The organism is Streptomyces sp. CA-278952, from assembly GCF_028747205.1.
In the GTDB taxonomy this organism is placed as follows: domain Bacteria; phylum Actinomycetota; class Actinomycetes; order Streptomycetales; family Streptomycetaceae; genus Streptomyces.
The window spans coordinates 7119172-7176842 of the sequence record NZ_CP112880.1 but is presented as its reverse complement, the minus strand read 5'-3'; the positions used below and the strand labels follow the sequence as shown (position 1 = coordinate 7176842).

The following is a 57671-nucleotide window of genomic DNA, read 5'->3' as shown; positions in this document are numbered from 1 at the left end:
CATGCGGGCGCAGTTGGAGATCCTCGGCGCGAGCGTCGACGCCATGCCGCCCTCGCAGAGCCTGCGCCTGGACCAGGAGCTGCGGGTGCGCCATGTGCGCCGGCTGCTGGCGGAGCGGCCGGACTTCCACTGGATGCGGCAGTACCACGACCAGGTTCACCACGAGGGCTACCGGGAGTTCGCGGAGCTGCTCACCGAGGCTCTGCCCGGGGGTCCGCTGACCGTGGTCGGCGCGGTGGGCACCGGCGCGTCGACCGGTGGGCTGGCCCGCGCACTACGGGAGTCGGGGCGGTCGGTGCGGCTGGTGGGCATCCAGCCGTTCGGCAGTGTGACGTTCGGGAGCGAGCGGTTCGAGGACCCGGAGGCGATCATCGCGGGCATCGGCAGCTCGATACCGTTCGGAAACGTCCGCCACGAGCTGTACGACACCGTCCACTGGCTGGACTTCCGCCATGCGATGGCGGGGGCGGTCGGACTGCTGCGGGAGCACGCGGTGTTCGCGGGCCTGTCCACCGGGGCGGCCCATCTGGCGGCCTCCTGGGAGGCCGCCCGCGATCCCGGGCGGCTGCATCTGGTGCTGGGCGCCGACACCGGGCACCGGTACGCGGAGCGGGTGTTCGCCCGGCATGCCGAGGCGCTGGACCCCGCCGGGCTGCGGCCCCGGACCATCGCGTCGCCGGCCGAGCTGCGGCCGCCGTGGTCGGTGATGGAGTGGGCCGGGCGGGCCGCGCCCGAGGCCGCCAGGACCGTCGAGGGCGACGCCCCCTCCCCCGTACCGACCGTGGAGCTGCTGCCATGACGATCGCCGCACTGGAGTCCCTGTCCTTCGGCCTGGGGCGGATGGCGGAGGCCGCCGCCGGAGCGGGGCACCGGCTCTGCCTGCTGACCGGCGACCGTTCGGTCTACCGCCACGAGCTGGCGGTCCTGCCGCCGGACGCGCTGGACGTCGTGGACGTCGACACGATGGATCGGGAGGCCACCCGTCGGGCCCTGGCCGCCCTGCCCGGCCTGGCCGGGCTGATCAACACGACGGACACCTGGAGCCTGCCGGCCGCCGAACTGGCCGCCGGACTGGGGCTCCCGGGCGCGGACCCCGAAGCCGTACGGCTGCTGCGGGACAAGCGCCGGGTCCGGGAGACGCTGCACGCGCGCGGGCTGAGCCGGAGTACGGCCGTATCCGTCCCGCCGGGTCCCGAAGGCGCCGGGGAGGTGCTGCGGGCAGTGGGGCTGCCCGCGGTCCTGAAGGACTCGGCGGGCACCTCCTCGCGTCATGTGTGGATCGCGCACGACGAGGAGGCCCTGCACCGGGCGCTGGCGGAGGCGGGTCGACAGCGCCTGCTCGGCGGCCTGTTGGCGGAGGCGTTCCTCGCCGGTCCGCTGTACAGCGCGGAGACCATCGGCTGGGACGGGACCACCCGGCTGCTCGGGGTACTGAGCCGCCAGACGTCCCGGGCGGCGGTGGTACGGGAGGAGGCGGCGGCGTTCCCGGTGGCGCTGGACCAGGGGGAGCGGGCCGGGATCGAGGCGTGGGTGGGCCGGGTCCTCGCGGCGGCGGGTCACACCCGCGGCTTCGCCCACGTGGAGTTCGTCCTGACGGCCGACGGACCCGAGCTGGTGGAGATCAACCGCAGGATCGGCGGCGCGCTGGTCGGCGAGGTGCTGTGCCGGACGCTGCGGACCAATGTCTACACGGCCATGATGGACGAGGCGCTCGGCCGTCGCCCGGCGCTGCTGGACGCCCCGCTCGACGCCACAGGGCCCGCGTACGGCTTCGTCCTCGTGTACGCGGAGCGGCCCGGGGTGCTGAAGGGCTGGCACGGCCTCGACGAACTCGGGGCGTTCCCCGGGGAGGTGGAGTGGTTCCCGGTTCGCGAGCCCGGCGAGAGCGTGCTCCACGTCGGCGACCAGCGGGGCTGTACGGGCATGGTGCTGGCCGAGGCGCGGACGGCGGAGCTGGCCCAGCACCGGGCGTGGAGCGCGGCCGTCCGGGTCCGCCCGGTCGTCGTCGGCCCGGCGTGAGCCCGGGGAGGTGAGCCGCCGCCGGACGGACGGGGCCCCGGGGGCCGGCGCGGACCGTGGGCGGGCCGGCCGGGCCCGGCGGCGGACCGCCCCCGGCCGGACGGGCCGCCCGCCGCTCACCGGCCCGCAGCGGTTCCTGCTGGGGGGCTCGTTCCTGATCACGCTGGGCAGCTTCGCCGTGCTGCCCTACATGTCGGTGCTGCTGCACCAGCGGCTCGGCCTCGGACTCGGCACGGTCGGCCTCGTGCTGGCCGTCGCCTCGCTGATCCAGTTCGCCGGCGGCGTGGTGGCGGGGCCGGTGACCGGGCGGATCGGGCTGCGGCGCGCGATGCTGCTGGCGCTGGGACTGCGTACGGCGGGGTTCGCCGCGTTCGTCCCCGGGCTGACGAGCCCGGTCCTTGCGGTCGGGGCGCTGCTGCTGGTGTCGGCGGGCGCGGCGCTGTACCTCCCGGCGAACAAGGCGTATCTGGTGGAGGGGGCGTCGAAGGCGCAGCGCCCCCGGCTGCTGTCGGCGAGCGGTTCGGCGTTCAACGCGGGGATGGCGCTGGGCCCTCCGGCCGCCGCGCCGCTCGTCATGGGCTCCCCCGGGGTGCTGTTCTCCTGCGTCACCGTGCTGTTCGCGCTCGTGGGGGCCGGGCACGCGCTGCTGCCGGCGGGCACGGCGGACCGGCCCTCCGCCAGGCCCTCCGCCAGGCCGTCCGACGGGTCGTCCCACGGGTCCTCCGCAGCGCCCGCCGCCGGCCGGGCCAGGGAGTCCGGCGCACCGCGCCCCGGGCCTTCCCCGTTCGTGGTGACCGTGCTGAGCGTGTACGCGTTCATGTTCTTCCAGCACTATCTGGCGCTGTACGCGGTCCCCCGGACATCGACGGCCTTCTACGGGGCCGTCCTGACCGGGTACGCGGCCCTCCTCGTCGTCGCCCAGCCGTTGCTGGCGGAACGGGTCGCCGCACTGAGCTACCCGGCCGCCCTGCGGTGGGGGTTCGGCGCGATGGCTGCGGGCATGGCGGCGATCGGGGCCGGGGGGCACGCGGGGATCGCGGTGGGCGGGGCGCTGCTGTGCCTCGGGGAGATCGTGCTCTTCCTCAAGAACGACCTGGAGGCGCTGGCCCGTTCGTCGGCCGCCCCGGCGAGCGTGTTCGGGCGGCAACGGCTGGCGGCGGGCATCGGCGCGTTCGCCAGCGGGGTGGTGGGCGGGCAGTTGTACGGGGCGGCGGAGTCGGCGGGCTCGGCGCGGGGGTTCTGGGCGGTGGTCTGCCTCCAGTGCCTGCTGCTGCCGGTGTTCCTGCTCCGCCGGCGGCGCACCGCCCGGGACCCCGAGGGATCGCGGGCGGGCGCCGGCTAGGGCGTGTTCGGAGCAGGAGGGTCAGGCCGATGCGGGAAGCGGGCGATGGTGCGCTGGGACCGACGCCCCGCCCCACTGTCCGGCGAGTTCGCGGCGGGCACGGGCCACGCGGGAGCGCACCGTGCCGATCGGGCAGCCGGCTGCGGCTGCCGCCTCCTCGTAGGAGGCGCCCAGCAGTTGGGTGAGGACGAAGGCCTGACGGCGTGCCGGGTCCAGTCGGCGCAGGGCGTCCAGCACCGCGACGGACTCCTCGAATCCGGGGAGCTGACGGGGCTGGGCGCGTTCGGCGGCGGTCTGCCAGTCCGCGGTGTCGGCGGTCCGGGGGCGTACGGCGGCGGCGCGGTGCCGGTCGATGACGACGCGTCGCGCGATCGACAACAGCCAGGTCCGGGCGCAGGAACGCCCCCCGAACCGGGCCAGTCCGCTCATCGCCCGGAGGTAGGTCTCCTGAGCCAGGTCGTCGGCCCCGGGGACGTCGGAGCTGAGATAGGCGACGAACCTGCGGACGTCCTCGTAGGTCGCCCGGACGAAGCGGTCTGCGGCCTCCCGGTCCCCGCCGCCCGCGGCGAGCGCCCAGTCGGTGATCTGCCCGTCGTTCTGCCGGGCGGCCGGGGCCCGGGGGCCGGGCGGGCGGGTGGTGGACACCCGGATGACCGGCGGCCGGGAGGCGGGCGGCGGCGCGGCGGCAACAGGCCTTGGGAGGGCCGCCGATGCGGGGACCGGCAGCGCGGGGATCGGCAGCACGGGGATCGGCAGCACGGGGGCAGGTAGCGCGGGGGCAGGAAGTGTCACAGCAATCCTTCGCGTCCTTGCGGAGCCGCGGCAGCGGTCGCCCGGCTCCGGCGACCGGACCCGGGCCCCGTCGGGGGCGGCCCGGTGAACCGGCATGCCTGTCACGGGTGTGCGCGGCGCACACCCGTACCGCCTCCGGCGCACAGCGGCCGGAGGGCGGATGAAGGTCAGAGGAAGCGGAGGGAGAGCGGTGGCCCGCGCCGGGAGATGGCGTGCAGGGCGAGAAGGTCCCGGGGGCGGCGGGGCCGGCGGCGGACGCGTCGTCGGACGGGCGGCGCGGGCGCGGGCGGCGTCGCGGACCACAGACGCCAGGCCGTCCGCAGCGGTGCCCGGACGAACAGCACCAGACAGCGGCCCAGCCGGCCGAGGGCGACCTCGCCGCGCCACAGCCACCAGCCGCAGATCAGCCCGGCCACCGCGTGGGCGGCGGCCATGCCGAGGGTGAACACCGCCCCGTCAAAAGCGGCCAGAAGCCCCATCAGGTCCGACGAGCCGCCGATCGGGACCTCGTGGGCGGAGTGGTTCATCGCGTCCGGGGCATGACGCCCGCCGCCCGCGTGGTGCGCGCCGAAGCCGGACGGCAGCCAGGAACCGGCGCGGGCGAAGAAGGCGTGCAGCCCCAACTGGCCCAGAACGTGGGCCGTCACGGCCACCGGAGCGCTCCGCTCCCGCGCGGCGAGCCACCACCCCGCCCCGCACACCGGCAGCAGCGCGGCGGCCTGGACGAGCAGGGACAAGGGCGCGCCGGACATCAGCGCGTGGCCGAGTCCGGACACGGCGACGCACACCACCGCGAACAGCGCGGTGCGTCCGAGTCGGAGTGCGGTTCCGGCTCCCATGGCAGCCATCGTGTCAGTCGTACCCACCCCGGAGAGAAGAGCACCAGATGCCGAAACAGCGGGAGTTCGACGCGTTTGCCCCGCCAGCGGCCCCTGTGATCCATGTCACACGGGGGTGGCGGGAACTTTTCCCTCCGCGCGTCCGACTGCTCCGACAACGCGTCTGCGTAAGCCTCGTGGCCCGGGGCCGCCGCATCCGCCCCCGCCACCCGATGCCCCCGCCCCGAAGAGGCCGCATGACGAACCCACCCCCCACCCCTGATCCGGCAGCGGCCGCCGAGACGCCCGGAAGCACCGCTCCGGCCACCGGGGCCGGACCTGGAACCGTGGCCGCAGCCACCGAGAGCACCGCACCGGACGACGGCCAGGCCCCCGCCCCCCGGCGGCCGGGAGAGCCGAGACGGCCGACGCTCCGCTCCGACCTGCGGGCCTCGTGGCCCGACGGCCTGGTGGCGCTCCTCATCACCGCGGCGATCTTCGTCCTGCTCTACATACGCATCCGCAACAAGACCTCGTCCACGGTCACCGTGATGCCGTACATGGCCGACGCCGGCGGCTTCTGGATGTACTTCCTCAGCCAGGCGTTCGGCTGGTCCGCCCTGCTCTGGGCCTGGGGGACCGTCATCCTCGGGCTGATGCTGTCCGGGCCGCGGCCGGGCCGCCTGCCGCTGTCGGGCCCCCGGCTGGAGCGCCTGCACCGCACCACGAGCCTCAACACCATCGCCCTGATCGCGGCCCACGCCCTGCTGTTCGGGGCCGAACTGGTCCGGCACGACACCGCGTCCTGGAACTCCGCGGTCGCCACCGCGTTCGTGGAGGCCCTCGTCCCCGGCGGCTACGACTCGGGGACCGGCAAGATCGCCATCCCCATCGGCCAGGCGGCCCTGTACCTCGCGATCCCCCTCGGCCTGGTCTTCTACGTACGCCACCGCATCGGCCAGAAGACCTGGCGGGTACTGCACCGCTGCGTGATCGTCGTCTACGTCCTCAGCGTCTGGCACACCCTGCTGTACGGGACCAACGTCTGGTACGACGGCTGGTTCCGCACGAGTGTCTGGCTGCTCCAGCTCCCGATCGCCGCGCTGCTGCTCCTGCGCCTGATGCGGCCCGCCCGCCGCTCCGAGAGGCTGCGAGGCCGGCCCGGAGCGACCGCAGGGGCCCGCGCCGGGTGGGTTCTGCGGGTGGGCGGCCGGCTCACCGTGATGGCGGTGCTGGCGGCTCTCGTCGCCGTCGTGGCCAGCGGCAGCGACGGCGGGCGCAGCACACCCCCGAAGGACACCACCTCCACCCACGACCACGACTGAGAGGCCGGCCGTCCCCGCACGTGCGCACAGGCCGTCCCCGCGCGTGCGCACCGGCTCCCGCGCGTGCACGCCGTCCGCCACCACGGGGGAGAGCCGTCCGCCCGGCGACGTACGCTCGGAGGCATGACCACCAACGATCTTCCCGTGATCGCCGCAGTCGACGGCTCCACGCACAGTCGGCAGGCGCTCGACTGGGCCACCCACGAAGCCGTCCGGCGGGGGCTGCCCCTGCTGATCGTCCACGTCCGCCCGCTCACCCGGCAGGTCGACGAGGAGACCGGACGGCGCGAGGCGGAGGCGCTCCTGGCCGAGTCCGTGCGCCGGAGCGCGCTCATCGCTCCGGCGCTGCGGCCCTCGACGCTGGCTCCGCTGGACTTCCCGTCGGCGGCCCTGGTCTCGCTCGCCCGGGACGCGTCGATGATCGTGGTCGGATCGCGCGGGCTCGGCGGCTTCCGCTCGCTGATGGTCGGTTCCAACAGCCTCGCCACCGCGTCGATGGCGAGCTGTCCCGTTGTGGTCGTGCAGGAGGACCGGCCGGAGGGGGACGAGAGCCGTCCCGGGGACGCGGGGGTTTTCACCGACATCGTGGCGGGGGTGGCAGCCGACGAGAGCAGCGAGGCGGTCCTGGAGTTTGCCTTCGCCACCGCGGCTTCCCGGCCGGGCGCCCGGCTGCGGATCGTGCACGGCTGGACGATGTTCTCCTCGATGCTCGCGGGCGGCCCCGTCCTGGACCGGCAGGAGGCGGCGGGCTCGGCCGCGCGGACCCTGGCCGAGCTGACGTCGGGGTGGCACGAGAAGTACCCGCAGGTGGAGATCGTCCGGGAGCCGGTCAACGGTTCGGCCTCGCGCACCCTGGTGACCGCGTCGGCGACGGCGGCCCTGACGGTGATCGGCCGCCGCAAGGGCGGCGAGTCGCTCGGGCTGGGACTGTCCCCGGTGGCGCAGACGGCGGTCACACACGCGCTGGGACCGGTCGCCGTCGTGCCCTGTTGAGCCGATTCCCCTGCTCCGCCGGGCCGTTCTCCCCTGCTCCGCCGGGCCGTTCCCCCACGCCCCGACGGGTCGCCGGACGCGGCCCGTCGGCGCGGGCCCCTTGGCCTGGCGGGCGGCGTGACCGAGACTTGCCCGATGACACAGCGTGTGGCACTCGCGACCGTGCTGGACCGGCTCGCCATCGATGCGGTGATCACCGGGTACGCGGTGGCCGTCGACGACGGTACCTGGTCGGACTACGGCGCCCTGTTCACCCCGGACGGCCGCGCGGACTACCGGGGCGCCGGGGGCGTGGAGGGCCCGGCCGACGAGATCGCCCGGTGGCTGGAGGAGACGATGCGCCTCTTCCCCGTACGTCAGCACCTGATCGTCAACCGCCGGATCGACCTGGAGGACCTGGGCGGCTATACGGGCGACCGGGCCGAGGTGCGGGCCGACTACCTCAATCCGATGTGCCTGGCCCGGAAGACGGCGAGCGGCTCGGACTCGGACGCGTCGGGGGGAGCTGATCCCGGACAGGCCGGGGGTGCCACGCCCGACTTCGTGACCGGCGGCCGCTACACCTTCGAGCTGCACCGCGCCGAACCGGGCTGGCTGATCCGTACGGTCACCGTCCAGGAGAAGTGGCGCCGGGCGCCGGGCGCGTAGGCCCCGTCGTCGCACTGCCGTCGCCACCGTCGGAAGGGCGCCGGGCGGGTCCGCCGTGCCCCGCTCGGCCCGCGTCCTGTGTCCGGCGGGGATCACCTCCCTCACACTGGGTATCCGGGGATTGACGCGGCGACGGCGACCGCCCGCCCGTGCACGACCGAGGAGGGCACGGCATGCGCATCCGGGGCGGGCGTCTCCCGGTCGGCCTGAACGCGGCCGGCACGTCCGGTGAAGGCGCATCCGGCGAAGGCGCGCCCCGTCAGGGGGCTTCAGGCGAAGACGGGCCCGGTGCGGGCGCGGCTGCTGACGCCGGTTCCGGTGCGGGTGGCGCCTCCGGTGACGGCGCCTCCGGTGACGGGCCGGAGGCCGGCGGCCGGGGCTCCGCCGGCGCGGGGGCGCTCTCGTCCCCCTGGCCCCGGGGCGCGGCGGCGCTGCTCGCCGGGGCGCTGCCCGCGCTCGCCTTTCCCGCGCCCGGACTCTGGTGGTTCGCCTATGTGGCGCTGGTCCCCTGGCTGCTGCTGATCCGCACCGCGCCCTCGCCCCGCAGGGCCGCGCTGGACGGCTGGATCGGCGGCATCGGCTTCGTCATCGCGGTGCACCACTGGCTGATGCCGAGCCTCCACGTCTTCATCGTGCTGCTGGCCGCCCTGCTGGGACTGCTCTGGGCGCCCTGGGGACTGCTGGTATCCCGGCTGCTCGGCGGGTCCCCTTCCGCGTCGCGTGCCGTCGCCGCCGTGGTCGTCGTGCCCTCCGGGTGGCTGATGATCGAGCTGGTCCGGTCCTGGGAGGGGCTCGGCGGGCCCTGGGGGCTCCTCGGCGCGAGTCAGTGGGAGGTCGCCCCGGCCCTGCGGGTCGCCTCGGTGGGCGGGGTGTGGCTGGTGAGTCTGCTGGTGCTCGCGGTGAATACCGGCGCGGCCCTGCTGGCCGCCGGCCGCGCGGCCCGTACGGCCGCCGGCGTCCTGCTGGTGGCGTGCGCCCTGTCCGTCGCGGCGTCGTGGGCCTGGGCGCCACGGCCCACGGACACCGGCACGGTCAGGATCGCCGTCGTGCAGCCGGGTGTCGTGGAGGGACGCGGAAGCGTCGCGCGCCGCTTCGACCGGGGCGAGGAGCTGACCCGTTCGCTGCGGGACCGGAACGTGGACCTGGTCGTGTGGGGCGAGAGCAGCATCGGGGCGGGCGCCTGGGAGCGTCCGGAGACCGCGCGGCGGCTGGCTGACCTGTCCCGCCGGGTCGGCGCGGATCTGCTGGTCAATGTGGACGCCCGGCAGACGGACGGCTCGGGGCGGGCGGGGATCTTCAAGTCGGCGGTGCTCGTGGGCCCCGACGGGCCGACCGGGGACCGCTACGACAAGATGCGTCTGGTCCCGTTCGGGGAGTACGTCCCGGCCCGCTCCCTGCTGGGGTGGGCGACCTCCGTGGGCAAGGCGGCGGGCGAGGACCGGCTGCGCGGCGACCGCCAGGTGGTCATGACCCTGCCGGACGGGGCGCCGGGGCTGCGGATCGGCCCCCTGGTCTGCTTCGAGACGGCGTTCCCCGACATGAGCCGCGGGCTGGTGCGCGACGGGGCGCAGGTGATCGTCGCCCAGTCCGCCACCTCGACGTTCCAGGAGAGTTGGGCCCCGGCCCAGCACGCCTCGCTAGGGGCGCTGCGGGCCGCCGAGAACGGCCGCCCGATGGTCCACGCGACGCTCACCGGGATCAGCGCGGCCTACGGTCCCCGGGGGGAGCGGGTGGGCCGCCCGCTCGGCACGGACGCGAGCGCGACGGAGGTGTTCGACCTGCCGCTGGCGCGCGGGAGCACGCTCTACGGCCGGCTCGGCGACTGGCCGGTGCCCGGGGCGCTGGCGGCACTGGCCGTGCTGTGCGCCGTCGAAGGGCTGCGGGCGCTCAGGAGGCCTGCTCCAGGGCCTCCCGGACCACCCGCTCGCACAGCTCATGGGTCGCCAGGGCGTCCCGGGCACTGAGTGTTTCGCCCCGGCGCACGGCGTCGAGGAAGGCGTGCACGCAGGCTTCGATGCCGCGCTGCCGGGCCACGGGGACCCAGTCGCCGCGCCGCCGCACACTGGGCTGTCCCTTGTGGTCGACGATGTCCGCGAGGTTGAGGACCTGTCGCTTGGAGTCCTGGCCGGAGACTTCGAGGATCTCCTCGGTCGACCCGTTCAGCCGGTTCATCATGCCGATCGCGGTGAATCCGTCGCCGGACAGCTGGAGCACCACGTGGTGCATCAGCCCGTCCACGATCCGGGCCCGCACGGTGGTGTGGTCGACGGTGCCCGGGACCAGGAAGCGCAGGGTGTCGACGACGTGGATGAAGTCGTCGAGGATCATCGTCCGGGGGGCCTCGGGCAGTCCGACCCGGTTCTTCTGCAGGAGGATCAGCTCGCGCGGGTGCTCCGCGCACTGCGCGTAGCCCGGGGCGAGGCGGCGGTTGAAGCCGACGGCGAGGCTGACGCCGCGTTCCTCGGCGAGGTTCACCAGCCGCTCGGAGTCGGCGTACTCATAGGCGATCGGCTTGTCGACATAGGTGGCGACACCGGCTTCGAGGAGCCGTTCCACGATCTGCGGGTGCACGGCGGTCGGGGCGTGCACGAACGCCGCGTCCAGCCCGGCGGCGAGAAGCGAGTCGAGGGTCGTGTGACGGCCGTCGGCCGGAACGCGGTGGGTGTCGCCGACCGCGTGGAGCGTGGCGGGGGTGCGGGTCTGCAGATGTAGTTCGACCCCCGGTACGGCGCTGAGCACCGGCAGGTACGCCTTCTGCGCGATGTCGCCGAGCCCGATGCAACCGATCTTCACGAGGTCTCCTGTCGCCGTGTCGCGCCGCGGTGCGCGGCTGTTCGCGCCCCGGCAGCATACGTCGCCGCCGCTGTCGGCCCGCTCTCCGGTTCCGGTCACAAAACCCCTGGCCAGGGACGTGATCATGGGCGACGATGGTCGCCATGACTTCTCCCGGGAACCCTGAGCGCTCCGAGCCGGCCTTCGACGCCGCCGAACGCCCCATGCTGGAGGGCTGGCTCGACTTCCACCGCGAGACGCTCGCCATGAAGTGCGCCGGTCTGACGGACGCGCAGCTGCGCGAGGCGTCCGTCCCGCCCTCCGCGTTGACCCTGCTCGGCCTCGTACAGCACCTGGCCGAGGTGGAGCGCTACTGGTTCCGCGAGATCCTGGAGGGCGCGGAGCTGCCGGACCTCTACTCCACCGAGGAGGATCCGGACGGGGACTTCATGGTGACGGCGTCCACCACATGGGCCGGGACGGAGCCCGTCTGGCGGGCGGAGATCGCGGCGGCCCGCGAGAGCGCCGCCGCGTTTCGCCTGGACGACCTCTCCCAGGGCGTCAGCTCGTCGGGCGAGCCGTTCAGCCTCCGCTGGATCTACATGCACATGATCGAGGAGTACGCCCAGCACAACGGCCACGCCGACCTGGTGCGCGAGCGCGTCGACGGGGCGACCGGCAAGTGAACGCTCCGGCGCACGGCCCGACTCCGCGCCGGAGGACCGCCGCCCCCTTGGGGGCGCGCCGCTGACCGGGTCACTCGTGCGGGCCATTCCGCGCCCAGCGGGCCCCGAGCGGGCGGGCCGCACCGCAGAGTTACCCGGGTGCAGAGAACCAGAATCGCCGCGCAACTCCTGGTCGGGCTGACGGTCACGGCCGTCTCCGGCTGCGTCTCGGTGGAGCCCCGGGCCGTCCCCCCGCCGTATCCCGGCGCCACCGGGCCGGCCCAGAACGTGGCCCCGCAGATCGTGCAGCCACCCGCCCGTGAGGCGCTGGAGGCCGTGCCGGATCCGAGCCCGTCGGCGGCCCTGCCGCCCTCCCCCGCACCCCCGGCCGCCGACTCCCCACCGCAGGCCCGGCGCACCGCACCGGCGGGGGCCTCCCGCCCTCGGGAGCACCCGGACCCGCCGGATTCCCGGACGCCGCGCCGGGTCCCGGGCCTCCCGTCCGTCACCGTGCCCGCCCTGCCACGCGTCCCCGGCGTCGGGGCGGACGTCTGCGCGCTCGGCCGAGGGTACGGCGGCTGGCCGGCGGGCAGTCCGGAGTCCCGCAGCTGCTCGGAGACGTACGGCCGCTGACGCCCCCGCCGGCCGTGCGGGGTCACTGCTCCCGCATGCGGAGCTCCAGGCGGTCGATGGCGGCGCGGACCCCGCCGCCGTACCCGTCGTCCGCGAGCGACTCGGCCGCGGCGCGGGCCCGCTGGAGGTGGATACGGGCCGAGTCGGGGCGCTGGAGTTTGAGGTAGTCCGCCGCGAGGTTGAGGTGCAGCGAGGGGTAGAACGCCCGGACGGCCGGGGCGTCCCGGTGTTCCGCCGCCCGGGTCCCGCCACGCCCCGCGCCGCCGCCCGGCCCGTCCCCGCCGCCCGGCTCGGCCCCCGGCCCGTCCGTGGTTCTCAGCCCTTCGGCGGCCGTCAGGGCGCGCAGATCCCAGGCCAGCTCGTCGCCGGGGTCGTCCTGGGTGTCCGCCATGTAGTGCGCGAGGGTGCAGCGGTGCAGGGCGTCGCCGTCCGCCCCGAGCTCCGACCAGAGTGCGCCGAAGCGGTTGCGGGCCTCCTCCCGGTCACCTCCGTGGAGCAGCATGATCGCCTGGCCGATCCTGGTCATGACGGCGTCATCGGACGCCTCCTGCTGCTCCACCACTGCGGTCTCCTCCGTCGCCGGTCCAGCCGGTTGCCGTCGGTCCGACGCTAACGCCGGGCTTCCGCATAACCGGTCAGACACGGGCGTCAGGGCCCGTCGGCCGGAGCCCGTCAGCCGAGGTCGGGGATCCGCCAGTCGATCGGCTGGTGGCCCTGGGCGGCCACGGCCTCGTTGATCTGGGTGAAGGGGCGGGAGCCGAAGAACTTCTTGGCGGAGAGCGGCGAGGGGTGCGCGCCCTTCACCACTATGTGGCGCTCCTCGTCGATCAGGGGCAGCTTCTTCTGCGCGTAGTTGCCCCAGAGCACGAAGACCGCCGGGTCGGGCCGGTCGGCGACGGCGCGGATCACCGCGTCGGTGATCTTCTCCCAGCCCTTGTTCTTGTGGGAGTTGGCCTCGCCGGCCCGGACGGTGAGCACGGCGTTCAGCAGGAGGACGCCCTGCTCGGCCCAGGGCATCAGATAGCCGTTGTCCGGGATCGGCAGGCCGAGCTCCTGCTGCATCTCCTTGTAGATGTTGCGCAGCGACGGCGGAGTCCTGACACCGGGGCGCACGGAGAAGCAGAGCCCGTGTCCCTGTCCCTCGCCGTGATACGGGTCCTGACCGAGGACGAGGACCTTCACCTTCTCGTACGGCGTGGCGTCCAGGGCTGCGAAGACCTGCTCGCGCGGCGGATACACGGGCCCCTTGGCCCGCTCCTCCTCGACGAAGTCGGCCAGTTCCTTGACGTACGGCTTCTGGAGTTCTTCGCCGAGGACGGCACGCCAGGACTCGGGCAGCAGGTCGATATCGGTCACGTCCACAACCTCCGGTGAGCAACAGGTTCTTGATCCCAGAACCTACCGGGCGCCACTGACAACGGCCCCAGGGAGCCCTTTCCGTACAGCGGCTACCAGCTGGCCTTGCGGTACAGCTCCCACATTTGCATCACGGTCTGCGGGTCGAGTGCGCGCTCGGTGCCGCCGATGTCCTCGCCCGAGGCGACGTACAGCTTGCCCTGCCACAGCGGCAGCAGCCGGACGTCCTCGACGAGGATCTCCTGGGCCCGCTCGAACTGCTTGCTGACCGCGCCCCGGTCGCTCTCCTGCCGCGAGGCGGGGATCAGCTGCTGGGTGATCTCCTTGTTGATGTACGGGGTGCCGGTGACGCTCTCCTTGCCCACGAAGGGCGCGATGAAGTTGTCGGGGTCCGGGAAGTCCGGGAACCAGCCGCGGCCGAAGACCGGGTACTCGCCCTTGTTGAAGCCTTCCTGGAAGGTCGTCCAGGGCTCGCCCTGCAGCGTGATCTCGAACAGCCCGGAGGCCTCCAGCTGCCGCTTGAGCTCCTCGAACTCGGGCTCCGTGGACGAGCCGTACCGGTCGGTGGTGTACCAGAACTTCATCTTCACGGGCTCGGTGATACCGGCCTTGGTGAGGATGCTCTTCGCCCTCTTGACATCCGGGTCGCCGAAGGTGTCGAAGAAGCTCGTGGTGTGGCCGGCGATGCCCTTGGGGACCATGGAGTACAGCGGCTCGGCGGTTCCCCGGTAGACCTTGGCGACCAGGGCGTCGCGGTCCACGACGTGGGCGATGGCCTTGCGGACGGCGGGGTTCGCGGCGGCCGGGTCCTTCGGGTTGAAGACCAGGAAGCGGATGTCGGCGCCGGTGCTCTCGACGATCTGGAGGCCGGCGTTGTCGTCCTTGTTGTCCTCCAGGCTGACGACCTCCTCGGCGGTCAGGCCCCGGTAGGTGGCGTCGATCTCCTTCGCCTTGAGCGCGCTCACCATGTCGGCGGACTTCTCGAAGTAGCGGATGGTGACCGCGTCGTTCTTCCGGTTGGCGAAGCCCTTGTAGTCCGGGTTCTTCTTCAACTCGGCGGTGGCCCGGCCCTTGTAGGACTCCAGGAGGTAGGGGCCGGAACCGGTGACCTTGCCGTCGTCGCGGATCTTGTCCTTGCGGTAGTCGCCGGGAGCGACCAGCGACATGGCGGGCGTCGCCAGAATGAACGGGAACGTGGCGTCGGACTTGTTCAGGTGGAAGATGACCGTGTCGTCACCCTTGGTCTCGATCCGGTCCAGGGAGTCGAGCATCCCGGCCGGGCCGCCCTTGAAGTGGATGTCCACGATGCGGTCGATCGAGTACTTCACGGCCTCGGCGTCGAGCTTCTCGCCGTTGGAGAACGTGAGGTTCTTCTTGAGCGTGCACCGGTACGCCATGCTCGTGGCGTCGGTGAACTTGCAGGAGTCCGCCGCGTCCGGCTCCGGGATCGTACTGCCGGAGGGGAAGCTCACCAGGGTCTGGTAGACGTTCCGCATCAGCTCCCAGGACCCGTCCCAGGCCGCCGCAGGATCCAGTGTGGACGGGGAGCTGGTCGTCCCGACGGTTATCTTCTGGTCCGTTGCCGATCCACTGTCCGAAAGGAGACCGCAGCCGGCCAGCAGAGAAAGGGAAGCTAGGGCTGCAGCAGCCTGCAGACTGGCCCGGTAGAACACGCGCACGCTCCTCGATCAGCCATGGGTCGGCAGACCATACCGCAGCGCCCCACCGGGTCAATCCGCTGGCCCGGCGGGGCACTTGACCCAATCAGGGCCAAACCGGCCCAGGCCGCTCTCAGCCCACGCCGGCGTTGAGGAAAATTCCCCCGTCGACCACGAGGGTCTGGCCGGTGATCCAGTCGGACTGGGCGGAGGTGAGGAAGGCCGCCGCGCCTCCGATGTCCTCGGGCACGCCGAGCCTGCCCAGCGGGTAGGCGGCGGCCGCCTCCGCTTCGCGCCCCTCGTAGAGGGCCTCGGCGAACCTGGTCTTGACCACGGCCGGGGCGATGGCGTTGACCCGGACGACCGGGGCGAACTCGTGGGCCAGCTGGAGGGTCAGGTTGACCATCGCCGCCTTGCTCATGCCGTACGCGCCGATGAACGGCGAGGCGGAGACCCCGGCGACCGAGGCGATGTTCACGATCGCCCCGCCGTTCTCCTTCTGCCAGGCCTTCCAGGTCTGCTGGGCGAAGCCCAGCGCCGAGATCACGTTGGTCTCGTAGACCTTGCGGGCGACGTTCAGGTCGAGCTCCGCCATGGGGCCGAAGACCGGATTCGTCCCGGCGTTGTTCACCAGGTAGTCGACCCGGCCGAAGGCCTCCATCGTGCGCTCGACCGCGACGGCCTGGTGCGCCTCGTCGTGCGCCTTGCCCGCGATGCCGATCACCCGGTCGGAGCCGAGCCGCTCGACGGCCTCCTTCAGGGCGTCCTCGCCCCGACCGGTGATGGCCACCCGGTCGCCGCGGGCGACGAGCGCCTCGGCGACCCCGTAGCCGATGCCCCGGCTCGCGCCCGTGATCAGGGCGACTTTTCCGCTGTCCTGCACCGTCATGATGTCCGCTGCCCTTCGGGTCGGTTCCGGATCAGTTGAGGGGTCCGCCGGCCACGTACATGACCTGACCGGAGACGAAGCCCGCGTCGTCGCCCGCGAAGAAGGCGATGGCGTTCGCGACGTCCTCGGGACGGCCGACGCGCTGGACCGGGATCTGGGTGGCGGCCGCCGCCTGGAACTCCTCGAAGCCCATGCCGACGCGGGCGGCCGTCTGCGCGGTCATCTCCGTGACGATGAAGCCGGGCGCGACGGCGTTGGCGGTGACGCCGAACTTGCCGAGCTCCTTGGCGAGCGTCTTGGTGAGGCCCTGGAGCCCCGCCTTGACCGCGGAGTAGTTGGCCTGGCCCCGGTTGCCGAGGGCCGAGGAGGAGGAGAGCGAGACGATCCGGCCGAACTTGGCCTCGACCATGTGGGCCTGGACGGCCTTCGCCATCAGGAACGCGCCCTTGAGGTGCACGTTCATCACGAGGTCCCAGTCGGACTCGCTCATCTTGAACAGCAGGTTGTCGCGGAGCACGCCCGCGTTGTTCACGAGGATCGTCGGCGCGCCCAGCTCGGCGGCGACCCGCGCGACGGCGGCTTCCACCTGGCCGGCGTCCGACACGTCGCAGCCGACGGCGAGCGCGGTGCCCCCGGCGGCGGTGATCTTCTCGACCGTGTCCTTGCAGGCCGCCTCGTCGAGATCGAGTACGGCGACGGAACGGCCCTCGGCCGCGAGACGTACGGCGGTGGCGGCGCCGATGCCCCGCGCCGCTCCCGTCACGATGGCGACGCGCTGCTCGGTGGTGGACATGCTTGGTTCTCCTCGCCCTTGGATCGGGGCTCAGCGGGCGTCGGGACGTTTCCCTGACAGAAAGACTCCCGATCGCTGAGCAACCGCTTAGTACCTTCAGCAGACGAGACGCTAGAAGCCCTGGCACCCGGTGTCAACGGCGCACGCCCCGGCGGGCCGCACGTCACACCGGGCGGAGCGCCCGCCGCTGTGCCGTCATGGCCCCGCCGGGGCGTGGATCAGCGCACGAGGAGGTCGAGCAGCCGTTCCACCTCACCGGCCGGGTCCGTGGTCAGGCCGCTGTGCACGGCGCCGGGCTGGACGACCGTGGAGCGCGGGGCGATCAGCCAGCGGAACCGCCGCCCGGCGTCGTCGCCCGCCGCCTGACCGGCCCCCTCACCGCCGCCGCAGACCCCCTCGACGGCGCGCAGGGCGGCCCGCACCCCGATGACATCCGCCGCCGGGTCCAGAGCCTTCAGCTTCGCCTCGTCCAGGTGCGTGCGGGCGGCGACGAACGAGTGTGCCCGGCAGTAGACGAGCACCCCGGCGTTGAAGCACTCCCCCCGCTCGACGCGGGGCACGACGCGCAGGAGCGCGTACTCGAAGACGTCGCGGCGCGTCATCGGCCACCCTCCTCGCCGGTGCGGGCGGACGCCGCGGCGCGGTCGTCGGCGGCCCGCTTCGGCCGGGGCGGCAACCGCTCGGTGAGCCAGCCCGGGACCTGGGAGGGCCGGGTCGAGGCCGGCGCGTCCAGGGTGATCCGCTCGTGGACGTCGGCGGCCCGCGCGAGCAGCGGTGCGATGTAGGCCCGGCGCACCTCGTCGGCGGAGGCGAAACCGGGCTCGTCGGCCAGCCAGACGTCCGGCACATCGGCGGCCACCTCGGTGAGCAGCTCCTCGGTGACCAGCGGGGCGAGCTCGGCGGCCGCGGCCGCGACGTCCGGCCCGAAGGGCGCCAGGACATGGTCCGAGGCGTTGTACGGCTTGCCGGCGGAGGCCTGGGCGCCGGGCCAGTTGTGGTGCCAGATCATGGTCGCGCCGTGGTCGATGAGCCAGACGTCGCCGTGCCAGACGAGCAGGTTCGGGTTGCGCCAGGAGCGGTCGACGTTGTTGATCAGCGCGTCGAACCAGACGATCCGCCCGGCCTCGGCCGCCCCCACCTCGTAGGCGAGCGGATCGAACCCGAAGGAGCCCGGCAGGTAGTCCATCCCGAGGTTCAGTCCGCCGCTCGCGCGGAGCAGCTCCTGCACCTCCTCGTCGGGCTCGGCGAGTCCGATGACGGGGTCGAGCTCCATGGTCACCAGCTCCGGCACCCGCAGCCCCAGCCGACGGCCGAGTTCCCCGCAGATGATCTCCGCGACGAGCGTCTTGCGGCCCTGTCCCGCCCCGGTGAACTTCATGACGTACGTGCCCAGGTCGTCGGCCTCGACGATCCCGGGGAGTGATCCACCCTCCCGCAGGGGCGTGACATAGCGGGTCGCTACGACTTCTTGCAACACTTTCCCAGGCCACCCATCTCTTCAGCCTTACCATCAACGGAGGGCCACTGCGGGGCGCAGAGGCGGAAATCGCCGGTCGACGGCCGCTGGGGAGAATCTGGCGAGTTTCGGCCGGCGAGCCGATGCCCGCCCTCCCCAAGCAGACCGTCGATGGTGCCGCGCCCCTTGCTGCCGGCCTCCGGCATGAAGTGAGCATAGTAACCAAGAGTGATCGCTGGCGAGGAATGTCCGAGCCACCGCGCCAAGGTCACAACGGTCACGGCGCTCATGCGGCTCGCCCCCACACGGTGGTACCTGCTCAGGCTCCCGACAACATCGTCCCACTGCACCCACCTACCGCCTCAGACCCATGGTTCGGAATCCGCTGTCTGTGCGCGGCCGTCGCTGGGGCCGCCGTATTCTGCGGGGTCCGCAGCCGCTACCGGGTCACGTGCACCAGTGCGTCAGATACGCGATCGGCGAGTTCCTGGATCTGGGTGTCGGTGTACCAGGCTCTGCTGTACGTCAGGTCGACTGCCAGGCGGCCCTGGTAGCGGCTGACGACGGCGAAGAGCATCGGTACGTGGCCGAGCGGGGCGATGCGCACGTTGGTGATCTCGAGCCCGTTCGGCAGGTCCGGTCCGGTGATGCTTCCCACGTTGGTGATGACCAGGGTGGGTGGGTGCTGGTCGAGCATGTAGGGGAAGGCGGCCAGTTCCATCGCGGCGGCGCCACTGTCCAAGTCGGCCCGGAGCAGGGCGTTCAGATCGTGTCCGACCTCGACCGGGTGGGCGTGCTCGTCGATGTCCAGCCGGATGGAGGTGGTGGTCGCCGCCGACTGCAGGACCTTGGCGGGCAGCAGCGGGGAGAGCCTGCGGCGCATGTCCACCGCGGTCGTGCACAGCATCCGCACCGGGCCGTCCGGGGCGGGAAGGACGGAGCGCAGGCTGGTCAGCAGGATGCCCGACACCAGGGCGTTGAGGGTGAGCGAGGCGTCCTTGGCGCGCTGGGCCAGCCGCTCGCAGTGGTCGGAACCGGCTTCGACGGCGGTGATGCCGAAACTCAGGTTGGGGCCGGGTCCGTTGTGGACGGCGGCGAGGGCGGGCAGCAGTGCGGGAGCGGCCTGGGCGTCCAGCCGGGCGCGTTCGGCGACGAATTCGCGCAGCTGGTTGTCGGTGAAGCGGGCGCTGAGGACATCGTCCAGCGCCGGGGCGAGCACGGGCTCGACGCGCTCCACGGGCACCGGTCGCCCGGTGGCCAGTGCACTGTAGAGGGCCCACAGGCGTGCGTGCACTGCCAGGTAGCACGTGGCGTCGACGAAGGCGCGCGGCAACGTCATCACCACCCGGGACCCGCCGCGTCCTGGCAGCACCCTCAGCCTCAGCAGCGATGTGCGGTCCCAGGCCAGCGGGGTGCTGATCTCCTCGTCGAAGTGGGTGCCGCGGGTGAGCTCAGGTCCTGTGGTTGTTGCGTCGATCCGCACCATCAGACCGTTGTCGGCTTCGGTGACGATCCTTCCGCCGAGCAGGGGGTAGCACTCGTGCAGCCGGTCCAGTGCCTGGGTCAGGACCGTCTCGTCCACATCGCCCTTGATGTCGCTGTGCAGTACGACCCGGACCCCCGCTGCGGCGATGGCCGCTTCGTGCGGCGCGAGCAGGCGTTTCGTCATGTCGTCTCCCCTGGTCACTGGCGACCTGTGCAGCTGTTCGCAGACGCGCCCTGAGCAGCGGGCTGCGGCCGTGGTCGATGTCCGCGAGCAATAACTTCCCGGCATGGCGTGCTGGTGAACCGGAGTCCGCCGATGCCGCACCGCGGCGGTCCGGCAGGGGGGGCTGGAGCGAGGCGGATGCGGCGCTCGACGGGCCGGCCCTGCTGGCGAGGGGGTCAGATGTGTCCGAAGAACAGACTGCCGGGTGCGTTGGGGTCGCTGGAGAGGTCGTGCTCATGGACCGCGCGGATGAACTCGTGGCGTGAGATGGTGCCGTCTCCGTCGGCGTCCAGCTGGGCGAACATGTCCATCGCCTCGGGGGCGTCGGGCCTCAGCACATCGCGCAGGGAGCGGGCGAACTCGTCCTTGCTGATCTCGTTGTCGCCGGACCGCGCCACTGGCAGCCCGTCCGGTTCTGGTAGAGGATCGCCCCGTTCATCGAGACCCTGCGCGGGCTGCTGATGGGCACACCGATCGACAACAGCGCACTCCTGGCCACCGGTTGGTGCGTCCTGATCACTCTGGGCGGCTACCTATGGGCCAAGAAGCTCTACAATCGCGAGCCCGCCGAGTAAGCGCCTTCGTCGCGTCAGCCCGTGAACTGCACGATCTCCTCGGCATGCCCGCCGACGAGGCGACCGTCAACGTCACCCGCAAACGCCTCGGACACCTCGTCCGCCAAGGCTTCCTCACTCAACCCGGGCGAGGCCCGCCTGGTAGCCGACCGGCTTGCCGAGGATCTCGGCCTCGATGGCGTTGCCGCGCTGCGCTCCCCGCTTGCCGAGATTCCCGAAGGACACGCAAGGACGTCCCCGGCCCGGACGCCGCGCTCGAGTAGAGCGTCGACGGTGAGGGTTCCAGCGAACGCGGCGTGTCGGCGTGTCGGCGCGGCTGGCGGGGAAGCCGAGCTTGTCGGCGCCGAAGAAGCCGCTGCGGACCCGGGCCTGCTGCGAACCACGGGTTCCGCGGAGCCCGGGGACCCCCCAAGACCAGCCAGTCGCCCCCTTAAGGGGGATGGGCGAATCGCACCGCTTCGTCCCTTCGGCCGGCGTGGCGGGACACCCCGGGAGGGGGTGGGCGCCAGGGGAACCGGTACGCGCCCGGGGTGGCCGTCCGAAGGCTCGCCGGGACGGCGGTCCGCGGCGGCAGCGGCCCCCGGTCGGTGCCCGGCGCGCGGCTGTGACCAGGAACGACGGCGAACCGGGCCGAGCGGGGCGAGAGTTGACGGGCCCCGCGGGAGGCGTGCCCCGACATGACGCCGGGGCACGGAACGCCGGGTCGGCGATCGGGCGGAGTAGGGGGTCGTGGCATAGGGGTTGTTCAACAAACGGTAAAACCGTAGCGTCGGTTTTCAGATGCGGCCCCGGGGACAGCCGTTCTCATCCCCTTCGGTTCACGGGCCGTGGCCCACGACCCGAAGGGACGCCCCTCCATGGCTCGGCACCTCTCCACCGTCGCGGTGATCGGACTCGGAACCACGGGATCGGCGATTGCGGGGCAGTTGGTCGGCAGCGGACGGCGCGTCATCGCGGTCGACACCGATCCGGCGGCCATCGACGGGGCGAGAAGACGGATCGGTGAAAGAGGCCCGGGCGGCATCGAGTTCACCGGCAGGCTCGCGGACGCCGCCGAGGCGGAGCTGGTCGTCGAGGCGGTCCCCGAGCGTGCCGCGGTGAAGCGTGCGGTGCTCGGCGAGGCGGTAGCGCTCTGCGGTCCGGACACGGTGTTCGTCACCACGTCCGGCGGACTCCCGGTCACCGAGCTGGCGTTCGAGGCCGGATGCCCCGACCGTCTCGTCGGGCTGCACCTGTTCCTCCCGGACGGGGAGGCCAAGGAGCTCACGGTGGAGCTCGTACCCACCCCGCTGACCGTGGACACGGTCTTCGACGACGTGCGAGAACTGGTCCGCGGCCTGGGGTGGCACCCGGTGGCGACGGCAGACCGAGCGGGACTCATCGGCAGCGCCCTGACGCTGGCGTACCTCAACGACGCGGTCGCGATGCACGAGCAGCGCTACGCGACGCGCGACAGCATCGACACGGCGATGTCGCTCGGCTGCGGCCTGCGCAGCGGGCCACTCGCCCAGCTCGACGCGACCGGGCTGGACACGGCCCTCGACACCCTGGAGGCGCTGCACGCCCGCACCGGCGACCGGCGCTTCCTGCCGCGGCCGAGTCTGCGCCAGATGGTGTCGGCCGGGCTGCTCGGCCGCAAGGCCGGCCGTGGCTTCTACTCCTGGACGGACGGCTCGCCGTCGCCCGACGCCGACGGTGCGGCGCCCCGGCAGGGGCAGGCGCGGGAGGTGCGGAGCATCGGCGTGGTCGGCTCCGGGACGATGGCCGCCGGGATAGCGGAGGTCTGCGCACGCTCCGGCCACCCGACGGTCCTCGTCGCGCGGAGCGACGAGCGGGCCGGGTCCGCGCGTGCGGCCGTCGACCGGTCGCTGAGTCGCGGGGTGCAGCGCGGCAAGCTCACCGCCGATGCCCGTGGCGCGGCGATGGACAGGCTGACCTGCGCGTCCGATCCGCAGGCGCTCGCCGGCTGCGACCTCGTCGTCGAGGCGGTCGCGGAGGACATCGACGTCAAGCGGAGGATCTTCGGCGAACTCGACCGGGTGTGCCGGCCGGGTGCGGTGCTGACGACCTCCACGTCCAGCCTGCCCGTCGTCGAGTGCGCGCGGGCGACCGGCCGGCCGGAGGACGTGGCCGGCATGCACTTCTTCAACCCGGCGCCCGTGATGAAGCTGATCGAGGTCTCGCACACGGTGCTGACCTCGCCGGACGTGACCGCCACGGTCCATGCGACGGCCAGGAACCTGGGCAAGAGGACGGTCGGCTGCCGGGACCGGATCGGCTTCATCGTCAACGCCCTGCTCTTCCCCTACCTCAACCACGCCGTGACGCTGCTCCAGGAGTGCCGGGGCACGACCGCCGACATCGACATGATCATGTCGAACGGCAACGTCTTCCCCATGGGTCCGTTTCAACTGCTGGACGTCGTCGGTCTCGACGTCTCGCTCGCCATCCAGCGCTCCCTGTACGGCACGTTCGGCGAGCCCTGGCTGGAGCCGGCGCCACGGCTGGAGCAGTTGGTCGCCGCCGGATACACCGGACGAAAGAGCGGAAAGGGATTTCGCACCCCCGCCCGCAGCACCCTGTGAAATCCGTGGCGGGATATCGCTTCAGGGCATGAATAAACGGCGGCACCACTGCCGCGTACCGCACGGGGCCTCGCGTGACATTCCGGGGAAACACAGCGGCGATACACTGCTGACCTGCATGGTCTGCACCATTAAATGAGCACTCGCCCCGGTGCGGACTCCTTTGCGAAGTCCGGCCGCCGGGAGAGGGACGCCCGCCCACCGGCGGCGACGGGGAAGCGGATTACATCAGTCCGCAATGGATGTTCGACACGGACATGCGTTAGAATTTCGCCCGTACTCAAGGTGCAGAACGACATCGATGAGCACGGGGGATGAAAATGCTTAGACGCACACTCGCAAGCACGGAAGGGTTCGAAGCTCAGGTAGGTGCCCTTCGCGGCCAATTTACCCGCAGCCTCGCCGGCGAAACACGGGTGACCCTTCTCGAAGGTGCTGCGGGGTGTGGAAAGTCGACAGCCCTGGAACTCTTGAAAGAGTACGCAAAAGAGTCGGGAGCGGTGGTTCTCTGGGCACACGGAGCGCTTCTCGACCATCCCGAACCACTCGATGCGCTACGCCAGTTCCTCGATTGTCCGACCCTGCCGGGAAATACGGCCGACCGAATGCGGCGGGCTCTTTTCCACGGCACTCTGCTGAGCACGTCACGGACCGGCGCGACCGCCTTCCGGTCGCCCACACCCCCTCCCGAACCCCTGCGCGGCGCACGCGACTTCTGCGCCGCGCTCCTCGAACTGGTCATGAGCGGGCCGGTTCTGATCTGCATCGACGACCTCCAGTCCATCGACTCGGCCTCGCTCCAGTACCTCCTCTACGCCGCCGCGAAGCTGGACTCGGCCCGGCTCATGATCGCGTTCTCACGCGACCTGACCTGTGAGCCGAAGGACCCCACCTTCGACACGCGCATCATGCGTCTCCCGAATTCCTCGCGCCTGCGAATGGAGCTCCTCTCCGTTCGGGACACTGCGAGACTGCTCAATTCGCATGCGGCCGCGCCCTGGCAGATCGGCTCCGTCCGGCAGTGGCACGAACTCACCGGCGGGAATCCCCTGCTCCTGCACGCGCTCATGGACGATTCGCGGGCTGCCACGAAACCCATGAAGGAGGAGCAGCCGGTGGACGTCGTCATCGGCGACATCTTCCTCCAGGCCGTCATCGACTGCATCCGGCGCAGCGGCCCCACCGCGGCCCTGCTCGCCGAGGGCATGGCCACACTGGGCACCGCCTCCGGCACGGACCGGCTCGCCGAGCTCCTGGCCATGCCGGAGGACCGGGTGACACGTGGCATGCGCATCCTGCGCGAGGTCGGCGTCGCCCGTGACGCGCAGCTCAGCCACCCGAGGATCAGGGCCGCCGTGCTGGAGCACATGGGCCGTGAGACACGGCAGAAGCGGCACCGCAGGGCGGCCGCGCTGCTGCACCGCAGCGGCGCCCAGTCGATGCTCATCGCCCGGCAGCTCCTCGACGCCGGCAGCGCCGACGAGTGGTGGGCCGTCCCGGTCCTCCAGAGCGCGGCGGAACAGGCCCTCGCCCAGGACAACGCCCGCCTGGCCGCCGCCTTCCTCGACCTCGCCTACGAGGCGTGCGAGGAGCCGGGGACCCGCGCGAGCAACCGGCTGCTCGCCTCGGCCGTGATGTGGCGGCTCAACCCGGCGGCCTCCGAACGCATGCTGGAGGAGCCCCTGGCGGCCCTGCACGCGGGGGCGCTGCCCTCCTCGCGGATCGAAGGGCTCGTGGAACTGCTCGTCTCGCACGGCAGGCTGAGCGAGGCCCGCGACGCGCTGCGCCGCCGTGGCCCCGGTGACCGCGAGGGCACGCTGTCCCCGCAGTACGGCAGCAGCCTGTGGCTGCGCGAACCGGGCGAGACGCACGAGCCGACGGAAGCCGAACCGGCGGCGCTGCTCCCCCACATCGGCCTCGGCTTCGCGCCGCCCGCGGCGGACGACCCCGGCGAGGCGCGGATCGACGCGGCGGTCCACCCCCTGGAGACCTACCCGCTCACCGACAGCACCTTCGACACCATCGTCAATTCGCTGAACCTCCTCATCTACGCGGATCGACTGAATCTGGCCGAGCAGCGGTGCGACGCCCTGATGGACGAGGCGGAGCGCCGCCGGTCCCCCGGCTGGCACGCCATGTTCGCCTCCAAGCGCGCCGAGATCGCGCTGCGCCAGGGCAATCTGACCGACGCCGAGCAGTACGCCACCCTCGCGCAGAACGCGGTGCCCGGCTGGGACGGCGGTGTCTTCACCGGGGGGCCGCTGGCCTTCCAGATCATGGCGTACACGGCCATGGGACGGCACGAGGCGGCGGCCCAGCGGCTGAGCCGACCGGTGCCCGAGGCCCTCTTCCGCAGCGCCTACGGGCTGGCCTACCGGCGTGCCCGCGGACGCCACTACCTGGCGGTCAACCGTCCCAACGCCGCACTCGGCGAGTTCCTGCTCGCCGGGCAGCTCGCCCAGCGGTGGGGGGTCGACTGGCCGGCGCCCCTGCCGTGGCGGCTCGATGCCGCCGAGGCATGGCTGCAACTGGGCGAGCGGGACCGCGTGGAGGGCCTGATCGAAGCGCAGCTGCGGGTGGGCTCCCCGACGACCTCGCGCACCCGCGGCACCGCGCTCCTGCTGCGTGCCGCCTGCGCCAACCCCAAGAGCAAGGACGTGCTCCTCCATCTCACCCAGGCGGTACGGGAGTTCCAGCAGTGCGGCGACCGGCTGGAGACGGCCCGGGCGCAGGTGAGTCTGGCCCATGCCCATCGCCGGCAGGGACACACCGACCGTGCGCGGGGGCTGCTCGCGAGCGCCGCGCGCGTCGCCAGGAAGTGCGGTGCCGACGGGCTCTACGTCGGCATCGCGCGTGCGCTGCGCGACGACCGTGAGGTGAACCGCGATCCGGTCCCGGACGGGGCGGTGGTCCAGCTGTTGAGCCTGCAGGAGGCGCGGCCCAGCGGGTTCACGGTGAAGCTGAGCCGCTCGGAGTCCCGGGTCGCGGCGCTCGCCGTGGACGGATACAGCAACCGGGAGATAGCGGCCACGCTCTACATCACCGTGAGCACGGTCGAGCAGCATCTGACGAAGATCTACCGCAAGCTCGGCATCAGAAGCCGTCAGGAACTCCCGACGGGGCTGCGGTCGACCGTCACCGAAATCGCCTAGGCCTTCCTCGCCGGCACCGGACGTCGCGGACCCCTGAAACAAGGGCCCGCGGCGTCCGCGGCGTGCCGCCGCACGAGAATGGCCCGCCCACGCCCGAGGCGCGGGGCAAACCCCTGAGTCGCCCCCTAGAACTCCCCCGCTTCCTGGCTGGGCCGCGATCGGCGTTGCTACGTTCTGCGCGAGTCAATACGGACTCTCCCGACAACCGCCCCTTTCCATGAGGGCTTGGAGGAGTGCCATGCGCATCGTAGTGACGGGAGGCGCGGGCTTCATCGGCTCGAATTTCGTCCGGAAGGTCGTCGCGGGCGAATATCCCGCCTTCGCGGACGCCGACGTGGTGGTGCTCGACAAACTCACCTACGCGGGGAATCTGGACAATCTCGCACCGGTCGCCGGCAGCCCGCACATGCGCTTCGTGCAGGGGGACATCTGCGACGCCGGTCTGGTGGACGAGGTGCTCGACGGCGCGGACCTGGTCGTCCACCTCGCGGCGGAGTCCCATGTGGACCGGTCCATCGAGGACCCCATGGAGTTCGTCCGCACCAATGTGCTGGGCACCGCGACCCTGCTCAAGGCTGCCGACGCCGCGGGGGTCGCCAAGTTCGTCCACGTCTCCACGGACGAGGTCTACGGGTCCATCGCCGAGGGGTCCTGGGACGAGGAGTGCCCGCTGGCCCCGAACTCGCCCTACTCGGCCTCCAAGGCCGCCTCCGACCTGCTGGTCCGCGCCTACCACCGGACCCACGGGCTGCCGGTGTGCATCACCCGGTGCTCCAACAACTACGGCCCCCACCAGTACCCGGAGAAGGTCATCCCGCTGTTCGTCTCCCGCCTCGCGGACGGCCTCACGGTGCCGCTGTACGGGGACGGGGAGAACGTCAGGGACTGGCTGCACGTCGACGACCACTGCCGGGGCATCGCCCTGGTCGCCGAGTCCGGACGGCCCGGTGAGGTCTACAACATCGGCGGCGGCACGGAGCTGAGCAACCGGCAGCTCACCTCGCTCATCCTCCGGAGCCTCGGCAAGGACTGGTCGAGCGTCGAGCAGGTCGAGGACCGGAAAGGCCACGATCTCCGGTACTCCGTCGACATCGGGAAGATTTCCGGTGAACTCGGCTACCGGCCCCTCGTGGGCTTCGACGAGGGAATCGCCGAGACCGTCAAGTGGTATATCGCCAACCGCTCATAGCGGGCCCCCTGCGCCCTGGCCGCCCCCCCCTGGAAACCCACCCCCTAGGAAGGGGTTAGGGGTGGCCCGTGCGCATCACGCGCGGATAGCTTCGTCCAGGGTCATGAATTCTCCCACGTGTCATTGCCGGCTGCGGATATGAGTATGAGGTCGTAATGGTGAACAATTCCGTGCTGCCTGACGAACCCATTGCCGTGATCGGAATGGCATGCCGGGTACCCGGTGCGACGGATCCCGAAGAATTCTGGCGACTTCTCGTTGAAGGGAAGGACGCGGTCTCGGAAATACCCCGGGACCGATTCGACTCGACGAGCCTGCGGGAACTCGGCGCGGTGACCGTCCGGGGCGGCTTCCTCGACGGCGACGTGGCGGCGTTCGACCCCGAGTTCTTCGGGATCTCGCCGCGCGAAGCCACCGCCATGGACCCCCAGCAGCGGCTGGCCCTGGAACTGTGCTGGGAGGCGACGGAGCGCGCGGGCATCAGCGGCGACGCGCTCGCGGGCAGCCGGACCGGTGTGTTCCTCGGTGCGATAGCCGACGACTACGCCACTCTGGTGCACCGCCTCGACGCGTCGGCCGTCACCCAGCACACGCTGACCGGTCTGAGCCGCAGCATCATCGCCAACCGGATCTCCTACGTCCTCGCCCTGCGCGGACCGAGTCTCACCGTCGACTCCGGCCAGTCGTCGTCGCTGGCCGCGGTGCACCTGGCATGCGAGTCGCTACGCCGTGGCGAGTCCGCCGTCGCCCTCGCGGGCGGTGTGCACCTGAACCTCGTCCCGGACAGCTTCCTGACGACCTCCCGTTTCGGCGCTCTGTCCCCCGACGGCCTGGCGTACACCTTCGACGAGCGCGCCAACGGCTACGTCCGCGGCGAAGGCGGCGGTGTGGTCGTCCTGAAGCCGCTGTCGGCCGCCCTGCGCGACGGCGACGACGTGCTGTGCGTGATCCGCGGCTCGGCCACCAACAACGACGGCGGCGGCGAAAGCCTCACCTCCCCGCACGCCGAGGGACAGCAGGAGGTCCTCCGCGACGCCTACGCGCGCGCCGGCGTCGACCCGTCGCAGGTGCAGTACGTCGAACTGCACGGCACCGGCACCAAGGTGGGCGACCCCGTGGAGGCCCGGGCGCTCGGCGCCGTCCTCGGCGCCGAGCGGCCCGAGGACGCTCCGCTGCGCGTGGGTTCGGTGAAGACGAACATCGGCCACCTGGAGGGAGCCGCCGGCGTCACGGGGCTGATCAAGGCCGTGCTCTCCGTGCGTCACAGCCAGCTGCCGCCCAGCCTGAACTTCGACCGGCCCAACCCCGACATCCCCCTCGACACGCTCCGGCTGCGGGTGCAGACACGGCTCGAGGAGTGGCGGACCGAGTCCGGGACCCCGCGTCGTGCGGGCGTCTCGTCCTTCGGCATGGGCGGCACGAATGTGCATGTGGTGCTGGAGCAGGCGCCGGTGGTGGAGCCGGTGGAGACTCCGGCCGAGACAGGTGTCGCATGGCCGGTGCCCTGGGTGATCTCCGGCCGCAACGAGGACGCCGTCCGCGACCAGGCCCGCCGCCTCGCCACCCACATCCGCCAACACCCCGAACACACCATCACCGACATCGCCCACTCCCTCGCCACCACCCGCACCGCCTTCCCCCACCGCGCCGCAGCCATCGGCACCAACCGCAACGACCTCCTCACCCAACTCGACCACATCACCAAAACCACCACCCCCATCACCCACACCCAAACCGGCAAAACCGCCTTCCTCTTCACCGGACAAGGCGCACAACACCCCGGCATGGGAGCCGAACTCCACACCACCTACCCCACCTTCGCCGACACCTTCGACCACATCTGCACCCTCATCGACCCCCACCTCCCCCACCCCCTCCACGAAACCATCTTCGGCAACCACCCCGAACGCCTCAACCAAACCCTCTACACCCAACCCGCCCTCTTCGCCTACGAAACCGCCCTCTACCGCCTCATCGAATCCTTCGGCATCACCCCCGACTACCTCGCCGGCCACTCCATCGGCGAAATCACCGCAGCCCACATCGCCGGCATCCTCACCCTCCACGACGCCACCACCCTCATCACCACCCGCGCCCGCCTCATGCACCACCTCCCCACCGGCGGCGCCATGATCTCCCTCCAACTCCCCCACACCCAAACCCTCCAACTCATCCAAGGCCACGAACACCACGTCGGCATCGCCGCCGTCAACGGACCCCACACCACCGTCATCTCCGGCGACGAAACCACCACCCTCCACCTCGCCGAACAAGCCGAAAAAAACGGCATCAAAACCAAACGCCTCACCGTCTCCCACGCCTTCCACTCCCCCCTCATGCAACCCATCCTCGACGACTTCCTCAACACCGCCCACACCCTCACCTACCACCAACCCACCACCCCCATCATCTCCAACCTCACCGGCAACACCGCCGACACCACCAGCCACACCCCCACCGACATCACCACCCCCCACTACTGGACCAACCACATCCGCAACACCGTCCTCTTCCACCAAACCATCACCACCCTCACCAACCACAACGTCGTCCGCTACCTCGAAATCGGCCCCACCCCCACCCTCACCGCCCTCGCCCACACCACCCACCCCCACGCCACCCACATCCCCACCCAACGACCCAACCGCCACCAACCCACCACCCTCACCACCGCACTCACCCACACCCACAACACCGGACACACCCCCACCTGGAACACCCTCATCCCCCACACCCACACCACCCCCCTCCCCACCTACCCCTTCCAACGCCACCGCTACTGGGTCGGAACCGAACCCACCGACGCACAGGGCGACATCACGCCGCCCCCGCGGCGGCAGGGGTGGCTCGGCCGTTTCGCAGAGCTCGACGGGGACGCCGAGCGCGACCGGGCGGCGCTGGAGCTGGTGCGCACGCACGTGGCGCAGGTGGTCGGGTACGCGGGTCCGGAGGCGGTCGATCCGGACCGGATCTTCAAGGACTTCGGCTTCGACTCGCTGATGGCCGTCGAGCTGCGCGACCTGCTGAGCACGGCCGGCGGCATCGAGCTCGCGGGCACGGTCCTGTTCGACCACCCCACGCCGCGGGCGCTCGCCGGCCATGTGCGGGAGTGCGCGCTGGGCGGTGCCGGTGGCACGGAGCGCGCTGAGGTCGTGCCCGTGCGGCGTTCCGCCGAGGACGACGAGCCGGTCGCCATCGTCGCGATGAGCTGCCGTCTGCCCGGCGGGGTGCGCACCCCTGAGGACCTCTGGCGGGTGCTGACCGAGGAACGGGACGTCATCGGGGAGTTCCCGGCCAACCGGGAGTGGGACCTGGAGGCGCTGTTCGAGGGCTCGGAGTCCCAGGGCAGGTCGTATGTGCGCGAGGGCGGTTTCCTCCACGACGCCGATGTCTTCGACGCGACGTTCTTCGGTATCTCGCCGCGTGAGGCGCAGGCCATGGACCCGCAGCAGCGACTGTTGCTGGAGACCTCGTGGGAGGCCCTGGAGCGGGCCGGAATCACGCCTGCGTCGCTGAAGGGCAGCCGGTCCGGTGTGTTCGTGGGCACGATGCCGCAGGACTACGGGCCGCGGATGAACGAGGCCACGGAGGATGTGTCCGGCTATCTGCTCACCGGTGTGACCACCAGCGTCGCCTCCGGCCGCATCGCCTACACGCTCGGCCTGGAAGGGCCGGCGCTCACGGTCGACACCGCCTGCTCGTCGTCCCTGGTGGCCCTGCACATGGCCGTCCAGTCGCTACGGCGGGGCGAGTGCACCCTGGCGCTCGCCGGCGGCGTCACCGTGATGTCGTCGCCGGGCATCTTCGTGGAGCTGAGCCGTCAGAAGGCGCTCTCCCCCGACGGCCGCTGCAAGGCGTTCTCCGCCGATGCCGACGGCACCGGCTGGGGCGAGGGCGTCGGCATGCTGGTGCTGGAGCGGCTGTCCGACGCGCGCCGCAACGGGCACCGGGTGCTGGCCGTGGTGAAGGGCTCGGCGGTCAACCAGGACGGCGCGAGCAACGGCCTCACCGCGCCCAACGGTCCCGCGCAGCAGAAGGTCATCCGCCAGGCCCTGGCCGACGCCGGGCTCTCGGCCGCCGAGGTCGACGCGGTGGAGGCACACGGCACCGGCACCTCGCTCGGCGACCCGATCGAGGCCGGCGCCCTGCTCGCCACCTACGGCAGGGAGCGCACCGACGGAGAGCCGCTGTGGCTGGGCTCGCTGAAGTCCAACGTCGGTCATCCGCAGGCCGCCGCGGGCGTGGCCGGTGTCATCAAGATGGTCCTGGCCATGCAGCACGGGGTGCTGCCCAGGACGCTGCACGTCACGGAGGCGTCGCCGCACGTCGACTGGCGGTCGGGCGCGGTGGAGCTGCTCGCCGAGGCACGCGGGTGGCCGGAGACGGGCAGGCCGCGGCGCGCCGGGGTCTCCTCGTTCGGCATCAGCGGCACCAATGCGCATGCCGTCCTCGAACAGGCCCCGCCGGAGACCGCGGCATCCCCCGCTGCGGCTCCGGCGGAGGCCACCCCCGCCGGCCGGACCCGGGTGCCCTGGGTGCTGTCGGGCAGGACCGCGCAGGCCCTGCGGGAGCAGGCCACCGCGCTGCACCGGCAGCTGACGGCACCGGGCGGGCAGGCGGCCCCGGAGGCGGTCGGCCGGGCGCTGGCCACCACGCGTACGGGCTTCGCGCACCGGGCGGTCGTCGTGGGGTGCGACGCACCGGAGCTGCTGGCGGGCCTCGACGCGCTGGCGCGCGGCGTCGACGCCCCGGGCCTGACCGTGGACGCGGCCGGCGGCGTGGGCCGCCGGGCGGTGTTCGTCTTCCCCGGCCAGGGTTCGCAGTGGACCGGCATGGCCCGTGAACTGTGGTCGACCTCCCCCGTCTTCGCGGAGCAGCTGGAGTCCTGCGCGGCGGCGGTCGAGGAGTACCTGGACTGGTCGCTGCTGGATGTGCTGCGCGAGAAGCCGGGCGCCCCCTCGCTCGACCGGATCGACGTGGTCCAGCCGGCGCTCTTCGCGGTGATGGTGGCGCTGGCCGGCATGTGGCGGGCGCATGGTGTGGAGCCGGCCGCCGTCGTGGGCCACTCGCAGGGCGAGATTGCCGCCGCCTACGTGGCCGGCGGCCTGTCCCTGGACGACGCGGCCAGGGTCGTGGTGCGGCGCAGCCAGGCGTGGGCCGAGCTCAGCGGCAAGGGCGCCATGCTGTCCGTGCTCAGCTCGTCCGAGGACGTGACGGAGCGGCTCGGGCCGTGGCAGGACCGCATCGGCATCGCCGCCGTCAACAGCCCGAGGACGGTGACGGTCTCCGGCGACCCGGAGGCGCTGGACGTCTTCATGGCCGAGCTGACGGCGGCGGGCGTCAAGTCCCGTCTCATCCCCGGTGTCGACACGGCGGGTCACTCGCCGCAGGTGGACGCGTTGCGTGAACGTCTGCTGCGCGAGGTGGGCACGGTGCGCCCGGCCGGCGGCGGTGTCCCCTTCTACTCGACGGTCACCGGCGGCCTCCTCGACACCCGGCAGCTCGACGCGGAGTACTGGTATCGCAACATGCGCGAGCCCGTGAACTTCCAGCAGGCGTCGCGCACCCTGCTCGCCGACGGGTATGCCGCGTTCGTGGAGTGCAGCCCGCACCCGATGCTCGCGCTGGCGATCCAGCAGACCGCGGAGGAGGCCGGCACGGAACCGTCGGTCGTCGGCACGCTCCGCCGTGACCTGGGCGGCGAGGAACGGTTCATGGAGGCGTTCGCCGAGGCGTACGTGCGCGGTGTCGACCCGGTGTGGTCCGCCGTGTTCGGCTCGGGCACGGGTCCCGTACCCGAGCTGCCGACCTATCCGTTCCAGCGTGACCGCTACTGGCTCGCACCCCGGGCCGCGGGCAACGACGTCACCCGGGCCGGACTCGACGCCGGCGACCATCCGCTGCTCGGCGCTGCGGTGGCGCTCGCCGGTCATGCGGGTCATGTGTTCACCGGCAGGCTGACCCTCCAGGACGTGGCCACGCTCGCCGACCGGACGGTACCCGGCGCGGCGGTCCTCCCCGGATCGCTGTTCGCGGGGCTCGCCGTCCACGCCGGTGACCGGGTCGGCTGCGGCCGGGTGGACGAACTCGCCCTCGCCGCACCGCTGGTCGTCCCCGAACAGGGTGCGGTGCTGCTCCAGCTGAGGGTCGGGCCGGCCGACGAGGCGGGCCGCCACACCTTCGAGGTGCACGCCCGCCCGCAGAAGGCGGAGCCGGACGAGCCCTGGACGGCGCACGCCACCGGTGTGCTCGCCCCCGCCCCGGACGCCGCCGTGGACGGCCCGGCCGACTGGCCGCCGCCGGGCGCGGAACCGCTCGCGTCGCCGGGCGACACGCTCGCCGCCTGGCGCCTCGGCGAGGAGCTGTACGCGGAGACCGGGCTCACCGACGAGGAACTGCCCGCCGCCGCGGCCCACGGCCTTCACCCGGCGCTGCTGGAGTCCGCCCTGGCCCTGACGGCGGGAGGACCTCAGGACGAGGAAGGGACACGGCTCGCCGCCCGCTGGACGGGGGTGACCCTGCATGCCGCCGGGGCCACGGCGCTGCGGGTGCGGCTCATCCCTGACGGCGCCGGCGCGTACCGCCTGACCGGGACCGATGCCTCGGGCAGCCCGGTCGTGACCGCGGACTCCGTGGCGCTGCGCGCGGTCGAGGCGCGCGAACTCGCGGCCGCCGGGCCGTCGTTCCACCCCTCGCTGTTCCGCGTCCGGTGGCCCGCCGTCGAGACCGCGGGCGCCCCGGGCGGCGGCGCCCCCGGCATCCTCGGTGAGGACGTCCTCGGGCTGACGCCCGCCCTCGGGGCCACGGCCTTCGACGCGACCGACGACGCCCCCGTCCCGCAGCTGGTGCTGGCACCGATGTCCGACCCGGAGCACACCGCCGGCTCGGTCCGCACGGCCGTGCACCGGGCACTCGCCCTGGTGCAGGACTGGCTCACCGAGGAGCGGTTCGCGGACGCCCGGCTGGTGTTCGTGACCCGCGGCGCCGTGGCCACCGAGACGGACGCCGACGTGACCGATCCGGCGCACGCCGCGGTGTGGGGCCTGGTGCGTTCCGCGCAGTCCGAGAACCCCGGCCGGTTCACCCTGCTGGACCTGGACGACCACCCCGGCTCGCTGTCGGCCGTCGCGGCGGCGCTCGCGACGGGCGAGCCCCAGCTCGCCCTGCGGTCGGGCACGGCACACGCCCCGCGGCTGGCCCGGGTGCCCGTGCCGGAGCACCGGGCCCCGACTCTGCGGACCCACGGCACGGTCCTGGTCACCGGCGGCACCGGCACCCTCGGCGGGCTGCTCGCCCGCCGGCTGGTCACCGGCCACGGCGTACGCCATCTCCTGCTGACCAGCCGCCGCGGACCCGCCGCCGAGGGCGCGGACGCCCTGCGCGAGGAGCTCACCGCGCTGGGAGCCGCCACCGTCACCGTCACGGCCTGCGACACCGCGGACCGCGACGCCGTGGCCGCACTGCTCGCCGGCGTGCCGGCGAGCCGTCCGCTGACGGCCGTGGTCCACACCGCGGGGGTCCTGGACGACGGGATCGTCACCTCGCTCACTCCCGAACGGGTCGACCGGGTGCTCGCGCCGAAGGTCGACGCCGCGCTGCATCTGCACGAGCTGACCCGCGACGCGGATCTCGACGCCTTCGTCCTCTACTCGTCCGTCGTCGCCACCATCGGCAACGCAGGCCAGGCCAACTACGCCGCCGCCAACGCCTATCTCGACGCGCTCGCCCAGCACCGCCGGGCGAACGGGCTGCCCGCCCAGTCCCTCGCCTGGGGCCTGTGGGAGGCGCGCAGCGGCATGAGCGGCCATCTGGCCGACGCCGATGTGCAGCGCATGGGCCGGACCGGCATCGCGCCGCTGCCCAGCGGACCGGGCATGGACCTCTTCGACACGGCACTCGCCGTGGGCGACGCCACGCTCGTCCCCGTCCGCCTCGATCTGCCGGGGCTGCGCGCCCGGGCCGCGCGGGAGCAGGAGCCCGTCCCCGCCTACCTGCGGGGGCTGATCCGCCGCCCCGCGCGCCGGGTGGTGCGGGCGGCGGTCGGAGAGCAGGCGTCCAGCTCGCTCGCCGCGGCGCTCACCGGGCTCTCCCCGGCCGACCAGGAGGCGCAGGTGCTGGCGCTGGTGCGCGAGCACGCCGCCGGCATCCTGCACACCACGCCGGAGAACGTCGAGGCGGAGCGCGCGTTCCGAGAGATCGGCTTCGACTCGCTGACCGCCGTGGAGCTGCGCAACCGGCTCAACACGGCCACCGGGCTGCGGCTGCCGACCACCCTGCTCTTCGACCACCCGACGCCCGCCGTCCTCGCCGCCCATCTGCGGCGCGAGGCGGTCGGCGACGACGCCCGGGCCACGGCGGCGGCCGGCGGCCGGGCCGCCGACACGGACGACCCGATCGTGATCGTCGGCATGAGCTGCCGGCTGCCGGGCGGGGTCCGCAGCCCCGAGGACCTGTGGGAGCTGGTCGCCGCCGGGCGGGACGTCATCTCGACGTTCCCCACGGACCGCGGCTGGAACGTGGAGGAGCTCTACGACCCCAACCCGGAGGCGCACGGCAAGAGTTACGCGAAGGAGGGCGGGTTCCTCTACGACGCCTACGACTTCGATCCCGAGTTCTTCGGGATCTCACCGCGTGAGGCGCTGGCCATGGACCCGCAGCAGCGGCTGCTCCTGGAGGCGGCCTGGGAGGTGCTCGAGCGCGCACAGATCGATCCCTCGACGCTCAAGGGCAGCCAGGCCGGTGTCTTCATCGGCACCAACGGGCAGGACTACGCCTCCCATCTGCGCGACATGCCCGCCGACCTGGAGGGCTACCTTCTCACCGGCAAGGCCGCGAGCGTGGTGTCGGGACGGGTCGCGTACGCCCTCGGGCTCGAAGGCCCGGCGATCACGCTGGACACGGCGTGTTCGTCGTCGCTGGTGGCCCTGCACCAGGCGGCGCAGTCGCTGCGGCAGGGCGAGTGTTCGATGGCACTCGCCGGTGGTGTGACCGTGATGTCGCACCCGAGTCTGTTCATCGAGTTCAGCCGTCAGCGCGGGCTGTCGCCCGACGGCCGGTCCAAGGCGTTCTCCGCGGACACCAACGGGACCAGCTGGGCCGAGGGTGTGGGCATGGTGCTGCTGGAGCGGTTGTCCGACGCCCAGCGCAACGGGCACCAGGTGCTGGCCGTGGTCAAGGGTTCGGCCGTCAACCAGGACGGTGCGAGCAACGGCCTGAGCGCTCCCAACGGGCCCTCCCAGCAGCGGGTGATCCGCGCCGCGCTGGCCAACGCGGGCCTGACCGCCGCGGAGGTCGACGCGGTGGAGGCGCACGGCACCGGCACCGTCCTCGGCGACCCGATCGAGGCGCAGGCCATCATCGCCACCTACGGGCAGGGCAGGCCGGAGGACCGGCCGCTGCGGCTGGGGGCGCTCAAGTCGAACATCGGTCACTCACAGGCGGCTTCGGGTGTCGCGGGTGTCATCAAGATGGTGATGGCTCTGCGTCACGGGCAGCTGCCGAAGACGCTGCACGTGTCGGAGCCCACGCCCCATGTGGACTGGTCCGCGGGCCGGGTGGAGCTGCTCACCGAGGCGATGGCGTGGCCCGAGGGTGACGCCCCGCGTCGTGCGGGTGTCTCGTCCTTCGGTGTCAGTGGCACGAATGTGCATGTGGTGCTGGAGCAGGCGCCGGTGGTGGAGCCGGTGGAGACTCCGGCCGAGACAGGTGTGCCATGGCCGGTGCCCTGGGTGATCTCCGGCCGCAACGAGGACGCCGTCCGCGACCAGGCCCGCCGCCTCGCCACCCACGCCCGCGAACACCCCGAACACACCATCACCGACATCGCCCACTCCCTCGCCACCACCCGCACCGCCTTCCCCCACCGCGCCGCAGCCATCGGCACCAACCGCAACGACCTCCTCACCCAACTCGACCACATCACCAAAACCACCACCCCCATCACCCACACCCAAACCGGCAAAACCGCCTTCCTCTTCACCGGACAAGGCGCACAACACCCCGGCATGGGAGCCGAACTCCACACCACCTACCCCACCTTCGCCGACACCTTCGACCACATCTGCACCCTCATCGACCCCCACCTCCCCCACCCCCTCCACGAAACCATCTTCGGCAACCACCCCGAACGCCTCAACCAAACCCTCTACACCCAACCCGCCCTCTTCGCCTACGAAACCGCCCTCTACCGCCTCATCGAATCCTTCGGCATCACCCCCGACTACCTCGCCGGCCACTCCATCGGCGAAATCACCGCAGCCCACATCGCCGGCATCCTCACCCTCCACGACGCCACCACCCTCATCACCACCCGCGCCCGCCTCATGCACCACCTCCCCACCGGCGGCGCCATGATCTCCCTCCAACTCCCCCACACCCAAACCCAAGAACTCATCCAAGGCCACGAACACCACGTCGGCATCGCCGCCGTCAACGGACCCCACACCACCGTCATCTCCGGCGACGAAACCACCACCCTCCACCTCGCCGAACAAGCCGAAAAAAACGGCATCAAAACCAAACGCCTCACCGTCTCCCACGCCTTCCACTCCCCCCTCATGCAACCCATCCTCGACGACTTCCTCCACACCGCCCACACCCTCACCTACCACCAACCCACCACCCCCATCATCTCCAACCTCACCGGCAACCCCGCCGACACCACCAGCCACACCCCCACCGACATCACCACCCCCCACTACTGGACCAACCACATCCGCAACACCGTCCTCTTCCACCAAACCATCACCACCCTCACCAACCACAACGTCGTCCGCTACCTCGAAATCGGCCCCACCCCCACCCTCACCGCCCTCGCCCACACCACCCACCCCCACGCCACCCACATCCCCACCCAACGACCCAACCGCCACCAACCCACCACCCTCACCACCGCACTCACCCACACCCACAACACCGGACACACCCCCACCTGGAACACCCTCATCCCCCACACCCACACCACCCCCCTCCCCACCTACCCCTTCCAACGCCACCGCTACTGGGTCGGAACCGAACCCACCGCGGCCGGTGACCACGACCGAACGTCCCCGGCCGGCGGCTCGGCGGAGGAGCGGTTCTGGGAGGCGGTCGAGCGGGCGGACCTGGCGACCCTGGCCGACACCCTGGCGGTGGACCCGCAGACGCCGCTGAGCGGCCTGCTGCCGTCGCTGTCCACCTGGCGGCGCGCGCAGGGCGAACAGGCGACGATCGCCTCGTGGCGGTACCGGATCTCGTGGGCCCCGCTGCCGGAGAAGCCGCAGGCGGCACCGGCCGGTACCTGGCTGCTGCTCGTGCCGACAGGCGGCGCCGACGCGCCGATGCCGTCGGCCGTGGAGCGGGCGCTGGCCGTGGGCGGCGCGCAGGTCGTCCGGCTGACCGCCGGCGGAGCCGGCCGGACGGCGCTCGCCGCCCGGGTGCGCGAGGCCCTCGCCGGGCGGGAGAAGGCAGCCGGTGTGCTGTCGCTGCTGGCGCTCGACGAGTCGCCGCACCCTGAGCACGCCGGCCTGACGGCCGGTCTGGTGGACAACGTGACCCTGCTCCAGGCACTGGGCGACGCGTCGGTCGACGCTCCGCTGTGGCTGGCGACCCGTGGTGCGGTCTCCGTGGGCGGCTCCGACCTGCTGGCGAGTCCCGCTCAGGCGGCGACCTGGGGGCTCGGCCGGGTGGCCGCCCTGGAGGAGCCGCAGCGCTGGGGCGGGCTGGTGGATCTGCCGGAGACGCTGGACGACCGGGTGGCACGGCAGTTGGGTGCGGTGCTCGCCGGTGTCACGGGCGAGGACGGCACGGAGGACCAGCTGGCGGTCCGCGAGGCGGGGGTGTTCGCCCGCCGTCTGGTGCGGGCCCCGCTGCGGGGTGCGGCGGCGGCCGGCGGCTGGCAGCCGCGCGGCACGGTCCTCATCACCGGCGGCACGGGCGGCATCGGGGCCCAGGTGGCGCGGTGGCTGGTGCGGGGCGGCGCGGAGCACGTGGTCCTGACGAGCCGCCGCGGTCCGGAGGCACCTGGCGCCGCGGAACTGCGCGAGGAACTGGCCGGTCTGGGCGACGGCCGGGTGCGGGTCACCGTGGCCGCCTGCGACATGGGCGACCGGGAGGCGGTGGCCGGGCTGATCCGTGAGATCACCTCGGACGGCGAGGCCGTGCGCGCCGTGTTCCACGCGGCGGGCGTGGTCACCTTCGCGCCGCTCGCCGAGAGCGCCACGGCCGACTTCGGATCCATGGCGGACGGCAAGATCCGCGGTGCCCAGCTGCTGGACGAACTGCTCGACCAGGACAAGCTGGAGGCGTTCGTCGTCTTCTCGTCGATCGCCGCCACCTGGGGCAGCGGAGGCCAGAGCGCGTACGCCGCGGCCAACGCCTACCTCGACGCCTTCGCCGAGCGGCGCGCGGCCCGCGGGCTGCCTGCCACGTCGGTGGCGTGGGGGCCCTGGGCGGACAAGGGCATGATCGAGCAGGGCGAGGTGGCGGAGCAGCTGAGCCGCCGCGGTCTGCCCGCGATGGCCCCCGAACTGGCCCTGGCCTCGCTGGCGGACGCGCTGCGCTCCGGCGAGACCGGGCTGGTGGTGGCGGACGTCCTGTGGGACAGGTTCGTGCCGGGCTTCACCGCGGCGCGCCGCCGGCCGCTGATCGGCGGGCTGCCGGAGGTGCGGGCGGCGCTCACGCCCGAGGCGCCCGCCGCGACGGGCCAGGAGAGCGCGGCGGCCGACTTCGTCCGCTCTCTCGCCGGGCTGACGCCCGGCGAGGTGGAGCGGTCCCTGCAGGACCTGGTGGCGGAGCAGGCGGCGGCGGTGCTCGGGCACGCCTCGGCGGCCGCGGTGTCGGCCGGCCGTGACTTCAAGGAGCTGGGCTTCGACTCGCTGACGGCCGTGGAGCTGCGCAACCGGCTCGGCGCGGTCACCGGGATCGAGCTCCCGGCGACGCTGATCTTCGACTATCCGGCGCCGCAGGAGCTCGCCGCGTATCTGCGCGCCGAGCTCGCCGGCGGGGCGGACGGCCTCGACGTCTTCGCCGATCTCGACCGGTGGGAGACGGCGCTGACCGACCTGGCGGCCGACGAGGAGCTGCGGGAACGCCTGGTCGGCAGGTTGCGGCACGTGATGGCCGCTCTCGGCGAGGACGGCGGGCAGACGGCCGCCACCGCGTCCATCGACGCCGGACTCCTGTCGGCCACGGCCGACGAGGTCTTCGGATTCATCGACAACGAACTCGGGGCATCCTGATGGTGAACGAGAACGAAGAGAAGCTGCTCACCTACCTCAAGCGGGTCACCTCCGACCTGAAGCAGGCGCGGGAGCGCCTCGACGAGGTCGAGTCCGGTGCGCGGGAGCCGATCGCCGTCGTCTCCATGGGCTGCCGTTTCCCCGGCGGGGTGCGGTCGCCCGAGGACCTGTGGCGGCTGGTCGCCGAGGGCACGGACGCCGTCGCCGAGTTCCCCGCCAACCGCGGCTGGGACGTCGAGGGTCTCTACGACCCGGACCCGGGCCGGTCGGGCACCTGCAACACGCGTGAGGGCGGCTTCCTGTACGACGCCGACCGGTTCGACCCGGCGTTCTTCGGGATCTCGCCGCGTGAGGCGTTGGCCATGGACCCGCAGCAGCGTCTCCTCCTGGAGACGTCGTGGGAGGCGGTGGAGCGCGCCGGGATCGACCCGCTCTCGCTGAAGAGTTCGCGTACGGGTGTGTACGTGGGGCTCGCCTCGTTCCAGTACGGGGGCGACCCGCAGTTCGCGCCGGAGCAGGTCGAAGGGCATCTGCTGATCGGCAACGTCTCCAGCGTCGCCTCCGGGCGCATCTCTTACACGCTGGGCCTGGAGGGGCCGGCGATCACCCTGGACACGGCGTGCTCCTCGTCGCTGGTCACGATGCATCTGGCGGCCGCCGCACTGCGCCGCGGTGAGTGCTCGCTCGCCCTCGCGGGCGGTGTCGCCGTCATGTCGACGCCCGGTGTGTTCGTGGAGTTCAGCCACCAGCGGGGGCTCGCCTCCAACGGGCGCTGCAAGTCGTTCGCGGCGGCGGCCGACGGCACCGGATGGGGCGAGGGCGTCGGGATGGTGCTCCTGGAGCGGCTGTCCGACGCGCGCCGCAACGGGCATCCGGTGCTGGCCGTGATCCGGGGCAGCGCGATGAACCAGGACGGCGCGAGCAACGGCCTCGCGGCCCCCAACGGACCCGCGCAGCAGCGGGTGATCCGTCAGGCGCTGGCCGGTGCGGGACTGTCGCCGTCGGACGTGGACGCGGTCGAGGCGCACGGGACGGGGACCGTCCTCGGTGACCCGATCGAGGCACAGGCGCTGCTCGCCACCTACGGCAAGGGGCGGGCGGAGGACCGGCCGTTGTGGCTCGGCTCGCTGAAGTCGAACATCGGGCACACGCAGGCGGCGGCCGGCGTCGGCGGTGTCATCAAGATGGTGATGGCACTGCGGGACGGGACGCTGCCGAAGACGCTGCACGTGGACGAGCCGACGCCGAAGGTGCGCTGGTCGGCGGGGGCGGTCCGGCTGCTGACCGAGGCCCGGCCGTGGCCGGAGACGGGGCGTCCGCGCCGGGCGGGTGTCTCGGCGTTCGGGGTGAGCGGCACCAACGCCCATCTCATCCTGGAGGAGGCACCGGCCGAGCAGGGCGCCGACGGTGCCGGGGTCGCGGGCGACGGTCCTGCTCAGTCCGCCGTCGGGGGCGGCGCCGTGGCGTGGGTGGTGTCGGGCCGCAGCGAGGTGGCCCTGCGCGCCCAGGCGGAGCGGCTGCTGACGCACGTACGGGAGCTGCCGGACGGGTCGGCGGCGGACGTCGGGCGTGCGCTGGCGTCCGGCCGGTCGTCGTTCGAGCACCGTGCCGTGGTCGTCGGTTCCGACGCAGAGGTGCTGCGGTCGGGTCTGGAGGGCCTGGTGCGCGGTGTGCCCGGGGGGCTGGTGGCGCAGGGCGTCGCCGTTCCCGGACCGCGGCCGGTGTTCGTGTTCCCGGGGCAGGGCTCCCAATGGGAGGGCATGGCCGTCGAACTCCTCGACACCTCCCCCGCCTTCGCCCGGTCGATCACCGACTGCGAACAAGCACTCACCCCCTACGTCGACTGGAAACTCACCGACGTCCTGCGCGGCACCCACAACGCACCCGGCCTCGACCGCGTCGACGTCGTCCAACCCGCCCTATGGGCCGTCATGATCGCCATCGCCAACCTCTGGCGCACCGCCGGCATCACCCCCGCCGCCGTCGTCGGACACTCCCAGGGCGAAATCGCCGCCGCCGTCATCGCCGGCGCCCTCACCCTCGACGACGCAGCCCGCATCACCGCCCTCCGCAGCCAGACCATCGCCCGCCACCTCGCCGGCCACGGCGGCATGATGTCCATCGCCCTCCCCGCCGACCAAGTACGCGAACAGATAACCGCATGGAACGGCCGCCTCTCCCTCGCCGCCATCAACGGCCCCACCAACACCGTCGTCTCCGGCGACCCGCAAGCACTCCACGAACTCCAGGCAACCTGCGACACCAACGGCACACGCACCCGCACCATCCCCGTCGACTACGCCTCCCACTCCGCCCACGTCGAAACCATCCACAACGAACTCCTCGACCTCCTCGCCCCCATCACACCCCGCACCGCCGACATCCCCTTCCACTCCACCGTCACCGGCCAACACCTCGACACCACCCACCTCGACGCCGCCTACTGGTACACCAACCTCCGCGAAACCGTCCGCCTCGCCCCCACCATCGACACCCTCGCCACCACCGGCCACCACCTCTTCATCGAATGCAGCCCCCACCCCGTCCTCACCCTCCCCATCCAGGAAACCGCCCCCCACACCCACGCCATCGGCACCCTGCGCCGCCACGACGGAGGTCCGGAGCGGATGCTGCACTCGCTGGGCGAGGCGTACGTGCACGGTGCTCCGGTGGCGTGGGCGGAGCTCACCGGCCAGGGCGCAGGCGGGCACACGGAGCTGCCGACCTACGCGTTCCAGCGCCGACGGTACTGGCTGGAGCCCGGGGAGCGCGGTGCCGGACGGAGCGGCGTCGCGGACGACGCCTTCTGGTCCGTCGTGGAGCGCGGCGACGTGTCGGCGCTGGCCGGCGCGCTCGGCGCACCCGACGACGCGCGGCTGGAGGAGATCGTGCCGCTGCTGGCCGGCTGGCGCGAGCGGCACCACCGGCAGGCGGGGCTGGACGCCCTGCGGTACCGGACGGTGTGGGAGCCGGTCGAGCCCTCGGACGCGGTGCCCTCCGGGGTCTGGCTGCTCGTCGTCCCGGACGGCGCCCCCGGCGGGGTGGCGGAGCGGCTCGCGGCACGCGGCGTCGAAACCGTGTGCGTGCCGCTCGCCGCGGAGTGCGGCCGCGACGAGCTGGCCGCCGTGCTCGGCGAGGCGGTGGCGGGTCTGCCCGGGCCTCTCGGCGGGGTGCTCGCGCTGCCGCTGCCGGACGCCGACGCACATCCGGCGCATCCCGCGGTACCGGTCCCCCTGGCCGCCACGCTGACGCTGGTGCAGGCACTCGGGGACGCGGGGATCGACGCGCCCTTGTGGTGCGCCACCCGGGAGGCGGTCGCGGCGGGTGCCGGCGACAGGCCGTCTCCCGTGCAGGCCGCAGTGTGGGGTCTGGCCGGGGCGGTCGCCCTGGAGCACCCGGAGCGCTGGGGCGGTCTGGTCGACCTGCCCGCACAGGCCGACGACCGGGTGGTGGCCGCGCTGGCCTCGGTGCTCGCACGCGGCGACGGCGAGGACCAGCTCGCGGTGCGGCGCTCGGGCGTGCTCGCCCGGCGGCTGCGGCCGGCGGGCCCGGTGCCGGCGACCGGGGAGTGGCGGCCCCGGGGCACGGTGCTCGTCACCGGCGGCACCGGCGGCATCGGCGCGCTCGTCGCGCGGTGGCTGGCCGCCGAGGGTGCCGAGCACCTGGTGCTCGCCGGCCGTCGCGGTCCCGGCGCCCCCGGCGCGGCGGACCTCGCCGACGAGCTGCGTGAGACGGGCGTCGGTGTCACGCTCGCCGCCTGCGACGTGACCGACCGGGACGCGGTCGCCGCGCTCGTGGAGAGCATCGGCCGGGACCGGGAGACCCACCCGTTGACGGCGGTGGTGCACGCGGCCGGAGTGCTGCTGGACGGCACGGTGGACACGCTGACGGCCGAACGGACCGGTGAGGTCCTCGGTCCCAAGGCGGCGGGCGCGCTGCATCTGGAGGAGGCGACCCGGGGGCTGCCGCTCGACGCGTTCGTGCTGTTCTCCTCGATCGCGGGCACCGTCGGTGCGGCGGGGCAGGCCAACTACGCGGCCGCCAACGCCTTCCTCGACGCGCTCGCCGTCCGGCGCCGCGCCGACGGGCTGCCCGCCACCTCGGTGGCGTGGAGCGCGTGGGCGGACGGTGGCATGCTCGACGCCCGCGCCGCCGGTCAGCTGGCCCGCCGGGGCGTGCGTCCGCTGAGCGGTGCGGTCGCGCTGAGCGCGCTGGCCCAGTCGGTGGGCCGGGGCGACGGCGCGGTGGTCGTCGCGGACGTGGACTGGACCCTGTTCGCCCCGTCGCTGTCCGCGACGCGGACGCTCCCGCTGCTCGCCGGCATCCCGGAGGCGGCCGCGGCCGCCCCGGCGGGCGCGGGTGCCGAGGAGCGCGGCGGGGACGGCGCCGTCGCACTGACGGCCCGGCTGCGGGACCTCGGTCCCGCGGACCGCGCCGCGGCGCTGCTCGCCCTGGTGGGCGAGCAGGCGGGGGCCGCGCTCGGCTACCCGGACGCCTCCCTGCCCGACGCGGGCCGGGCGTTCAAGGAGCTCGGCTTCGACTCCCTGACGGCCGTGGACCTGCGCAACCGGCTGAACGCCGTCACCGGGCTGCGGTTGCCGGTCACGCTGGTGTTCGACTTCCCCACCGCCGGCGACCTGGCGGCGCACCTGGACGCGGAGCTGTTCGCGGGCGACGGCACCGCCGAGGCGGCGGACCCGCTGCTCGTCGGCGTCCCGGACAGCGCGCTCGCCGCGCTGGAGCGGCACCGCGACATCGACGCCGCCACCGACGAGGAGATGTTCGAACTCCTCGACGGCATGTTCGCCCTGCTGTCCCGGGAGCTGAGTGTCCCGTGAACGAGCCCACGCCACCGGCGCCCCCCTTCCGCTGCAGTTACGTACCGGCCTTCTTGAGGAGCTGGCGATAGATGGACAACGAGAAGAGACTGCGCGACTACCTCAAGCGGGCCACCACCCATCTGCGGGTGGCGGAGCAGCGCCTGCGCGATCTGAGCACGCCCGAGCCGATCGCCGTGGTGGCGATGAACTGCCGCTACGCGGGCGGCATCCGCTCTCCCGAGGACCTGTGGGAGGCGGTGGCCGAGGGCCGTGACGGCATCGGCGACTTCCCCGCGGACCGCGGCTGGGACCTCGACGGGCTCTACGACCCGGACCCGGACGTGCCGGGGACCACGTACGCCAGGCAGGGCGGGTTCCTGCACGACGCCGACCTGTTCGACGCCGAGTTCTTCGGGATCGCCCCCCGCGAGGCGCTGACGATGGACCCGCAGCAGCGGCTGCTGCTGGAGGTCGTGTGGGAGACGTTCGAGCGGGCCGGGATCGATCCGGGCACCCTGCGCGGCACGGCGACGGGGCTGTTCATCGGTGCGACGGACTTCGACTACGCGCGCGGTCTGACCGACCTGCCCGAGGGCCTCGAAGGGCAGATGTCGCTGGGCAGTTCGGGCGCGGTGCTGTCCGGTCGGGTCGCCTACACCCTCGGTCTCGAGGGACCTGCGGTGACGGTGGACACCATGTGCTCGTCGTCGCTGGTGGCACTGCACCTGGCCTGCCAGGCGCTGCGGCAGGGCGACTGCGCGATGGCCCTGACCGGCGGCACGACGGTGATGTCGACGCCGGACGGGTTCATCGAGTTCTCACGGCAGCGTGCGCTGTCCGCCGACGCGCGCTGCAAGGCGTTCTCGGCCGACGCGGACGGCACGGCCTGGGGCGAGGGCGTGGGTGTGCTGCTGCTGGAGCGGCTGTCGGACGCGCGCCGCAACGGGCACGACGTCCTCGCCGTGATCCGGGGCACGGCCACCAACCAGGACGGCGCGAGCAACGGGCTGACGGCCCCCAACGGCCGCTCCCAGCAGAAGGTGATCCGCAAGGCGCTGGCCAACGCCGGTCTGACGGCGGGCGAGGTGGACGTGGTGGAGGCGCACGGCACCGGCACCTCGCTCGGCGACCCGATCGAGGCCGGCGCCCTGCTCGCCACCTACGGCAGGGGCCGGCCGGCGGACGAGCCGCTGTGGCTCGGCTCGCTGAAGTCGAACATCGGGCACACGGCCGCCGCCGCCGGTGTCGGCGGTGTCATCAAGATGGTCCTCGCCCTGCGGCACGGGCTGTTGCCGCGGACGCTGCATGTGACGGAGCCGTCGCCCAAGGTGGACTGGGAGTCGGGTGCGGTGCGGCTGCTGACCGAGGAGCGCGCGTGGCCCGAGACGGGCCGGCCCCGCCGTGCGGGCGTCTCCGCCTTCGGTGCGAGCGGCACCAACGCGCACGCGATCGTGGAGCAGGCGCCGGAGGAGGTCCCGGCCGACGACGCGGGCGCCGCCGTGGAGCCGGTGGTGGGCGGCGCGGCCGTGCCGTGGGTGCTCTCCGCGAAGAGCGAGGCAGCGCTGCGGGGCCAGGCCGAGTCCCTGCTGGCGCACCTGGAGAAGGGCGCGCCGCCGACGGACACGGGCCGGACGCTGGCGACGACGCGGGCGCGCTTCGCGCACCGCGCGGTCGTCGTCGGCACGGACGCGGAGGACTTCCGGGCGGGTCTCACCGAGCTGGTCCAGGGCTACTCCGGTGCCCGCAGCCCGCAGGGCGTGGCGGGCGCCCCGGGCAAGGCGGTGTTCGTGTTCCCGGGGCAGGGCTCCCAGTGGGAGGGCATGGCCGTCGAACTCCTCGACGCCTCCCCCGTCTTCGCCCGGTCGATCACCGCCTGCGAACAGGCACTCGCCCCCTACGTCGACTGGTCGCTCACCGGTGTGCTGCGCCGCGAGGACGGCGCGCCGTCGCTGGACCGGGTGGACGTCGTCCAACCCGCGCTGTGGGCCGTCATGGTCGCACTCGCCGACCTCTGGCGCGCCGCCGGCATCACCCCCGCCGCCGTCGTCGGACACTCCCAGGGCGAAATCGCCGCCGCCGTCGTCGCCGGCGCCCTCACCCTCGACGACGCAGCCCGCGTCACCGCCCTGCGCAGCCAGGCCATCGCCCGCCACCTCGCCGGCCACGGCGGCATGATGTCCGTCGCCCTCCCCGCCGACGAACTCCGCGCACGCCTGACGGCTTGGGACGGACGTCTCTCCCTCGCCGCCGTCAACGGCCCCACCAACGCGGTCGTCTCCGGCGACCCGGAAGCGCTGCGCGAACTGCACGCCCAGTGCCAGGAGACCGGCGTCCGCGCCAAGATCATCCCGGTGGACTACGCGTCCCACTCGGCACACGTCGAGACGATCCGCGGCGAACTCCTCGATCTGCTGGCCCCGATCGCACCGCGCTCCGGCGACGTCCCCTTCCACTCCACCGTCACCGGTGAGGCCGTCGACACCGCCGGACTGGACGCCGCCTACTGGTACTCCAATCTGCGCGAGACCGTCGAACTCGCGCACACCACGGGCAAGCTGGCCGCGGCCGGTTTCACGACGTTCGTCGAGTGCAGCCCGCACCCGGTGCTCACACTGCCGGTGCAGGAGACGGCCCCCGACGCCCTGGTCATGGGCTCGCTCCGCCGTGACGACGGCGGGCCGGCGCGCTTCCTCACCTCGCTGGCGGAGGCCCATGTCCAGGGCGTGCCCGTCGACTGGGTGCGCCTGTTCGCCGGTGAGGACGGCCCGCGGGTCGCGCTGCCGACGTACGCCTTCCAGCGCCGTCGGTACTGGCTGCGCGACGAGGCGGGCACGGCGACGGCCGCTCCCGCCGCCGCCGACCCGGCCGAGGCGGCGTTCTGGGACGCCGTCGAGGGCGAGGACCTGGACCTGCTGAGCCGCACCCTGCGGGTCGACGCCGAAGCGGCCGGGGCTCTCGGCTCCGTGCTTCCCGCGCTCTCCTCGTGGCGTCGCGGCCGCCGTGACCAGAACGAGCTCGACTCCTGGCGCTACCACGTCGTCTGGCGCCGGCTCCCCGAGCCGGGGCCGGCGGCACTCGGCGGCACCTGGCTGCTCGCGGTCCCGGCCGGAGCGGCCGACACCGCCCGGGCGGGGACCGTGCGGGCGGCGCTGGAGGCGGGCGGCGCGGTGGTGCGCACCGTCGAGGTCACCGGCGCGGACCGCGGGGTCCTCGCGGGCCGGGTGGCCGAGGCCCTCTCCGGCCTGCCGGCGTCCGGAGTGCTCTCCCTACTGGGCGGGGCGCAGGGTCCGCATCCGGAGCATCCGGGTGTCCCGCTCGGTCTGGCGCTGACCCTTGCGCTGGTCCAGGCGCTCGGCGACGCCGGGATCGGCGCGCCGCTGTGGATCGGCAGCCGGGGTGCGGTGGCCGCCGTGCCCGGCGACCGGCTCGACCGGCCGGACGAGGCCGCTGTCTGGGGTCTCGGCAGGGTCGCCGCCCTCGAACACCCGCAGCGCTGGGGCGGGATGGTGGACCTGCCCGGCGCGGACGGCGAGGATCTGGACCGCAGGGCGGCGGCCCGGCTCGTCGCCGTGCTCGCCGGCATCGCCGACGAGGACCAGCTGGCGCTGCGCCGTGACGGCGTGTTCGCCCGCAGGCTGGTGCGGCCCGCCGCGACGGCCGGGGCGGGCACCTGGTCGCCGCGCGGCACCGTCCTGCTCACGGGCGGCACCGGTGGCATCGGCGCCCAGATCGCCCGCTGGCTCGCCCGCGACGGCGCCGAGCACCTGGTGCTCACCAGCAGGCGGGGCCCGGACGCGCCCGGAGCGTCCGCGCTCGCCGACGAGCTGCGTGGACTGGGAGCCCGCGTCACCGTCGCGGCCTGCGACGTAGCCGACCTGGACCAACTCACCGCGCTGGTACGCAGCGTGGAGGAGACGGGCGACGAGATCCGCACGGTGATGCACATCGCGGGGGCGGGCGTGCTCGTCCCGCTCGCCGACACCGGTCTCGGCGAGTTCGCGGACACCACCACGGCCAAGATCGCCGGCACGGCGAACCTGAACGCCGTCTTCGACCGGGCCGGGCTGGACGCGTTCGTGCTCTTCTCCTCCATCTCCGCCGTCTGGGGCAGTGGTGAGCACGGCGCCTACGCGGCCGCCAACGCCTACCTCGACGCGGTCGCCGAGCGGCGCCGCGCCCGCGGCCTGGCCGGCACCTCCGTGGTCTGGGGCATCTGGAGCCCCGAGGAGGGCGGTATGGCCGCCAATCTCGCCGAGGACCAGCTGCGGGAGCGCGGGATCCCGTTCATGACCCCGCGGCTCGCCGTGGACGGCTTCCGGCAGGTGCTCGAACGGGACGAGACCGTCGTGGTCGTCGCCGACGTCGACTGGGACCGCTTCGTGCCGGTGTTCACCTCCGCACGGCCGAGCCCGCTGCTCGGCGAGGTGCCGGAGGTGGCCCGGATCCTTCAGGCCGCGGCCCGGACCGCCGACGGCACCGGCGAGGGGGACTCCCCGCTGCGCGAGAGGCTGGCCCCGCTGAGCGCCGACAAGCGGCACGCGGAGCTGCTGTCCCTGGTCCGCACCCATGTCGCCGGGGTGCTCGGCTTCGCGGGACCCGAGGCGGTCGACGCGACCCGCGCCTTCCGGGAGCTGGGCTTCGACTCGCTGAGCGCGGTCGGGTTGCGCAACCGGCTGGGCCAGGCGACGGGCCTGCGCTTCCCCGTCACGGTGGTCTTCGACTACCCGAGCGCCGGCGAACTCGCCGGACACATCGGCGAGGAGCTGTTCCCCGGGGACGGGCCGGCCGGTGACGACGACACCGATCCGGCGGAGGCCGAGGTGCGCAGTGCCCTGGCCGCCATCCCGATGGCACGGCTGCGGGCCTCGGGCCTGATCGACGAGCTGCTACGGCTGAACGACGCCGACGGCACCGGCCCCACGCGCGACACGGCCGGCGCGGTCACGGCGGAATCCATCGACGAGCTGGACGTCAACGACCTCGTCCGCATGGCCTACGACAAGAACGAACTCTGACGGACGGGTGGCGGAACCGACATGACGAACAGCACCGAGAAGGTCATTGGCGCGCTGCGCGAGTCCCTCAAGGAGACCGAACGGCTGCGCCAGATCAACCAGCAGATGACGGAGGCCTCTCGGGAGCCCGTCGCCATCGTGGCGATGAGCTGCCGCTACCCGGGCGGGGTGGCATCGGCCGAGGAGCTGTGGGAGCTGGTCCGCGAGGGCCGGGACGCCATCAGCGGCTTCCCCGGCAACCGTGACTGGGACCTGGCCGGGCTCTACGACCCGGACCCGGACAAGCAGGGCACCGTCTACGCCACGGAGGGCGGTTTCCTCCACGACGCCGACCGGTTCGACCCCGCGTTCTTCGGCATCTCGCCGCGCGAGGCCACCGTGATGGACCCGCAGCAGCGGCTGCTGCTGGAGACCTCCTGGGAGGTGTTCGAGCGGGCGGGCATCGACCCGGGCACCCTGCGCGGCAGCAGGACCGGTGTGTACGTGGGCGCCGCCTACCAGGGGTACGTGCCCAACTGGATGCACATGCCGGAAGGGCTGGAGGGCCACCTGGTCACCGGCATCTCGGCGAGCATCATGTCCGGGCGGATCGCCTACACCCTGGGTCTGGAGGGCCCCGCGGTCACCCTGGACACGGCGTGCTCCTCGTCGCTGCTCGCCCTGCACCAGGCGTGCCACGCACTGCGCCACGGCGACTGCACGCTCGCCCTGGCGGGCGGCGCTGCCGTCATGGGCGCGCCGATGGGTCTCATCGGGTTCGCCCGGCAGCGCGGTCTCGCGCAGGACGGCCGGTCGAAGGCGTTCGCCGAGGGCGCGGACGGCATGGGGCTCGGCGAGGGCGTCGGGATGGTGCTCCTGGAGCGGCTGTCGGACGCGCGCCGCAACGGGCATCCGGTGCTCGCGGTGATCCGGGGCACGGCGACCAACCAGGACGGCGCGAGCAACGGCCTGACCGCCCCCAACGGCCGTGCCCAGCAGAAGGTGATCCGCAAGGCGCTGGCCAACGCCGGTCTCACCGCGAACGAGATCGACGCGGTCGAGACGCACGGCACCGGCACCTCGCTCGGCGACCCGATCGAGGCCGGCGCCCTGCTCGCCACCTACGGCAAGGACCGTCCCGCGGACCGGCCCCTGTGGCTCGGCTCGCTGAAGTCGAACATCGGCCACCCGCAGGCGGCGGCCGGTGTCGGCGGTGTGATCAAGATGGTGATGGCCATGCGTCACGGCGTGCTGCCGAGGACGCTGCACGCCGAGGAGCGCTCCACGCGCATCGACTGGGAGTCGGGCGCGGTGGAACTGCTCACCGAGGAGCGTCCGTGGCCCGGGACCGGTCGTCCGCGCCGGGTGGGTGTGTCCGCCTTCGGCGCCAGCGGCACCAATGTGCACGCCATTCTGGAGCAGGCGCCCGACGAGCCGTCCGACGGCGGGGCCGCCGCTCCCGCCGAGTCGCGGGTGGGCGGGGAGAGCGTGCCGTGGATCCTGTCGGCCAGGAGCCGGCCGGCGCTGCGGGCCCAGGCCGAGCGGCTGCTCGCCCGGGTGGAGGCGGAGCCCGGTGTGCCGCTCGCCGGGGTGGCGCGTTCCCTGGTCGCCCACCGTGCCACGTTCGACCATCGTGCCGTCGTCCTCGGCGAGGACCGGGCCGCTCTGATGGCGGGTCTGTCCGCGCTGGCCGGGGACCGCGCGTCGGATGCGGTGGTGCGCGGCGAGGGTGCCGCCGCCACGGAGGTCCGGCCGGTGTTCGTGTTCCCGGGGCAGGGCTCCCAGTGGGAGGGCATGGCCGTCGAACTCCTCGACACCTCCCCCGCCTTCGCCCAGTCGATCACCGACTGCGAACAAGCACTCACCCCCTACGTCGACTGGAAACTCACCGACGTCCTGCGCGGCACCCACAACGCACCCGGCCTCGACCGCGTCGACGTCGTCCAACCCGCCCTATGGGCCGTCATGATCGCCATCGCCAACCTCTGGCGCACCGCCGGCATCACCCCCGCCGCCGTCGTCGGACACTCCCAGGGCGAAATCGCCGCCGCCGTCATCGCCGGCGCCCTCACCCTCGACGACGCAGCCCGCATCACCGCCCTCCGCAGCCAGACCATCGCCCGCCACCTCGCCGGCCACGGCGGCATGATGTCCATCGCCCTCCCCGCCGACCAAGTACGCGAACAGATAACCGCATGGAACGGCCGCCTCTCCCTCGCCGCCATCAACGGCCCCACCAACACCGTCGTCTCCGGCGACCCGCAAGCACTCCACGAACTCCAGGCAACCTGCGACACCAACGGCACACGCACCCGCACCATCCCCGTCGACTACGCCTCCCACTCCGCCCACGTCGAAACCATCCACAACGAACTCCTCGACCTCCTCGCCCCCATCACACCCCGCACCGCCGACATCCCCTTCCACTCCACCGTCACCGGCCAACACCTCGACACCACCCACCTCGACGCCGCCTACTGGTACACCAACCTCCGCGAAACCGTCCGCCTCGCCCCCACCATCGACACCCTCGCCACCACCGGCCACCACCTCTTCATCGAATGCAGCCCCCACCCCGTCCTCACCCTCCCCATCCAGGAAACCGCCCCCCACACCCACGCCATCGGCACCCTGCGCCGCCACGACGGAGGGGCCCGGCGCTTCGCCGCGTCCCTCGCCGAGGCCCATGTCCGCGGCGCGGCGGTCGACTGGAGCCCCGCGTTCGGCCTGGCCGGCGCACCGCTCGTGGACCTGCCGACCTACGCGTTCCAGCGCGGGAGCTACTGGTTGCACGACGAGGCGGCGACGGTTCCGCAGGCGGCCGGCGACCCCGCCGAGTCCGCTTTCTGGAGCGCCGTCGAGGGCGAGGACCTGGACGCGCTCGCCCGCGCCCTCCAGTGGGAGACCGCGGGATTCTCCGATGCCACCCTCGGCTCGGTGCTCCCGGCTCTCGCGTCCTGGCGGAACCGTCTGCGCCGCACGGGGGCGCTCGACTCCTGGCGCTACACGGTGACATGGAAGCCGCTGGGCGAGGTCGGCGCGTCCCCGCGCGACCAGGTGCTGGGCGGACGGACCTGGGTGCTCGCCGCACCTCGGGGGGCGGCGGAGGCCGCCCGGTGCGAGGAGGCGCTGCGGGCACACGGGGCGCGGGTCGTCCGTCTGGACCTCGCGGCCGACGACGCCGCCGGGGGCCGGGTCGCCGGGCTCCTGCGGGAGGCCGCCGGGGACACCGCTCCCGAGGGGGTGCTCTCGCTGCTCGCCCTCGACGAGGAGCCGTACGCGCCGGGCAGCGCGCAGCCCGCCGGCCTGGTGCTCAACACGGCTCTGGTGCAGGCGCTCGCGGAAACGGGCACCGACGCGCCGCTGTGGTGCGCCACGCAGGGCGGTGTCCCGGTCACCGGCGCGGAGGGCGTCGCCCGGCCGCTCCAGGCGACGACCTGGGGACTGGGCCGGATCGCCGGGATCGAGTACCCGCAGCGGTGGGGCGGCCTCGTCGACCTGCCCGAGGAACTCGACGCCCGCGCGGCCGACCGGCTGTGCGCGCTGCTCGCCGGGCACGCCGACGGCGAGGACCAGGTCGCCCTGCGGGCCTCGGGCGCGTACGGCCGCCGGCTGGTCCGCGCCGCCCCCCACTCCGGCGGCGGCACCCCGTGGACGGCGCGCGGCACGGTACTCGTCACCGGCGGCACCGGCGGCCTGGGCGCGCGGCTCGCCCGCCGGTTCGCGGCCGACGGCGCCGAACACCTCGTGCTGACCAGCCGACGCGGCCTCGACGCCCCCGGCGCGCCGGAGCTCGCCGACGAACTGCGCGCCACGGGTGTCCGGGTGACCGTGGCCGCCTGCGACACCGCGGACCGCGAGGCGCTCGCGGCACTGCTGGCCGAACTCGCGGAGCAGGGCGACACCCTGCGCGGCGTGGTCCACACCGCCGGGGTGCTCGACGACGGCCTGATCTCGGCCCTCACCCCCGAGCGCTCCGCGGGTGTGCTGGGGCCGAAGGTGGACGGAGCGCTCCATCTGCACGAGCTGACCGCGGATCTCCCGCTCGACGTTTTCGTGCTCTACTCCTCCTTCGCCGGTACGGTCGGCGGCCCCGGCCAGGGCAGTTACGCCGCCGCCAACGCCTTCCTCGACGCGCTCGCCGCCCGGCGCCGCGCCGACGGGCTGCCCGCCACCTCGGTGGCGTGGGGGCCGTGGGCCGGAGGCGGCCTGGTGGACGAGGCGACCGAGGCGCGGCTGCGCGGCACGGGCATGCCCGCGATGGCGCCCGGGACGGCGATCGACGTACTCCACCGCGCCCTTGAGGCGGGGGACGTCCAGGTGGCCGTCGCCGACATCGAGTGGGACCGGCTCGTCGGCGCCTCCCCCCATCTGCAGTCCGCGGCCCTGCTGCGCGACCTGCCCGAGGCACGGGCCACCGGCGCCGGGGGCACGGACACCGCGGGCGGCCCCGCACCCGCGGGCGAACTGGCCCAGCGGCTCGCCGCGCAGCCGAGGGAGGCGGCGGCGGCCGACCTTGCCGCCGTCGTGGCCACGGAGGTCGCGGCCGCGCTCGGCTTCTCCGGGCCCGAGGACGTCGAACCCGAGCGTGCCTTCCGGGAGCTGGGATTCGACTCGCTCACCGCGGTCGACCTGCGCAACCGGCTGAGCACCGCCACCGGCACCCGGCTGCCGGTCACCCTGGTCTTCGACTATCCGACGATCACGGAGCTCACCGCCTACCTGCTGACCGAACTGATCGGCGAGACCGGCGCCGACACGGCGGCCGGCGCGCCCGTCCTCGCGCCGGCGGCCGCCGACGACGACCCGATCGTGATCGTCTCGATGAGCTGCCGACTGCCCGGCGAGGTCCGCAGCCCGGAGGAGCTGTGGGAGCTGCTCGCCGAGGGCCGCGACGCCGTGTCGGACTTCCCCGCCAACCGCGGCTGGGACATCGAGGGCACGTTCGACCCGGACCCGGACAAGCCCGGGACGTTCTACGCGACGGCCGGCGGATTCCTGTACGACGCCGACCACTTCGACCCGGCGTTCTTCGGGATCTCCCCGCGTGAGGCGCTTGCCATCGACCCCCAGCAGCGACTGCTGCTGGAGACCACCTGGGAGGCGTTCGAGCGGGCCGGGATCACCCCCAAGAGCGTCAGGGGCAGCAGCACCGGTGTCTTCCTCGGCGCGAGCTACAACGACTACGGTTCGCGCTTCCGGCGCGCGCCGGAGGAGTTCGAGGGCTACCTCGCCACCGGCAGCGCGAGCAGTGTCGCCTCGGGCCGCATCTCCTACACGTTCGGTCTGGAGGGCCCGGCGCTCACCCTGGACACCGCATGCTCCTCCTCCCTGCTCGCCCTGCACCAGGCGGCACAGTCGCTCCGGCAGGGCGAGTGCACGATGGCGCTCGCCGGCGGTGTCGTCGTGATGTCGACGATGGACACGTTCATCGAGTTCTCCCGTCAGCGGGCGATGTCACCGGACGGGCGCTGCAAGGCGTTCTCGGCCGACGCGGACGGCGCGGGCTGGGCCGAGGGTGTGGGCATGGTGCTGCTGGAGCGGCTGTCCGACGCGCGCCGCAACGGGCACCAGGTGCTGGCCGTGGTGAAGGGCTCGGCGGTCAACCAGGACGGCGCGAGCAACGGCCTCACCGCGCCCAACGGTCCCGCGCAGCAGCGGGTGATCCGCGCCGCGCTGGCCAACGCGGGCCTGACCGCCGCGGAGGTCGACGCGGTGGAGGCGCACGGCACCGGCACCTCGCTCGGCGACCCGATCGAGGCCGGCGCCCTGCTCGCCACCTACGGCAAGGACCGTCCCGCGGACCGGCCGCTGTGGCTCGGCTCGCTGAAGTCGAACATCGGCCACACTCAGGCGGCTTCGGGAATCGCGGGCGTCATCAAGACGGTACTCGCCCTGGAGAAGGGCGTGCTGCCCAAGACGCTGCACGCCGAGGTGCGTTCACCGGACATCGACTGGTCCTCCGGCGCTCTGGAGCTGCTGACGGAGGCCCGCGACTGGCCGGAGACGGGGGCGCCGCGTCGTGCGGGCGTCTCGTCCTTCGGTGTCAGTGGCACGAATGTGCATGTGGTGCTGGAGCAGGCGCCGGTGGTGGAGCCGGTGGAGACTCCGGCCGAGACAGGTGTGCCATGGCCGGTGCCCTGGGTGATCTCCGGCCGCAACGAGGACGCCGTCCGCGACCAGGCCCGCCGCCTCGCCACCCACATCCGCCAACACCCCGAACACACCATCACCGACATCGCCCACTCCCTCGCCACCACCCGCACCGCCTTCCCCCACCGCGCCGCAGCCATCGGCACCAACCGCAACGACCTCCTCACCCAACTCGACCACATCACCAAAACCACCACCCCCATCACCCACACCCAAACCGGCAAAACCGCCTTCCTCTTCACCGGACAAGGCGCACAACACCCCGGCATGGGAGCCGAACTCCACACCACCTACCCCACCTTCGCCGACACCTTCGACCACATCTGCACCCTCATCGACCCCCACCTCCCCCACCCCCTCCACGAAACCATCTTCGGCAACCACCCCGAACGCCTCAACCAAACCCTCTACACCCAACCCGCCCTCTTCGCCTACGAAACCGCCCTCTACCGCCTCATCGAATCCTTCGGCATCACCCCCGACTACCTCGCCGGCCACTCCATCGGCGAAATCACCGCAGCCCACATCGCCGGCATCCTCACCCTCCACGACGCCACCACCCTCATCACCACCCGCGCCCGCCTCATGCACCACCTCCCCACCGGCGGCGCCATGATCTCCCTCCAACTCCCCCACACCCAAACCCAAGAACTCATCCAAGGCCACGAACACCACGTCGGCATCGCCGCCGTCAACGGACCCCACACCACCGTCATCTCCGGCGACGAAACCACCACCCTCCACCTCGCCGAACAAGCCGAAAAAAACGGCATCAAAACCAAACGCCTCACCGTCTCCCACGCCTTCCACTCCCCCCTCATGCAACCCATCCTCGACGACTTCCTCCACACCGCCCACACCCTCACCTACCACCAACCCACCACCCCCATCATCTCCAACCTCACCGGCAACCCCGCCGACACCACCAGCCACACCCCCACCGACATCACCACCCCCCACTACTGGACCAACCACATCCGCAACACCGTCCTCTTCCACCAAACCATCACCACCCTCACCAACCACAACGTCGTCCGCTACCTCGAAATCGGCCCCACCCCCACCCTCACCGCCCTCGCCCACACCACCCACCCCCACGCCACCCACATCCCCACCCAA

At 72.8% G+C, this 57671-nt stretch carries 28 protein-coding genes and 1 pseudogene (2 of these 29 only partly in view); 16 read left to right on the top strand and 13 right to left on the bottom strand.

Translation table 11 applies throughout. The features are described 5' to 3' along the window. The 3 genes in view from N7925_RS31715 to N7925_RS31705 are tightly spaced (at most 10 nt apart) and all read left to right on the top strand, a layout consistent with a single transcriptional unit that may run on beyond the window. Positions 1 to 799: the 3' portion of a pyridoxal-phosphate dependent enzyme gene (locus tag N7925_RS31715; RefSeq protein ID WP_274345881.1), read on the top strand. It extends 332 nt beyond the left edge of the window; 799 of the gene's 1131 nt are visible here — the last part of the coding sequence; the start codon falls outside the window, past its left edge; its stop codon occupies positions 797 to 799. Continuing rightward, entirely contained in the window at positions 796 to 2019 is a 1224-nt protein-coding gene (locus N7925_RS31710) for an ATP-grasp domain-containing protein (protein WP_274345880.1), read from the top strand. Before N7925_RS31715 ends, N7925_RS31710 begins: the two co-directional genes overlap by 4 nt. 10 nt (positions 2020 to 2029) lie before the next feature. After that, positions 2030 to 3361, top strand: a complete 1332-nt coding sequence (locus N7925_RS31705) for an MFS transporter (protein ID WP_274345879.1) — start codon at positions 2030 to 2032, stop codon at positions 3359 to 3361. A gap of 21 nt (positions 3362 to 3382) precedes the next feature. On the opposite strand, the gene N7925_RS31700 is transcribed toward N7925_RS31705, so the two are convergent. Further along, positions 3383 to 4006 carry a sigma-70 family RNA polymerase sigma factor gene (locus N7925_RS31700; protein WP_274346586.1) on the bottom strand — a complete coding sequence of 208 codons (624 nt, stop codon included), beginning with the start codon at positions 4004 to 4006 and terminating at the stop codon, positions 3383 to 3385. A gap of 314 nt (positions 4007 to 4320) precedes the next feature. Then, a complete protein-coding gene (locus N7925_RS31695) occupies positions 4321 to 4992 on the bottom strand; it encodes a hypothetical protein (RefSeq protein WP_265602896.1) in 672 nt (223 codons plus the stop codon). Positions 4993 to 5228: 236 nt separating this feature from the next. Here N7925_RS31695 and N7925_RS31690 point away from each other — a divergent pair, with 236 nt between their 5' ends. From N7925_RS31690 to lnt, 4 genes are all read left to right on the top strand, one after another. Beyond that, positions 5229 to 6296 (top strand): ferric reductase-like transmembrane domain-containing protein, encoded by a 1068-nt coding sequence (locus N7925_RS31690; protein WP_274345878.1) that lies wholly within the window; start codon positions 5229 to 5231, stop codon positions 6294 to 6296. Between the two features lie 123 nt (positions 6297 to 6419). Next, positions 6420 to 7289: a universal stress protein gene (locus tag N7925_RS31685; protein WP_265602894.1), complete on the top strand. Its 870-nt coding sequence runs from the start codon at positions 6420 to 6422 to the stop codon at positions 7287 to 7289. Between the two features lie 135 nt (positions 7290 to 7424). Then, entirely contained in the window at positions 7425 to 7937 is a 513-nt protein-coding gene (locus tag N7925_RS31680) for a nuclear transport factor 2 family protein (protein WP_274345877.1), read from the top strand. A 173-nt stretch (positions 7938 to 8110) separates the two neighbouring features. After that, entirely contained in the window at positions 8111 to 9901 is a 1791-nt protein-coding gene (gene lnt, locus N7925_RS31675; protein WP_274345875.1) for an apolipoprotein N-acyltransferase, read from the top strand. Here the strand turns inward: lnt and N7925_RS31670 are convergent. Continuing rightward, positions 9825 to 10730, bottom strand: a complete 906-nt coding sequence (locus N7925_RS31670; protein WP_274345874.1) for a Gfo/Idh/MocA family protein — start codon at positions 10728 to 10730, stop codon at positions 9825 to 9827. The genes lnt and N7925_RS31670 overlap by 77 nt on opposite strands. 143 nt (positions 10731 to 10873) lie before the next feature. Between N7925_RS31670 and N7925_RS31665 the strand changes: the two genes are divergently transcribed. Next, positions 10874 to 11395, top strand: a complete 522-nt coding sequence (locus N7925_RS31665; RefSeq protein ID WP_274345873.1) for a DinB family protein — start codon at positions 10874 to 10876, stop codon at positions 11393 to 11395. 138 nt (positions 11396 to 11533) lie between these two features. Further along, positions 11534 to 12007: a hypothetical protein gene (locus N7925_RS31660; protein WP_274345872.1), complete on the top strand. Its 474-nt coding sequence runs from the start codon at positions 11534 to 11536 to the stop codon at positions 12005 to 12007. Positions 12008 to 12029: 22 nt separating this feature from the next. Here the strand turns inward: N7925_RS31660 and N7925_RS31655 are convergent, their stop codons facing one another. From N7925_RS31655 to N7925_RS31610, 10 genes and pseudogenes are all read right to left on the bottom strand, one after another. Beyond that, a complete protein-coding gene (locus tag N7925_RS31655; RefSeq protein ID WP_274345871.1) occupies positions 12030 to 12569 on the bottom strand; it encodes a hypothetical protein in 540 nt (179 codons plus the stop codon). 110 nt (positions 12570 to 12679) lie between these two features. After that, positions 12680 to 13363, bottom strand: a complete 684-nt coding sequence (locus N7925_RS31650) for a uracil-DNA glycosylase (RefSeq protein ID WP_274345870.1) — start codon at positions 13361 to 13363, stop codon at positions 12680 to 12682. A gap of 92 nt (positions 13364 to 13455) precedes the next feature. Continuing rightward, positions 13456 to 15036 (bottom strand): ABC transporter substrate-binding protein, encoded by a 1581-nt coding sequence (locus N7925_RS31645; protein WP_274345869.1) that lies wholly within the window; start codon positions 15034 to 15036, stop codon positions 13456 to 13458. Positions 15037 to 15154: 118 nt separating this feature from the next. After that, the gene (locus tag N7925_RS31640; RefSeq protein ID WP_265602885.1) at positions 15155 to 15910 is read right to left on the bottom strand and encodes an SDR family oxidoreductase; all 756 of its coding nucleotides are present in this window, start codon (positions 15908 to 15910) and stop codon (positions 15155 to 15157) included. Positions 15911 to 15941: 31 nt separating this feature from the next. Further along, on the bottom strand, positions 15942 to 16703 hold the full coding sequence (fabG, locus tag N7925_RS31635; RefSeq protein ID WP_030582031.1) for a 3-oxoacyl-ACP reductase FabG: 762 nt from the start codon (positions 16701 to 16703) through the stop codon (positions 15942 to 15944). A gap of 218 nt (positions 16704 to 16921) precedes the next feature. Continuing rightward, on the bottom strand, positions 16922 to 17305 hold the full coding sequence (locus N7925_RS31630; protein WP_265602883.1) for a DUF3037 domain-containing protein: 384 nt from the start codon (positions 17303 to 17305) through the stop codon (positions 16922 to 16924). Next, positions 17302 to 18180 (bottom strand): HipA family kinase, encoded by an 879-nt coding sequence (locus N7925_RS31625; RefSeq protein WP_265602882.1) that lies wholly within the window; start codon positions 18178 to 18180, stop codon positions 17302 to 17304. The genes N7925_RS31630 and N7925_RS31625 overlap by 4 nt, the downstream gene beginning before the upstream one ends. Next, positions 18162 to 18437 (bottom strand): annotated as a pseudogene (locus N7925_RS31620) (hypothetical protein); the annotation flags it as partial. The gene N7925_RS31625 and the pseudogene N7925_RS31620, both read right to left, overlap by 19 nt. 161 nt (positions 18438 to 18598) lie before the next feature. Beyond that, complete coding sequence (locus N7925_RS31615) at positions 18599 to 19828, bottom strand: phthiocerol/phthiodiolone dimycocerosyl transferase family protein (RefSeq protein WP_274345868.1); 1230 nt, start codon at positions 19826 to 19828, stop codon at positions 18599 to 18601. A 215-nt stretch (positions 19829 to 20043) separates the two neighbouring features. Beyond that, positions 20044 to 20265, bottom strand: coding sequence for a hypothetical protein (locus N7925_RS31610; protein ID WP_265602880.1), 222 nt, complete (start codon positions 20263 to 20265; stop codon positions 20044 to 20046). Between the two features lie 1034 nt (positions 20266 to 21299). Here N7925_RS31610 and N7925_RS31605 point away from each other — a divergent pair. From N7925_RS31605 to N7925_RS31575, 7 genes are all read left to right on the top strand, one after another. Then, a complete protein-coding gene (locus tag N7925_RS31605) occupies positions 21300 to 23027 on the top strand; it encodes a 3-hydroxyacyl-CoA dehydrogenase family protein (protein ID WP_274345867.1) in 1728 nt (575 codons plus the stop codon). A 314-nt stretch (positions 23028 to 23341) separates the two neighbouring features. Next, complete coding sequence (locus tag N7925_RS31600; RefSeq protein ID WP_322784814.1) at positions 23342 to 26179, top strand: helix-turn-helix transcriptional regulator; 2838 nt, start codon at positions 23342 to 23344, stop codon at positions 26177 to 26179. Between the two features lie 238 nt (positions 26180 to 26417). Further along, positions 26418 to 27368: a dTDP-glucose 4,6-dehydratase gene (rfbB, locus tag N7925_RS31595; protein ID WP_265602877.1), complete on the top strand. Its 951-nt coding sequence runs from the start codon at positions 26418 to 26420 to the stop codon at positions 27366 to 27368. Between the two features lie 155 nt (positions 27369 to 27523). Beyond that, on the top strand, positions 27524 to 40585 hold the full coding sequence (locus N7925_RS31590) for a type I polyketide synthase (protein WP_274345866.1): 13062 nt from the start codon (positions 27524 to 27526) through the stop codon (positions 40583 to 40585). Then, positions 40585 to 45423 (top strand): type I polyketide synthase, encoded by a 4839-nt coding sequence (locus tag N7925_RS31585; protein ID WP_274345865.1) that lies wholly within the window; start codon positions 40585 to 40587, stop codon positions 45421 to 45423. Before N7925_RS31590 ends, N7925_RS31585 begins: the two co-directional genes overlap by 1 nt. Before the next feature lie 71 nt (positions 45424 to 45494). Beyond that, the gene (locus tag N7925_RS31580; protein WP_331618181.1) at positions 45495 to 50420 is read left to right on the top strand and encodes a type I polyketide synthase; all 4926 of its coding nucleotides are present in this window, start codon (positions 45495 to 45497) and stop codon (positions 50418 to 50420) included. A gap of 21 nt (positions 50421 to 50441) precedes the next feature. After that, positions 50442 to 57671 carry the 5' portion of a type I polyketide synthase gene (locus N7925_RS31575; RefSeq protein ID WP_274345864.1) on the top strand. It continues 2916 nt past the right edge of the window, so 7230 of the gene's 10146 nt are visible here — the first part of the coding sequence; its start codon is at positions 50442 to 50444; its stop codon lies off the right edge, out of view.

Excerpts from the sequence above, each read along its gene's own strand:
- N7925_RS31710 (WP_274345880.1), top strand. The coding sequence starts at position 796 with ATGACGATCGCCGCACTGGAGTCCCTGTCCTTCGGCCTGGGGCGGATG.
- N7925_RS31695 (WP_265602896.1), bottom strand. The coding sequence starts at position 4,992 with ATGGGAGCCGGAACCGCACTCCGACTCGGACGCACCGCGCTGTTCGCG.
- N7925_RS31690 (WP_274345878.1), top strand. The coding sequence starts at position 5,229 with ATGACGAACCCACCCCCCACCCCTGATCCGGCAGCGGCCGCCGAGACG.
- N7925_RS31685 (WP_265602894.1), top strand. The coding sequence starts at position 6,420 with ATGACCACCAACGATCTTCCCGTGATCGCCGCAGTCGACGGCTCCACG.
- N7925_RS31680 (WP_274345877.1), top strand. The coding sequence starts at position 7,425 with ATGACACAGCGTGTGGCACTCGCGACCGTGCTGGACCGGCTCGCCATC.
- lnt (WP_274345875.1), top strand. The coding sequence starts at position 8,111 with ATGCGCATCCGGGGCGGGCGTCTCCCGGTCGGCCTGAACGCGGCCGGC.
- N7925_RS31665 (WP_274345873.1), top strand. The coding sequence starts at position 10,874 with ATGACTTCTCCCGGGAACCCTGAGCGCTCCGAGCCGGCCTTCGACGCC.
- N7925_RS31640 (WP_265602885.1), bottom strand. The coding sequence starts at position 15,910 with ATGACGGTGCAGGACAGCGGAAAAGTCGCCCTGATCACGGGCGCGAGC.
- fabG (WP_030582031.1), bottom strand. The coding sequence starts at position 16,703 with ATGTCCACCACCGAGCAGCGCGTCGCCATCGTGACGGGAGCGGCGCGG.
- N7925_RS31630 (WP_265602883.1), bottom strand. The coding sequence starts at position 17,305 with ATGACGCGCCGCGACGTCTTCGAGTACGCGCTCCTGCGCGTCGTGCCC.
- N7925_RS31615 (WP_274345868.1), bottom strand. The coding sequence starts at position 19,828 with ATGACGAAACGCCTGCTCGCGCCGCACGAAGCGGCCATCGCCGCAGCG.
- N7925_RS31605 (WP_274345867.1), top strand. The coding sequence starts at position 21,300 with ATGGCTCGGCACCTCTCCACCGTCGCGGTGATCGGACTCGGAACCACG.
- N7925_RS31600 (WP_322784814.1), top strand. The coding sequence starts at position 23,342 with ATGAAAATGCTTAGACGCACACTCGCAAGCACGGAAGGGTTCGAAGCT.
- rfbB (WP_265602877.1), top strand. The coding sequence starts at position 26,418 with ATGCGCATCGTAGTGACGGGAGGCGCGGGCTTCATCGGCTCGAATTTC.
- N7925_RS31590 (WP_274345866.1), top strand. The coding sequence starts at position 27,524 with ATGGTGAACAATTCCGTGCTGCCTGACGAACCCATTGCCGTGATCGGA.
- N7925_RS31585 (WP_274345865.1), top strand. The coding sequence starts at position 40,585 with ATGGTGAACGAGAACGAAGAGAAGCTGCTCACCTACCTCAAGCGGGTC.
- N7925_RS31580 (WP_331618181.1), top strand. The coding sequence starts at position 45,495 with ATGGACAACGAGAAGAGACTGCGCGACTACCTCAAGCGGGCCACCACC.